The organism is Streptomyces sp. NPDC104096 (assembly GCF_055584385.1).
In genome coordinates, this window is the sequence record NZ_JBVJMD010000027.1 from 55,138 (window position 1) to 110,943 (window position 55,806).

The 55,806-nt window shown below is 71.8% G+C and carries 49 protein-coding genes and 1 tRNA gene; 11 read left to right on the forward strand and 39 right to left on the reverse strand.

Annotated features, from left to right (window positions below):
* The gene (locus tag ACZ60B_RS25410; RefSeq protein WP_469390676.1) at positions 1-456 is read left to right on the forward strand and encodes a type II toxin-antitoxin system PemK/MazF family toxin; all 456 of its coding nucleotides are present in this window, start codon (positions 1-3) and stop codon (positions 454-456) included.
* Positions 457-479: 23 nt separating this feature from the next.
* On the opposite strand, the gene ACZ60B_RS25415 is transcribed toward ACZ60B_RS25410, so the two are convergent.
* From ACZ60B_RS25415 to clpS, 9 genes are all read right to left on the reverse strand, one after another.
* Positions 480-1,016, reverse strand: a complete 537-nt coding sequence (locus tag ACZ60B_RS25415) for a hypothetical protein (RefSeq protein ID WP_469390678.1) — start codon at positions 1,014-1,016, stop codon at positions 480-482.
* A gap of 128 nt (positions 1,017-1,144) precedes the next feature.
* Complete coding sequence (locus ACZ60B_RS25420; RefSeq protein WP_469390680.1) at positions 1,145-3,217, reverse strand: putative Ig domain-containing protein; 2,073 nt, start codon at positions 3,215-3,217, stop codon at positions 1,145-1,147.
* 213 nt (positions 3,218-3,430) lie between these two features.
* Positions 3,431-4,381 (reverse strand): PLP-dependent cysteine synthase family protein, encoded by a 951-nt coding sequence (locus tag ACZ60B_RS25425; protein WP_469390682.1) that lies wholly within the window; start codon positions 4,379-4,381, stop codon positions 3,431-3,433.
* Positions 4,382-4,398: 17 nt separating this feature from the next.
* Positions 4,399-4,677: a MoaD/ThiS family protein gene (locus tag ACZ60B_RS25430; protein WP_450660556.1), complete on the reverse strand. Its 279-nt coding sequence runs from the start codon at positions 4,675-4,677 to the stop codon at positions 4,399-4,401.
* A gap of 113 nt (positions 4,678-4,790) precedes the next feature.
* Positions 4,791-4,886 (reverse strand): winged helix-turn-helix domain-containing protein, encoded by a 96-nt coding sequence (locus ACZ60B_RS25435; RefSeq protein WP_238427166.1) that lies wholly within the window; start codon positions 4,884-4,886, stop codon positions 4,791-4,793.
* Between the two features lie 79 nt (positions 4,887-4,965).
* A complete protein-coding gene (locus ACZ60B_RS25440; RefSeq protein ID WP_152892856.1) occupies positions 4,966-5,388 on the reverse strand; it encodes a M67 family metallopeptidase in 423 nt (140 codons plus the stop codon).
* Between the two features lie 132 nt (positions 5,389-5,520).
* Complete coding sequence (locus tag ACZ60B_RS25445; protein WP_469390685.1) at positions 5,521-6,945, reverse strand: amino acid permease; 1,425 nt, start codon at positions 6,943-6,945, stop codon at positions 5,521-5,523.
* A gap of 382 nt (positions 6,946-7,327) precedes the next feature.
* The gene (locus ACZ60B_RS25450; protein ID WP_469390687.1) at positions 7,328-7,933 is read right to left on the reverse strand and encodes a DUF2017 domain-containing protein; all 606 of its coding nucleotides are present in this window, start codon (positions 7,931-7,933) and stop codon (positions 7,328-7,330) included.
* Positions 7,934-7,945: 12 nt separating this feature from the next.
* Positions 7,946-8,263, reverse strand: coding sequence for an ATP-dependent Clp protease adapter ClpS (gene clpS / locus ACZ60B_RS25455; RefSeq protein WP_152892859.1), 318 nt, complete (start codon positions 8,261-8,263; stop codon positions 7,946-7,948).
* Positions 8,264-8,359: 96 nt separating this feature from the next.
* Between clpS and ACZ60B_RS25460 the strand changes: the two genes are divergently transcribed.
* Entirely contained in the window at positions 8,360-9,706 is a 1,347-nt protein-coding gene (locus ACZ60B_RS25460; RefSeq protein ID WP_469390690.1) for a nicotinate phosphoribosyltransferase, read from the forward strand.
* 160 nt (positions 9,707-9,866) lie between these two features.
* The gene (locus ACZ60B_RS25465; protein ID WP_450660550.1) at positions 9,867-10,451 is read left to right on the forward strand and encodes an isochorismatase family protein; all 585 of its coding nucleotides are present in this window, start codon (positions 9,867-9,869) and stop codon (positions 10,449-10,451) included.
* Between the two features lie 55 nt (positions 10,452-10,506).
* Here the strand turns inward: ACZ60B_RS25465 and ACZ60B_RS25470 are convergent, their stop codons facing one another.
* On the reverse strand, positions 10,507-10,836 hold the full coding sequence (locus ACZ60B_RS25470; protein ID WP_469390693.1) for a hypothetical protein: 330 nt from the start codon (positions 10,834-10,836) through the stop codon (positions 10,507-10,509).
* Positions 10,837-10,957: 121 nt separating this feature from the next.
* A complete protein-coding gene (locus tag ACZ60B_RS25475) occupies positions 10,958-13,306 on the reverse strand; it encodes an immune inhibitor A domain-containing protein (protein WP_469390695.1) in 2,349 nt (782 codons plus the stop codon).
* Positions 13,307-13,707: 401 nt separating this feature from the next.
* Between ACZ60B_RS25475 and ACZ60B_RS25480 the strand changes: the two genes are divergently transcribed.
* The gene (locus ACZ60B_RS25480; protein WP_469390697.1) at positions 13,708-14,022 is read left to right on the forward strand and encodes a hypothetical protein; all 315 of its coding nucleotides are present in this window, start codon (positions 13,708-13,710) and stop codon (positions 14,020-14,022) included.
* A gap of 111 nt (positions 14,023-14,133) precedes the next feature.
* On the opposite strand, the gene ACZ60B_RS25485 is transcribed toward ACZ60B_RS25480, so the two are convergent.
* Both ACZ60B_RS25485 and ACZ60B_RS25490 read right to left on the reverse strand, forming a co-directional pair.
* Positions 14,134-14,910 carry an RDD family protein gene (locus ACZ60B_RS25485; RefSeq protein ID WP_469390699.1) on the reverse strand — a complete coding sequence of 259 codons (777 nt, stop codon included), beginning with the start codon at positions 14,908-14,910 and terminating at the stop codon, positions 14,134-14,136.
* Between the two features lie 141 nt (positions 14,911-15,051).
* Complete coding sequence (locus ACZ60B_RS25490) at positions 15,052-16,557, reverse strand: RDD family protein (RefSeq protein ID WP_469390701.1); 1,506 nt, start codon at positions 16,555-16,557, stop codon at positions 15,052-15,054.
* Positions 16,558-16,801: 244 nt separating this feature from the next.
* Between ACZ60B_RS25490 and ACZ60B_RS25495 the strand changes: the two genes are divergently transcribed.
* Positions 16,802-17,278, forward strand: coding sequence for an SsgA family sporulation/cell division regulator (locus tag ACZ60B_RS25495; protein ID WP_469390703.1), 477 nt, complete (start codon positions 16,802-16,804; stop codon positions 17,276-17,278).
* 88 nt (positions 17,279-17,366) lie between these two features.
* Here the strand turns inward: ACZ60B_RS25495 and ACZ60B_RS25500 are convergent, their stop codons facing one another.
* A complete protein-coding gene (locus ACZ60B_RS25500; RefSeq protein WP_469390705.1) occupies positions 17,367-18,785 on the reverse strand; it encodes an FAD-binding oxidoreductase in 1,419 nt (472 codons plus the stop codon).
* Positions 18,786-18,877: 92 nt separating this feature from the next.
* Between ACZ60B_RS25500 and ACZ60B_RS25505 the strand changes: the two genes are divergently transcribed.
* Positions 18,878-20,347 (forward strand): tetratricopeptide repeat protein, encoded by a 1,470-nt coding sequence (locus tag ACZ60B_RS25505; RefSeq protein ID WP_469390707.1) that lies wholly within the window; start codon positions 18,878-18,880, stop codon positions 20,345-20,347.
* Between the two features lie 94 nt (positions 20,348-20,441).
* Here ACZ60B_RS25505 and hppD read toward each other — a convergent pair whose 3' ends face one another.
* Positions 20,442-21,590 carry a 4-hydroxyphenylpyruvate dioxygenase gene (gene hppD, locus ACZ60B_RS25510; RefSeq protein ID WP_469390709.1) on the reverse strand — a complete coding sequence of 383 codons (1,149 nt, stop codon included), beginning with the start codon at positions 21,588-21,590 and terminating at the stop codon, positions 20,442-20,444.
* Positions 21,591-21,715: 125 nt separating this feature from the next.
* Here hppD and ACZ60B_RS25515 point away from each other — a divergent pair, with 125 nt between their 5' ends.
* The 3 genes from ACZ60B_RS25515 (at position 21,716) to ACZ60B_RS25525 (ending at position 23,070) form a co-directional block, all read left to right on the forward strand.
* A complete protein-coding gene (locus tag ACZ60B_RS25515) occupies positions 21,716-22,195 on the forward strand; it encodes an Lrp/AsnC family transcriptional regulator (protein WP_152895164.1) in 480 nt (159 codons plus the stop codon).
* Positions 22,196-22,292: 97 nt separating this feature from the next.
* Complete coding sequence (locus ACZ60B_RS25520) at positions 22,293-22,877, forward strand: helix-turn-helix domain-containing protein (protein WP_469390711.1); 585 nt, start codon at positions 22,293-22,295, stop codon at positions 22,875-22,877.
* A 13-nt stretch (positions 22,878-22,890) separates the two neighbouring features.
* Complete coding sequence (locus ACZ60B_RS25525; protein WP_469390713.1) at positions 22,891-23,070, forward strand: hypothetical protein; 180 nt, start codon at positions 22,891-22,893, stop codon at positions 23,068-23,070.
* 43 nt (positions 23,071-23,113) lie between these two features.
* Here ACZ60B_RS25525 and ACZ60B_RS25530 read toward each other — a convergent pair whose 3' ends face one another.
* The 4 genes from ACZ60B_RS25530 to ACZ60B_RS25545 form a co-directional block, all read right to left on the reverse strand.
* A complete protein-coding gene (locus ACZ60B_RS25530) occupies positions 23,114-23,905 on the reverse strand; it encodes a S16 family serine protease (RefSeq protein WP_469390715.1) in 792 nt (263 codons plus the stop codon).
* Between the two features lie 178 nt (positions 23,906-24,083).
* Positions 24,084-24,725, reverse strand: coding sequence for a helix-turn-helix domain-containing protein (locus tag ACZ60B_RS25535; RefSeq protein WP_162469917.1), 642 nt, complete (start codon positions 24,723-24,725; stop codon positions 24,084-24,086).
* 398 nt (positions 24,726-25,123) lie between these two features.
* Positions 25,124-26,929 (reverse strand): DEAD/DEAH box helicase, encoded by a 1,806-nt coding sequence (locus tag ACZ60B_RS25540; protein WP_469390761.1) that lies wholly within the window; start codon positions 26,927-26,929, stop codon positions 25,124-25,126.
* A 288-nt stretch (positions 26,930-27,217) separates the two neighbouring features.
* A complete protein-coding gene (locus ACZ60B_RS25545) occupies positions 27,218-28,651 on the reverse strand; it encodes an MFS transporter (protein ID WP_469390717.1) in 1,434 nt (477 codons plus the stop codon).
* Positions 28,652-28,933: 282 nt separating this feature from the next.
* Here ACZ60B_RS25545 and ACZ60B_RS25550 point away from each other — a divergent pair.
* A tRNA-Cys gene (locus ACZ60B_RS25550) sits at positions 28,934-29,008 on the forward strand.
* A gap of 54 nt (positions 29,009-29,062) precedes the next feature.
* Here the strand turns inward: ACZ60B_RS25550 and ACZ60B_RS25555 are convergent.
* From ACZ60B_RS25555 to ACZ60B_RS25590, 8 genes are all read right to left on the reverse strand, one after another.
* Positions 29,063-30,256: an SUKH-4 family immunity protein gene (locus tag ACZ60B_RS25555; RefSeq protein ID WP_469390719.1), complete on the reverse strand. Its 1,194-nt coding sequence runs from the start codon at positions 30,254-30,256 to the stop codon at positions 29,063-29,065.
* Positions 30,257-30,545: 289 nt separating this feature from the next.
* A complete protein-coding gene (locus ACZ60B_RS25560; RefSeq protein WP_469390721.1) occupies positions 30,546-30,680 on the reverse strand; it encodes a hypothetical protein in 135 nt (44 codons plus the stop codon).
* Positions 30,677-32,986 (reverse strand): xanthine dehydrogenase family protein molybdopterin-binding subunit, encoded by a 2,310-nt coding sequence (locus tag ACZ60B_RS25565; RefSeq protein WP_469390723.1) that lies wholly within the window; start codon positions 32,984-32,986, stop codon positions 30,677-30,679. The genes ACZ60B_RS25560 and ACZ60B_RS25565 overlap by 4 nt, the downstream gene beginning before the upstream one ends.
* The gene (locus ACZ60B_RS25570) at positions 32,983-34,503 is read right to left on the reverse strand and encodes a (2Fe-2S)-binding protein (RefSeq protein ID WP_469390725.1); all 1,521 of its coding nucleotides are present in this window, start codon (positions 34,501-34,503) and stop codon (positions 32,983-32,985) included. The genes ACZ60B_RS25565 and ACZ60B_RS25570 overlap by 4 nt, the downstream gene beginning before the upstream one ends.
* Positions 34,500-35,393, reverse strand: a complete 894-nt coding sequence (locus ACZ60B_RS25575) for an FAD binding domain-containing protein (protein WP_469390727.1) — start codon at positions 35,391-35,393, stop codon at positions 34,500-34,502. The genes ACZ60B_RS25570 and ACZ60B_RS25575 overlap by 4 nt, the downstream gene beginning before the upstream one ends.
* Positions 35,394-35,955: 562 nt before the next feature.
* Entirely contained in the window at positions 35,956-37,578 is a 1,623-nt protein-coding gene (locus tag ACZ60B_RS25580; RefSeq protein WP_469390763.1) for a beta-N-acetylhexosaminidase, read from the reverse strand.
* A gap of 714 nt (positions 37,579-38,292) precedes the next feature.
* Positions 38,293-38,589 carry a DUF3039 domain-containing protein gene (locus ACZ60B_RS25585; RefSeq protein WP_450665920.1) on the reverse strand — a complete coding sequence of 99 codons (297 nt, stop codon included), beginning with the start codon at positions 38,587-38,589 and terminating at the stop codon, positions 38,293-38,295.
* A 29-nt stretch (positions 38,590-38,618) separates the two neighbouring features.
* Complete coding sequence (locus ACZ60B_RS25590) at positions 38,619-39,188, reverse strand: YqgE/AlgH family protein (RefSeq protein ID WP_152885050.1); 570 nt, start codon at positions 39,186-39,188, stop codon at positions 38,619-38,621.
* Between the two features lie 251 nt (positions 39,189-39,439).
* Between ACZ60B_RS25590 and murA the strand changes: the two genes are divergently transcribed.
* The gene (gene murA / locus ACZ60B_RS25595) at positions 39,440-40,780 is read left to right on the forward strand and encodes a UDP-N-acetylglucosamine 1-carboxyvinyltransferase (RefSeq protein WP_392610711.1); all 1,341 of its coding nucleotides are present in this window, start codon (positions 39,440-39,442) and stop codon (positions 40,778-40,780) included.
* A gap of 180 nt (positions 40,781-40,960) precedes the next feature.
* Here murA and ACZ60B_RS25600 read toward each other — a convergent pair whose 3' ends face one another.
* The 12 genes from ACZ60B_RS25600 to ACZ60B_RS25655 all read right to left on the reverse strand — a co-directional run.
* Entirely contained in the window at positions 40,961-41,242 is a 282-nt protein-coding gene (locus tag ACZ60B_RS25600; RefSeq protein WP_004000874.1) for an HU family DNA-binding protein, read from the reverse strand.
* Positions 41,243-41,597: 355 nt separating this feature from the next.
* Positions 41,598-43,016, reverse strand: a complete 1,419-nt coding sequence (locus ACZ60B_RS25605; RefSeq protein WP_469390731.1) for an NAD-dependent malic enzyme — start codon at positions 43,014-43,016, stop codon at positions 41,598-41,600.
* Positions 43,017-43,417: 401 nt separating this feature from the next.
* Positions 43,418-45,751, reverse strand: a complete 2,334-nt coding sequence (locus tag ACZ60B_RS25610; protein WP_469390733.1) for a HelD family protein — start codon at positions 45,749-45,751, stop codon at positions 43,418-43,420.
* A 64-nt stretch (positions 45,752-45,815) separates the two neighbouring features.
* On the reverse strand, positions 45,816-46,625 hold the full coding sequence (locus tag ACZ60B_RS25615) for an anti-sigma factor family protein (protein ID WP_469390735.1): 810 nt from the start codon (positions 46,623-46,625) through the stop codon (positions 45,816-45,818).
* A complete protein-coding gene (locus ACZ60B_RS25620) occupies positions 46,625-47,146 on the reverse strand; it encodes a sigma-70 family RNA polymerase sigma factor (protein ID WP_010039908.1) in 522 nt (173 codons plus the stop codon). The genes ACZ60B_RS25615 and ACZ60B_RS25620 overlap by 1 nt, the downstream gene beginning before the upstream one ends.
* Before the next feature lie 329 nt (positions 47,147-47,475).
* Positions 47,476-48,093: a CGNR zinc finger domain-containing protein gene (locus ACZ60B_RS25625; protein ID WP_469390738.1), complete on the reverse strand. Its 618-nt coding sequence runs from the start codon at positions 48,091-48,093 to the stop codon at positions 47,476-47,478.
* Between the two features lie 158 nt (positions 48,094-48,251).
* Entirely contained in the window at positions 48,252-49,403 is a 1,152-nt protein-coding gene (locus tag ACZ60B_RS25630; protein ID WP_469390765.1) for a uroporphyrinogen-III synthase, read from the reverse strand.
* 191 nt (positions 49,404-49,594) lie between these two features.
* Entirely contained in the window at positions 49,595-50,974 is a 1,380-nt protein-coding gene (locus ACZ60B_RS25635) for a nitrate/nitrite transporter (protein WP_469390740.1), read from the reverse strand.
* Between the two features lie 169 nt (positions 50,975-51,143).
* On the reverse strand, positions 51,144-52,184 hold the full coding sequence (locus tag ACZ60B_RS25640) for a hypothetical protein (RefSeq protein WP_469390742.1): 1,041 nt from the start codon (positions 52,182-52,184) through the stop codon (positions 51,144-51,146).
* A complete protein-coding gene (locus ACZ60B_RS25645) occupies positions 52,172-52,828 on the reverse strand; it encodes a hypothetical protein (RefSeq protein WP_469390744.1) in 657 nt (218 codons plus the stop codon). Before ACZ60B_RS25645 ends, ACZ60B_RS25640 begins: the two co-directional genes overlap by 13 nt.
* 83 nt (positions 52,829-52,911) lie before the next feature.
* Positions 52,912-54,180, reverse strand: a complete 1,269-nt coding sequence (locus tag ACZ60B_RS25650; RefSeq protein ID WP_469390746.1) for an acyltransferase family protein — start codon at positions 54,178-54,180, stop codon at positions 52,912-52,914.
* A partial coding sequence (locus ACZ60B_RS25655) for a bifunctional polysaccharide deacetylase/glycosyltransferase family 2 protein (RefSeq protein WP_469390747.1) occupies positions 54,177-55,806 on the reverse strand: 1,630 nt, incomplete at its 5' end. The genes ACZ60B_RS25655 and ACZ60B_RS25650, both read right to left, overlap by 4 nt.

Genomic DNA, 55,806 nt, shown 5'->3' on the forward strand with positions numbered 1-55,806 from the left:
ATGGACACGTCATGGTGGCTGGCGCTGGCGGCGGTGGTGCTGCTCGCGCTGGTCGCCGTGCTGGTGGACGGCTGGGGTCGGAGCGGCCGGCCGGCCGGGCGCCGCAGCCGTCCACCGGGACGGCCGGGGCGCAGGAGCGGTGCGGGGCGGCCGCGGCCGGCGGAGATCTGGTGGGCGAGCGTGCCGTACGAGGACCGGCCCGGGGGCAAGGACCGGCCCTGTCTGGTGCTGTCGGTGCACGGGCGGCGGGCGACGGTCGCGAAGATCACCAGCAGGTATCACGACGAGCGGGCCGGGGTGATCCCGCTGCCGCCGGGTGCGGTCGGGGACGCGCAGGGGCGGACGAGTTTCCTGGAGACGGACGAGTTGCGGCAGGTGCCGCTGATGGACTTCCGGCGGCGGGTGGGTGTGGTGGACCCGGTCCTGTGGGACCAGGTGCGGCACCTGGCCGGCTGAGGAACGCGCGCGGTCCCGCGAGTTCAGCGCACCGTCACGGTGACGGTCCATTCCTCGACGCTCTTGCAGGACATCTGGCCGGGGCTGCCGTGCTGGGGGCACACCGGTCGGGAGGAGCCGAGCTTCGCGTCTCCGGCGGCCACCGCGTCGTAGGCGGCGACGGCGTCGCCCGGCAGGATGACGATGCCCGGGTTCGCGGCCTTCAGCGCGCCGCCGCTCGCCGTGACCGGGCTCCAGGGCCGTTCTCTGGTTCCGTCCAGGGTGAGGCGGATCTGGCCGCCCGCCGTCAGGCAGACGGCGCGGCCGTTGTCGGCGGCGGTGAGCTCCACGTGGGAGGTGCAGGCCGGTGAGCCGGAGGTCGCGGAAGGTGTCCCGGACGCCGACGCGCTCGACGGTGTGCTCGGAAACGTGCTCGAAGGAGTACGCGCGGTGGAGGTCGGGGACGGGGACCCCGCGCCGTCGCCGCCCGTGTCCCCGTGCTGCGCGCCGCAGCCCGCGAGGAGGAGCGTCGCCGTGGCGACCGTGGTGACCGTGGTGCGGTGGAGCGTCGTACGGCGCATGGGGGTGACCGCCTTTCCGCCGGAACCGGTGCCTGGTGCAGATGTGACGTTCCACCCGCGCATCCGGATCCCGGAAGGGCCCCGGCCGTTTCGCACGGCCGGGGCCCCCGCTCGGCGGTACGGGCGGGTCAGCTCGTCGTGACGGCGGTGTCGTCCACGACGAAGCTGGTCTGGAGGGAGGAGTCCTCCACCCCGCTGAACTTGATCGTGACCGTCGAGCCCGCGTACGAGGACAGGTCGAAGGTCTTCTGGGTGTAGCCGGTGGCGGCGTTGAGGTTGGAGTACGTCGCCAGGGTGGTCGAACCGGCGGTGACCGTCAGCTTGTCGTACTGGGTGCTGGTGCTGGTCTCGGCGGTGTCGACGTGCAGGTAGAAGGTGAGGCTGGCCCTGCAGCCGGAGGGGACGGTCACCGACTGGGACAGGGTGTCGGTGTGGGTGGAGCCGTAGCCGTCCAGCCAGGCCTTGTACGAACCGGCGTGCGCGGCCTCGTCGGTGTCGTTGGTGATGACGCCGCTGGTCGCGGTCCAGGTGGTGTTGCCGGACTCGAAGCCCGGGTTGCCGAGCAGCTGGGCGGAGGTGCAGGTGCCGCCGCCGGAGGTGCTGACGGTCCAGGTGAAGGAGGCCGAGCCGGTGGCGCCGGTGGAGTCGGTCGCGGTGACGGTGGTGCTGTAGGTGCCCGCGGTGGACGCCGTGCCGGAGATCAGGCCGGTCGAGCCGCCGATGGACAGGCCGGTGGGCAGGCCGGTCGCGCTGTAGGTGAGGGTCGCGCCCGCGCTGTCGCTCGCGGATATCCGGAGGCTGACCGAGCCGCCGGTGGCGGTCGACTGGCTGCCCGGGTTGGTGACGGTCACCGTGTTGCCGGTGCTGGTGCCGGAGGCGAAGGCGGTGGTGCCGTTGGGGGTGCCCCAGCCGGTCGGGCCGTCGTAGCCGGTGGCCGCGGTGCAGAAGTACGAGGTCGAGCAGGAGCCGTTGTTGCCGCTGGTGACGTCGTACAGGTTGGAGGTGTGGGAGTAGGGGTACTTCGCCGGGTAGTCGCTCGAGCCCGGGGTGCCCGCGAGGGCGTAGACGCCGGCGATGATCGGTGCGGAGGCGCTGGTGCCGCCGTAGACCGCCCAGCCGGAGCCGCCGTAGGTGTCGTAGACCGCCACGCCGGTGGCCGGGTCGGCGACCGCGGAGACGTCGGACTCCATGCGCTTGGTGCAGCCGGTGTCGGTCTGCCAGCTCGGCTTGGCGTCGTAGGAGGAGCAGCCGGAGCCGGTGCCCTCGCTGCTGGAGGTCTTCCACACGGTCTCGGTCCAGCCGCGGGTGCTGGAGGAGGTGGACAGTGCGGTGCCGCCGACGGCGGTCACGTACTGGGAGGTCGCCGGGTATTCGGCGCCGTAGCCGGAGTCGCCCGCGGAGACGGTGATGGCGACGCCCGGGTGCTTGAAGTAGGAGGTGTCCTCGCCGGTCTGGGAGGAGGACTCGTCGCCGCCCCAGCTGTTGGAGACGAACTTGGCGCCGAGGGCGACGGCCTCGTTCTCGGCGGTGCCGAGGTCGGAGTCGGTCGCCGAACTGGCCTCGACCAGGATGATGTCGCAGTTCGGGCAGACCGCGCTGACCATGTCGATGTCGAGGGCCTCTTCACCGGCCCAGCCGGTGTCGTTGCTCGGCAGCGAGGTGGTGGAGCCGGTCTGACTGACCTGTTTGAAGCAGCCGTTGGCCTTGGTGCAGGCCGAGAGACCGTACGTCGAGCGGTAAGTGGCGAGGTCCGACTCGGCGTTGGGGTCGTTGTAGGCGTCGACGACGGCGACGGTCAGTCCGGAGCCGCCGGTCGAGGGCAGGTTGTAGGCGCTGTGCAGGTTGGCCGGGCTGAGGCCGGAGGGCGCCGCGGCGGCGAGGGCCGCGGACAGTCGCTGCTCGATGTCGGTGCGCCGCTGGGCGAAGCAGGACGCGTGGCCGGGTTCGGCGGTGGCGCAGAGGTGCTCGGTCGGCACCTTCTGGCCGGCCTCGCCGGTGGCGTGGAAGGTCTGGCGCTTCGGGTCGGTCAGGGCCTTCGCGTTCTGGGTGGACCGGCTGGTGTGGGTGGCGGGGGTGAGGGTCCGCGCCCCGGCCGTCGGTGCCGCGACGAGTCCGGCGACGGTGAGGGCGAGGGCGGGAACCGCGACGGCCAGGAGTCTTCGCAGACTCCGCCGGCGCTTGCTCGGGCGTGACTCACGCATGGGGTGCTGCCTCCGTCAGTGGGGTTCCAGGGCAGGCCCGTGACGCGCGTAGCGGCGGCGACCGCGCAGCCATGAGCATGACACTCAAGGGAGTGCGCCGAGGAACGTAGTCCCGGCCCGAGGACACCGGCAGTACCTGCGAAAGATCTTTGCCGCTCCGTAGAAAGCGTTTAGCCCCCTCATGAGAGGGGGCTGGCGGCTGCTTGATGAGTCCTATGCCCAGAGCTGACCCTGGAGCGTCTCGATGGCCTCCTCCGTCGTGGCGGCCGTGTAGACGCCCGTCGAGAGGTACTTCCAGCCGCCGTCGGCGACGACGAAGACGATGTCGGCGCTCTCGCCGGCCTTGACCGCCTTGTTGCCCACGCCGATCGCGGCGTGCAGGGCGGCGCCGGTGGAGACGCCCGCGAAGATGCCCTCCTGCTGGAGGAGCTCGCGGGTGCGGGTGACGGCGTCCGCGGAGCCGACGGAGAAGCGGGTGGTCAGCACGGAGGCGTCGTAGAGCTCGGGGACGAAGCCCTCGTCGAGGTTGCGCAGGCCGTAGACGAGGTCGTCGTAGCGCGGCTCGGCGGCGACGATCTTGACGTCCGGCTTGTGCTCGCGCAGGAACCGGCCCACGCCCATGAGGGTGCCCGTGGTGCCGAGGCCGGCCACGAAGTGGGTGACGGAGGGCAGGTCGGCGAGGATCTCGGGGCCGGTGGTGGCGTAGTGGGCACCGGCGTTGTCGGGGTTGCCGTACTGGTAGAGCATCACCCAGTCGGGGTGCTCGGCGGCGAGTCCCTTGGCGACGCGCACGGCGGTGTTGGAGCCGCCCGCGGCCGGGGAGGGGATGATCTCGGCGCCCCACATGCCGAGCAGGTCCCGGCGCTCCTGGGAGGTGTTCTCGGGCATGACGCAGACCATGCGGTAGCCCTTGAGCTTGGCCGCCATGGCCAGGGAGATGCCGGTGTTGCCGGAGGTGGGTTCGAGGATCGTGCAGCCGGGGGTGAGCCGGCCGTCCTTCTCGGCCTGCTCGATCATGTGCAGGGCGGGGCGGTCCTTGACGGAGCCGGTGGGGTTGCGGTCCTCCAGCTTGGCCCAGATGCGGACGTCGGAGGACGGCGACAGCCGCGGCAGGCGCACCAGAGGGGTGTTGCCCACCGCGGCCAGCGGGGAGTCGTAGCGCATGGGTGCTCAGGGACCGATCAGGCCATGCCGCCGGCGACGGCCGGCAGGATCGTGACGTTGTCGCCGTCGGCCAGCTTGGTGTTGATGCCGTCGAGGAAGCGGACGTCCTCGTCGTTGAGGTAGACGTTGACGAAGCGGCGCAGTTCGCCGCCGTCCACGATGCGGGCCTGGATGCCCGCATGGCGGGTGTCGAGGTCGGCGAACAGCTCGGCGAGGGTCTCCCCGTTGGCGTCGACCGCCTTCGCGCCGTCGGTGTAGGTGCGGAGGATGGTGGGGATGCGGACCTCGATGGCCATGACTGAGGGCTCCTGTCGGGAGTGGCGGGTTCGGTGGGCGCGCGGCGGTGCCGGGCGTGGTGGCGCGGATCGGGCGCCGCGGCTCACGGGCCGTACGGCGGCAGGGGCCGACGTCAACAGATGGCGCTGGCGAGCCTGCACAGGTCGACGTGCAGCCGCGCCACGAGCAGTGCGCCCGGCGTCTTCTCGCTCACGTCGTACAGAACCATGGGCTCATCGTATCGATTCCCGGTCCGGGTTCCGGAGTGCCGTCCCACATGACGGACCCTTTTTGACCGAGGGGCGAGATCAGTACGCCTCCACGACCTTGACCTCCTCCTCCGTCACCTGGCCTTCGACGATCCGGAAGGAGCGGAACTGGAAGTCGCCGGCGCCGTCGGTGTCCGCGGTGGAGACGAGGACGTAGTGGGCGCCGGGCTCGTTGGCGTAGGAGAGGTCGGTGCGGGAGGGGTAGGCCTCGGTCGCGGTGTGGGAGTGGTAGATGATCACCGGCTCCTCGTCGCGGTCGTCCATCTCGCGGTAGAGCTTGAGCAGGTCCTGGGAGTCGAACTCGTAGAACGTGGGCGAGCGGGCGGCGTTCAGCATGGGGATGAAGCGCTCGGGGCGGCCCTCGCCCACCGGGCCCGCGACGACGCCGCAGGCTTCGTCGGGGTGGTCCTGGCGCGCGTGGTCGACGATCCGGTCGTACAGGGCCTGGGTGATGGTCAGCATGCCGGTCAGGATAGACAGACGGGCCCCGTCGTACCGAAGAGTGGTACGGCGGGGCCCGCATGCCGGACGTCCTGAGCGGCTGCCGCAAGGGGCGCCACGAGTGCTCCCTGCGGCCGGACGTCCTCCGGGTGGTCAGCCCACGTTCTCGAGTTCCGGCTCGCGGCGCTCGGCGACCTGGGGGTTGCGGGCCTTGAGCGCGTACCAGCCGACGGCGAGGGCGGCGGCCCAGCCGGCCATCACGTAGAGGCAGACGCGGGATTCGGCGTCGAAGGCGATGAGGCCGGTGACGAAGAGCAGGAACGCGATGGCGACGTAGCTGAACCTGGCGCCGCCGGGTGCCGGGAAGGAGGAGGCGGGCAGGCGGCCGGCGTCGACGGCACGGCGGTAGAGGACGTGGCTGACCAGGATCATCAGCCAGGTCCAGATGCCGGCCGCGGTGGCGACGGAGGTGACGTAGCCGAAGGCCTTCTCCGGGACGACGTAGTTGAGGACGACGCCGATGCCCATGAAGAGCATGGAGACGGTGATGCCGATGGCGGGGGTCTTGGTGGCGGAGAGCCGGTTGAAGACCTTGGGGGCCTCGCCGTTGTCCGCGAGGGTGCGCAGCATGCGGCCGGTGGAGTACATGCCGGAGTTGCAGGAGGACAGGGCGGCGGTCAGGACGACGAAGTTGACGATGCCCGCGCCCGCCGGGATGCCGATCTTCGCGAACGCCTCGACGAAGGGGCTGACGCCGGGGGCGAACTCGGTCCACTTCACCACGCAGAGGATGACGGTGAGGGCGCCGACGTAGAAGAGGGCGATGCGCCAGGGCAGGGTGTTGATCGCCTTGGGGAGGGTCTTCTCGGGGTTCTCGGACTCGCCCGCGGTGACGCCGACGAGCTCGACGGCGAGGTAGGCGAACATGACGCCCTGGAGGGTCATCAGGGAGGAGCCGATGCCCTTGGGGAAGAAGCCGTCGAACTGCCAGAGGTTGGCGACGGAGGCGGTGTCACCGGCGGAGCTGAAGCCGAAGGTGAGGACGCCGAGGCCGATGACGATCATGCCGATGAGGGCGGTGACCTTGACCATCGAGAACCAGAACTCGATCTCGCCGAAGAGCTTGACGGAGATCAGGTTGGCCACGAACAGGACGATCAGGAACACCAGCGCGGTCACCCATTGCGGGATGCCCGGGAACCAGAAGTGGACGTAGATCGCGGCGGCGGTGAGTTCCGCCATGCCGGTGACGACCCACATCAGCCAGTAGGTCCAGCCGGTGAAGTAGCCGAAGAACGGGCCGAGGAACTCGCGGGAGTACTCCGCGAACGAACCGGAGACGGGACGGTAGAGGAGCAGCTCGCCGAGCGCCCGCATGATGAAGAAGATGACCACGCCCGCGAGGGCGTACATGAAGATGAGACTGGGGCCGGCCTTGGCGATGTTCGCCCCGGCTCCGAGGAAGAGCCCGACGCCGACGGCTCCGCCGATCGCGATCATCTGGACCTGGCGGCTGCCGAGTCCGCGCTCGTACCCCTCTTCGGGGGTGCTGTCCTTGTCGACCTGCGCAGAGGTCATGTGTGGTGCGCCTTTCTCCATGCCGAACCGGGCCTTTCGTCGGCCTCGGATCGGGTTGCGATCCCCCCGGATGTATGGAGCGAGCGGGCTCGGGGCTCTCCGATTCCGCTCCGTGCCTGGCCGACGGTCGTCGGCTCGGTGGCGCACCCGGCGGGGGCATGGGTGGTCCTCGCCGGGCGGTCGTGAAGATTTATCACGGCCTTACTCTTGATCGCCCAGGCGATTTGTGGCGTATCACACAAGAAGAAGCGGCCAAAGGGTGCACAAAGTGGACACAGTCGGCCGCCGCGGTAACGCGATCGTTATTCGGATTTGAGCGTCCGCTGAGCGAACGCCCCCTCGATGGACCAGGGGGCGCCGGTCCGGACATGAAGTGCGCCCGTCAGGGCAGGAGGGTGGACACGAGCGTCTCCTGGAGGCCGCCCAGCCAGAGATAGGCCATCACCATCGGCTTGCGCGGGTCCTCGTCCGGGAGGCGGTAGAGGAGGTCGGTGTCGTCCTCGTCGGTGATCTCCAGCCGGGCGCCGATCGCCAGCCGCAGGTCGTTGAGGGCGCTCAGCCACTGCCGGGACTCGCCGGGCGACAGCTTGAGCACCGCGTCGCTGTCACCGGCGGCGGAGGTGAGCGCGTCCAGGGTCCGGATCACCGCCAGCGCGTTCTCGCGCTTGCCCGCCCGCAGGTCGTTCTCGGTGTACCGGCGGAACTCCGCGGAGTGCGCCCGCTGCTCCTCCGCCTCCTCGGGCCCCGGGACGGCCTCCGGGTCGCCGTAGGCGTCGGGGAAGAGCCGCCTGAGGACCGGGTCGGCGGGCGGCTCGCTCGGGCCCTCGGCGAACAGCTCGGCGAGCGGGTCGGCCGAGGCGTCCTCGGCCGGGCCGGGACCGATGAGTTCCAGGAGCTGGACGGTCAGCGAGCGGATGATGGAGATCTCGACGTCGTCGAGGGCGACGGCCGCGCCGCCGCCGGGGAGCGGTTCGAAGTGTCCTGGCATGGAGGCGATTCGCTACTTCCGGTCCTGCTGGAGGGTGGCCCACAGACCGTAGCCGTGCATGGCCTGCACGTCGCGTTCCATCTCCTCGCGACTGCCGCTGGAGACGACCGCCCGGCCCTTGTGGTGGACGTCGAGCATGAGCTTGGTGGCCTTGTCCTTGGTGTAGCCGAAGTACGACTGGAAGACGTACGTCACATAGCTCATCAGGTTGACCGGATCGTTGTGGACGATCGTGACCCAGGGGACGTCGGGCTCGGGTACGGCGAAGACCTCCTCCGCCGACTCGGTGCGTTCGATCTCCAGGGGTGCGGGTGACGTCACAGAGCCCATGCTGCCACCCGAGGGGGGTGGTCGCACAAACAGGTCGCCCGCGGCGCCCCGAAACTGAAATCGTCAGAGTGACGAAATGGGAGTACGATCCGGGTCATGGACGTAGCGGACCTTGGGCTGCCGGTGGATGTTCCCTCGACGGCGCTCTTCACCGACCAGTACGAACTGACCATGCTCCGGGCCGCGCTCGAGGCGGGCACCGCCGAGCGGCGCAGCGTGTTCGAGGTGTTCACCCGGCGGCTGCCCGAAGGGCGGCGCTACGGCGTCGTCGCGGGCACCGGGCGCGTGCTGGACGCGATCGAGAACTTCCGCTTCGACCCGGACGTCCTCGCCTTCCTGCGCGAACGCTCCGTCGTCGACGAGGCGACCCTGGCCTGGCTCGCCGCCTACCGGTTCTCCGGTGACGTGTGGGGCTACCCCGAGGGCGAGGTGTACTTCCCGGGCTCACCGATCATGCGGGTCGAGGGCTCCTTCGCGGAGTGCGTGCTGCTGGAGACGGTGATCCTGTCCGTCCTCAACCACGACTCGGCGATCGCGGCCGCCGCCTCCCGGATGTCCTCCGCCGCCGGCGGGCGGCCGCTGATCGAGATGGGCGCCCGGCGCACCCACGAGCTGGCCGCGGTCGCCTCGGCGCGCGCCGCGTACGTGGGCGGTTTCAGCTCCACCTCCGACCTGGCGGCCGGTTTCCGCTACAACATCCCGACCGTCGGCACCTCCGCGCACGCCTTCACCCTGCTGCACGACCGGGAGCGGGACGCGTTCCGGGCGCAGGTCGCCTCGCTGGGCCGGGGCACGACCCTGCTGGTGGACACCTACGACGTCGCCGAGGCGGTCCGTACGGCGGTCGAGATCGCCGGGCCCGAGCTGGGCGCGGTGCGCATCGACTCCGGCGACCTGCTGCTGGTCGCGCACCGGGTGCGCCAGCAGCTCGACGAGCTGGGCGCCACCGACACGAAGATCATCGTGACCTCGGACCTGGACGAGTACGCGATCGCCTCGCTGGCGGCGGCGCCGGTGGACGCGTACGGCGTCGGTACGCAGCTGGTGACCGGGTCCGGGCACCCGACCTGCTCGATGGTGTACAAGCTGGTCGCCCGGGCCAATTCCACCGATCCGAAGGCGCCGCTGCTGCCGGTGGCGAAGAAGTCCGGCGGCGGCAAGACCTCCGTCGGCGGCCGCAAGTGGGCCGCGCGGCGGCCGGACGCGTACGGGGTCGCCGAGGCCGAGGTGGTCGGCACGGGAGCGGTGCCGGCCGAGCTGATCGACCGGCGGCTGCTGGTCGAGCTGGTCAAGGGCGGCTCGGTCGTGGCCCGCGAGCCCCTGGACGTCGTACGCGACCGGCACCGGACGGCCGTCGCCGGTCTGCCGCTGTCGGCCACCCAGCTGTCCCGGGGAGAACCCGTCATTCCTACGGAGTACGTCCACGGACGGTCGGGTAACTAGAGCGAGTACCCGCACGCATGCCCCCGGCCACCCCCTCCCGTACCGCCCGCGAAGTCTCTAGGCTCGGAACTTCGCGGCCCGGTCCCCGTCCCGCGCCGTCCCCCGACGTCTCCTCCCGTCCTCTCCCCCACCGCGATCCCACTGCCGAAGGACACCCGCCATGCGCCGCGCCCTGATCGTCGTAGATGTGCAGAACGACTTCTGCGAGGGAGGCAGCCTCGCGGTGGCCGGGGGTGCCGATGTCGCCGCCGCGATCACCGAGCTGATCGGGCAGGCGCCCGCCGGCTACCGGCACGTGGTGGCCACCCGTGACCACCACATCGCGCCCGGCGGCCACTTCGCCGACAACCCCGACTTCGTCCGCTCCTGGCCCGCGCACTGCGTCGCCGGTACGGAGGGGGTGGGCTTCCACCCGAACTTCGCGCCCGTGGTCGCCTCCGGGGCGATCGACGCCGTGTTCGACAAGGGGGCCTACTCGGCGGCGTACAGCGGCTTCGAGGGCGCCGACGAGAACGGGGTCACGCTGGGCGACTGGCTCAGGGCGCGGGAGATCGAGGAGGTGGACGTGGTGGGCATCGCCACCGACCACTGCGTACGGGCCACCGCCCTGGACGCGGTACGGCAGGGCTTCCGCACCCATGTGCTCCTCGACCTGACCGCCGGGGTGGCCGAGGAGAGCACCGGCCGGGCCCTGGAGGAGCTGCGGGCGGCGGGGGTGGAGCTGACCGGCAAGCCGGTCGTCTGACGCGCGGGCCGACCGGGACGTGGGGCGACCCGCGCCCGGGGGCCCGGCGTGCCGCTCAGGCGGGGGCCGTCGGGCGTCTGAGCAGGGCGCGGATGGGGCGCCACAGCTCCGGCGGGGTGACCTCGCCGTCGGGCGCCTTGCGCCATATCAGGCCGTCGGGATGGTGCAGGACCGCGGTGATCTCGTCCGGGGTCGGCGGGGCCGCGTTGCCCCGCAGGTAGACGGCGCGCAGACCGAGGTTGCGCAGCCTGGTCAGGGCCCGGGCACGGTTGCGGGCGTGCACGAGCACCCGGACACCGCACGAGCCGTCGGCGTCGGGGCTGGGCAGGTTCAGCGCCACCACCACCATGCCGTCCGGCAACTTGCAGAAACCTCCCACAGCCATGCGGTCACACCCCCGTGCGTATCGGTGTCAATAAGAAATCCACAGCACGCACCTAAACACGATCGGCGGCAACCCGCCAAGGGGCTGCCGCCGATATGCCTGTGACCTGCTAAAACGCCGTTTACTTGAAGGAGGGGCTGACCACGAGCTTGATCGTCGAGCCGCTCAGCGGCTGCTGGACGATCGTGATCCGGGTGTTGGTGTCAGTGATCTTGACGCCGGCCCGCGGGTTCGACGCGTCGTAGTACGTCGACTTGCCGTCGTCGAAGACCGGGACCCCGGCCTGCGACTTGATCTTGGTGGCGACGTCGGCCTTGTGCAGCGTGACGGCGTCGGTCGGGTACCAGCCGAACGGGGAGTCGTAGGCCTGGATGCGGTTGCGCATCAGCGTGCCGTCCGCCCACTTCAGCGGCGTCGGGTGGGAGTCGATCGGCAGGATCAGACCCGTGCCCGGGTGCGCGCTGGTGTTGTCGTCGACCTGGGAGGTGTCCCACTTCCAGATCAGCAGACCGGTCTGGTAGCCGTAGTGCTCCACCCAGTCCGGACGGGTCGTCGAGAAGCCGAAGTTGTACGGACCGGTCTTCAACTGCTGGTCGTACGACACGTACTGGCGGTTCTCGGCGATGTAGTACTGGTCGTAGTCGTCCGTGACGGACGCGCCGACGCGGGTGAAGCCGGCCGCCGTCCAAGCAGCGTCCGCGGCCTCGGCGTTGTCGGAGAACACCGTGGCACCGTCGGCCGTCACGGTGATCTCGTCGGCCGTGAAGCCCTTCAGCGCCGCGCCGCCGTCGGTCTGGTAGCGGAAGCGCAGGTCGACCTTCTTGCCCGCGTAGGCGTCGAGCGGGAACGTCAGCTTCTGGTACGCGGCCACCGAGCCGGTGAGGGCGGGCTTGCCGCTGCCGTCACGCGGAATGGCGGTGCCGTCGGCCAGAGTTCCGTCGACGGGCGTCCAGTTGGCGCCGCCGTCGGTGGACACCTCGGTGTAGAGGTAGTCGTAGTCCTGCTCGATGTCCCACCAGCCGTCGAGGGTGAGGCTCGCGGACGCCTTGCCGGTCAGATCGACCGAGCGGGTCAGGGTGTTGTGCAGGTCGTTGCCGCTGCCGCTCCACCACTGCGTGGCGCCCTGGGCCGGGGTGACGACGTCCGTGGTGACCGTCTTCTTCGGCAGCTTGACCACGAGGGCCTGCGGGTTCTTGGTGTTGTACTCCGCGACGCCCAGCGTGTGCGCGGACAGCTTGCCGGCCTTCGCCAGGTCGTAGTCGAGCCAGCCGAGCTGGAGCTTGTCCCAGGCGTTCATGTCGCCGGGCAGGTCGCCGATGGCGTCCTTGCCGGTGCCGAGCCAGGAACCGGACGACATCAGCGTCCAGAAGCCGGTGGAGTTCTCGCCGCCCGCGGTGTCGTACTCGTCGGGCAGACCGAGGTCGTGGCCGTACTCGTGGGCGTAGACGCCCAGGCCGCCGTTCTCCGGCTGGATGGTGTAGTCGCCGACCCAGATGCCGGTGTCACCGATCTGCGTGCCGCCGAGCTTGTTGGTGTCCGGGCCGGTGGAGCCGGCGTCGGTGCCGAAGGCGTACCAGCGGTGCGCCCAGATCGCGTCCTCGCCCTGGGCGCCGCCGCCCGCGGACTCGTCCTCACCGGCGTGCACGATCTGGAAGTGGTCGATGTAGCCGTCGGGCTCGTTGAAGTTGCCGTCGCCGTCGTAGTCGTAGCGGTCCCACTGGTCGTACTGGGCCAGCTCGGTCCTGATCGCGGCGGCGGTGTCGCCGGCCGCCTCGCGCTCGGCGACCCAGGCGTTGACGCCGTCCTGCACCGCGTACCAGGCGCCGGTGGCGGCGTCGTTGGAGCCGTAACGGGCCTCGTTGTAGGGGACCTTGACCCAGTCGGTGACCTCGCCGTCGACCGAGTAGCGGCCCGAGGACTGCTTCTCGTAGTACTTCTTCAGCGACTCGGTGTTCTTGCCGGTGCCGAAGTACAGGTCCTGGAAGTGCGCCTGGTCGTAGTCCGCCTGCCAGGCGGTGCTGTTGTCCTGGGCGCGGTCCGGCGCGGCGATCTGGTTGTGCAGCGGGCCCGCGGTGCCGCCGTAGCGGCTGTCGACCTGGTCGCCGAACTCGACCAGGATCGTGAAGATCTTGTCGGTCTTCTCGCGGCCGAGCTCGACGTACTTGCTGCCGCCCTGCTTGCCCTTCAGCTGGACGACCTGCGAGCCGTTGCGGTCCTTGACCGTGGCCTGGCCGGCTATGACCTGCTGGAGAGCCTCCTTGCGCTGGGCGTCCTGAGTCTTGCTCAGGGGCCCGTCGAAGTCGTGCTCCTTGCTCTTGACCGGCTGCGGATCGTGCCGGTCCACCACGGGGCTTCCCGCGGACGTGCTCTCCGCGGCCTGCGCCACCGCGAAGGTCGAGAACGTCACCGAGGCCGCCGCTAGGGCGACGACCGTGGCGGCCGCTCTGAAGGTCCTGGGTCTGCTGCTCACTTGATGTCCTCCCCTGACGCAACCGGACGCGCGGAAGGGGGGCCTGTTCATGAAAGGTCCGCGCACGGTTAAACGCGTGTAGTCAAGTGACGTCATTTGACTACTGGTTTACGAGAAAAGACAGACCTTGACTTGAGCAGGACAACTGCACTATGCGAAGCGTGAGTTCGCATTACGGACATGGGGCTGTAACACAGCAGGCGCGCAGGGAGGTCCAGTTGGCGGACTCCATGACTCCGTGCGCCCCCCGTGCACCAGCGCTGTCGGTAAGGTCACGCTTACCGTTCGTTCCGCTCGGGCATGCAGCCGATTAGAGTCGACTGGCGGAAGGCCAGGAAGTCGGCGGAATGCCAGGCCGCTACCCCCTCTGACCCCCTTTCTCATCCGAGGACACGATTGCCATGCCTCGTCCGACTGCCGCACAGCTCGCCTACGGTTCGTCCACCGTGATCTTCTCGACGCTCGCCATGCTGCTGCTGTCACAGACGAGTTCGGGTGTGGGGATCTCGGTCATCGCCCTCGCGGCGCTCGCGCTGGGACTCCTGGTCTCGATGACGGTCCCCCTGCCCGGGTCACGCGCCGCCGCCACCGCTTCGGCCGGGGCGCGCACGGCCGCCGGGGCCCCGGTCTCGCCCGAACTCGTCGAGACCGCCCAGGGCGTCCATGGTGTCGAGGCCGTCGCGACCGTCGAGGAGCGGGTGCCGACGGCTTCCTGACCGCGCTCGGCACACTGCCGGTTCGGCACGTCGTCGATTCCGAACACTGCCGGTCCCGAACGCGGTCGGCGGGCCCGTGTTCCCACGGGCCCGCCGTTTCGTCGTCCTGCGTCAACCGGTGCTGACCACCACCGTCTTGGCAGCCTTGTCGTGCAGACCCTGCTTGTAGGGCCGGTCGAAGAAGCTCCAACCGCCCGCGACGGCGGTCCAGATGCAGGCGCAGCAGAAGGCGAACGGGATCCACAGCACCGCCGCGCGCACCAGCGAGGTCTGCGTGGAGGGCGTCGCGCCGTTGTCGAGGTCCGCCACCCGCATGCCGAGCCACTTCTTGCCGAGGGTCTGCCCCGACCTGCTGATCAGGTAGGTGTCGTAGGCGATGTAGAGCACCGCGGCGACGAGGGACTGCGTGAAGGACCTGCCGTAGGAGATCCTGTCGGCGTCCATCCCGAACTCGTGGGCCCCGATGGGCCAGGTGACCAGCCAGACCACGATGCCGACGAGGACCATGTCGATGATCCGGGCGAGGGTACGCCTGCCGCTGTCCGCGAGCGGGGGCATGCCGGCCAGCGGGTCGGCCGGGTACTGGCCGCCGCCGTAGGGGCCTCCGCCGCCGTACGGGTCCCCGCCGTAGGGGCCGCCGCCGTGGGGCGGGGGCTGGCCGCCGTAAGGGCCGCCACCGCCCGGAGGCGGCTGACGGCCGTCGTACGGGCCGCCGCCCTGGTGCCATCCCCCGCCCGGAGGCGGCTGACCGCCCGGAGGCGGGGTCTGCGGACCGCCCTGGGGTGTGTCGTACGGCGAGCCCGCGCCCTGCCCGGGCGGGGGCTGCTTTCTGAACGGGTCGTCGTCCGGTGGCTGCGGTCCGGAGCCGGGGGGCGGTTCGCTGCTCATGGCCCGAGTCGACCCCGAACCCTCCGGTTCCGCATCCGGCGAGCGGCCGTCCGGAGTACGGACCACGGCCGCGCCCCGGCCGTCACGGTCAGCCCGTCGTGGTCAGCCCGCGGTCGGTCCCTCGCGGTCGGTCCCTCGTGGTCAGTCCGCCACGAAGGTGTGGGCTGCCTTGTCGTGCCAGCACTGGTGCCACGGGCGGTCGAACAGGCACCACAGGACGCCCACGACGCCGAAGCCGAGCAGCCCGGGAACGCTGTAGACGAGCCAGCGGCGCAGGGCCGCGCCGAAGGCCGGGGGCTCGTGGCCCTCGATGTCCCGCACCTCCAGACCGAGCAGCTTCTTGCCCAGCGTCCGGCCCCAACGGGCGGTGGGCAGCACCTCGTAGAGGACACCGAAGCCGAGCAGGACGGCGAGCACGATCCCGAGGTACACCGACGTCGTGCCGTCGAGCAGCCAGACCGTGACGGTCCGGCCGGACAGCTTGGCCGCGTCGATCTTCTCGTCGACGTGGTCGATCGCCTTCGTGCCGAGCGGGACGGCGGCGGCGGAGGTGACCGCCGCGAGGACCAGGGTGTCGACGAACCGGGCGGCGAACCGCTTGCCGAGCCCCGCGGGCCGGGCCGCCGCCTGACGCCGGGCGGCCGCCTGGAACACGTCCTCGACCGGCGGCTTCCACGGCGCCACGGGCCCGCCGTCCTGCGCGCCCGCCAACCGGTGCACCTGCTGCGCCCAGGAGGGCTGTCCGCCGCCCGCCCCGCCGCCCATCGGCGTCATCGGCAGACCGCCCGCGGCGGCAGCGGCGGGGGCCGGAGCGGGCGTGCCGAGCGGTGCGGCCTGCGGGGGGACGCCGGCGGCCGCGGGAGCCTCCGCCGAGGTCCGTCCCGGCGCCTGCCCGGGTGCCTGTCCTGGCGTCTGGGCGGCCGCCGCGCGGGCCGCCGCGGCCTTCCCGGCCCCGAAACCGGGCCGTGGGCCGGCGGCGCCGGCCGGGGAAGCCCCGACGGGACCCTGCGGACCCGACCCCGGCGCACCGTCCTGCTGCGCCGTGCGCGGGGGAACGGGCCGGAAGGTCATGGTGCCGTCGTCCCCGACGGGGCCGGAGGCCTCACCCGGGGCCGGGGCGCCCGGCGTCGCCGCGGGCCCGACCGTCGGCCGACGCAGGACGAACGAGTCGTCGACGGCACGCTCGGCGGGGTCCGCGGCCGCGGGAGGCGTCGCCGTACCGTCCGTACCGGCCGGGCGGCCGCCGGACGCGGTCACCCGGGGGTCGGCGGCCTGCGGGGTGCCCCAGGAGACCCGGCGGTCCTTGTCCGCGCCGAAGCCGGACTGCCGGGCAGGGTCGGCGCCCCAGGCCGACGCGGGCTCGGGACGGCTGCCGTGCTGGGCTTCGGCCGGGGTGACCGGACGCGGCTGCGGGTCCTCGTCGAAGAAGTGCGGGCCGGTCTCCTCGACCGGCGCGGGCGCGGGCGCGGGCGGCTGCGGGGCGGCGGCCAGCGGGACGAGCGGCGCTCCGTCGGACGGGGCCGGACGGCTGGTGCCCGGTACCCAGGAGGCACCGTTCCAGTACCGGACATAGCCAGGAATGGACGGGTCCGGGTAGTACCCCTCGCGGGGCCTGTCGTCACCGGATGCCGGGGTTGGGGCGCTCATGTCCGTCGTCCCGTATCTGCTCGGAGGTCAAATGAGGGCCTCCACATCTATCAGACGAGCGCAATCCGCACCGCCACTCCCGCCCGACCCGCCCCTTTCCGGGCAACCTCGTGCATCTGCTTCACACGCTCGGAAGGAAGTCCGGAGAAAAGTTCCGCGAATCCGCGTAATGGTTGCCTCCCGCGCCTCTCTCCCCCGGGCGGGCCCATCCCGGCGGCCCCGCACGAGAGAGGAACGCAGCGCCATGAAGGAGACCGTGGTCGAGCGCGAGCTGGAGCTCACGCTCATCCTGTCGCCGGAGCACAGCATCCCCGTCCCGGCCCGGCTCATCTACCGCGCAGCCGATCCGTACGCCGTCCACATCGGCTTCCACATCCACTCCGAGCACCCCGTGCACTGGACCTTCGCCCGTGAGCTGCTGGTGGAGGGGGTGTTCCGGCCGTGCGGACACGGGGACGTGCGGGTGTGGCCGACGAAGGTCGAAGGCCGGGGCGTGGTGCTGATCGCGCTCAGCGCGCCGGAGGGGGACGCGCTGCTGGAGGCCCCGACGGCGCAGGTGTCGGCCTGGCTGGAGCGCACGCTGCGGCTGGTTCCGCCGGGGACGGAGGGCGGGCGGCTCGGGCTGGACGACGGCCTGACCGAACTGCTCGCCCCGACACCCGTGGACGAGCTGTGGCTGCGCGACCCGTGGCCGTCGGACGAGTCCCAGGACGGGGAGTGAGGCGCGGGATCCCTCTAGGGGGAGTGCGGCGCGGGTCCCGGCGGGCGGTGCGCCGCGGGTCCCGGCGGGCGGTGCGCCGCCGGGCGGATCAGAACAGCTTGCCCGGGTTCAGGATGCCCAGCGGGTCGAAGACCTGCTTGACCGCCCGCTGCATCTCCAGCCCCACCGGCCCGAGTTCACGCGCCAGCCACTCCTTCTTCAGCACGCCCACGCCGTGCTCGCCGGTGATGGTGCCGCCGAGCTCCAGGCCGAGCGCCATGATCTCGTCGAAGGACTCGCGGGCCCGCGCGGACTCCTCGGGGTCCTGGGCGTCGAAGCAGACCGTCGGGTGGGTGTTGCCGTCACCCGCGTGCGCGCAGACGCCGATGGTCAGCCGGTACTTCTCGGCGATCCGCTCGACCCCCTCCAGCATCTCGCCGAGCCGCGAGCGCGGCACGCACACGTCGTCGATCATCGTCGTGCCCTTGACCGCCTCCAGCGCGACGAGCGACATCCGGCGCGCCTGGAGCAGCAGTTCGGACTCGGCGGCGTCGTCGGCCGGCACCACCTGGGTGGCGCCGGCCGCCTCGCACAGGGCGGCGACGGCCGCGAGGTCGGCGGCCGGGTCGGGTGTGTCGAAGGCGGCCAGGAGCAGCGCCTCGGTGGTCTCCGGCAGGCCCATGTGGGCGAGGTCGTTGACGGCCTTCACCGTCGTACGGTCCATGAGTTCGAGGAGGGACGGCACATGCCCTCCGGCCATGATCCGGCAGACCGCGTCGCAGGCGGCGGCAGCGGACGCGAACTCGGCGGCCAGCACCAGCTGGGCCGGCGGCTTGGGCCGGAGCGCCAGCACGGCCCGTACGACGATGCCGAGCGAGCCCTCGGAGCCGACGAACAGCCGGGTCAGGTCGTACCCGGCGACGCCCTTGGCGGTGCGGCGGCCGGTGGACATCAGCCGGCCGTCGGCGAGCACCACGTCCAGGCCGAGGACGTACTCGGCGGTGACCCCGTACTTCACGCAGCACAGGCCGCCGGAGGCGGTGCCGATGTTGCCGCCGATCGTGCACGTCTCCCAACTGGAGGGGTCGGGCGGGTAGTACAGCCCGTGCTCGTCGACCGCCCGGGACAGGACGGCGTTGACGACGCCCGGCTCGACGACGGCGATCCGGTCGACCGGGCTGATCTCCAGGATCCGGTCCATCTTCGTCAGCGACAGCGCGATACAGCCCTCGGAGGTGTTGGCGCCGCCGGACAGGCCGGTGCGGGCGCCCTGCGGGACGACCGGGACGCGCAGTTCGGTGGCGACCCGCATGACGTGCTGGACCTGTTCGACCGTACGCGGGAGCACGACCGCGGCCGGGGCGCCGGCCGGGCAGAAGCTGGCCATGTCGTTGGCGTACGAGGCGGTGACGTCGGGGTCGGTGAGGACCGCGTCGGCGGGCAGGCCGTCCCGGAGACGGTCGAGGAGGGTTCCGGTCGCGTTTCCGGTCGCTTCGTCACGAGGCGCTTCGATACGGCTCATGATCAAAGGTTCGCACTCGCGGCCATCGGTGTGAACCCCGTCCGCGGCTCCCTTCGGCTGCCGCGCTGCGGTGGCCGCGCTCCCGCACAGTGAGCGCCATGGACGGACAACCACCGACTTCCGTGACCTCGTCCGGACGGCCGGCTTCCGCCGGGCGTGTCGTCCGGCGGCTGCTGCTCGTCGCGGCCTTGGTGTGCATCACGCTGGGCGCGACGCTGTTGCTGCTGCCGACGACGACGCTGCGGCCGGCCGTGGGGCACCCCGCTCCGGCACACGGGGCCCCGGCGTACGGGGCGCGGGCACTGGCCGCGGTCAGGGACGGGGTGCCGGCGGCGCTGCCCGATCTGACGGCGCTGATCGGGCAGCGGGAGACGTATCTGCGGGTCCACCCGAAGGACGCCGCGTCATGGGCGGTGCTCGGGGCCGCCTATGTGGAGCGGGGGCGGCGGACGGCGCAGACCGCCTACTACCCGCGGGCCGAGGAGGCGCTGCGCACCTCGCTGAGCAGGCAGCCCAAGGGCAACCCGGAGGCGCTGGACGGACTTGCGGCGCTGGCGAACGCGCGCCGTGACTTCCCGGCCGCGCGCAAGTGGGGCGAGACGGCGCTGAAGCAGGCGCCGAAGCGGTGGACGACGTATCCGCTGCTGATCGACGCGTACACCGGGCTCGGCGACTACAAGAAGGCCCGCAGCACCCTCGACAAGCTGATGGCGCTGCGCAAGGGGCCGGCCACGCTGGCGGAGGCCGCCGCGGTCTACCGGGACCGGGGCTGGCGCGAGGACGCGGCGGCCACGGTCGCCGACGCGGCGGCGGGCGCGCAGGGCCCGGCGGAGCAGGCGGCGTACCAGGAGCAGGCCGGGCAACTGGCGTGGGAGCGCGGGGACACGGCGGAGGCGCTGCAGCGCTACGGGGAGGCGGTACGGCTGGACCCCGACCAGTGGGCCGCGCGGGCCGGTCAGGGGCGGGTGCTGGCGGCGCTGGGGCGGACGCCGGAGGCGGTGGCCGCCTACCGGTCGGCGCTGGCCAGGCAGCCGCTGCCGCAGTACGCGCTGGAGCTGGGCGAGCTGTACGAGTCGGTGGGCCTCGGGCAGAAGGCGCAGGAGCAGTACGACGTGCTGCGGAGGCGGGTCGGCGACGCTGCCAAGGGAGGGGCGGACGAGGAGCTGGTGCTCGGGCTGTTCGAGGCGGACCACGGCGATCGGGAGTCCGCGGTGCGGCGTCTGCGCGCCGAGTGGAAGCGGCAGCCGGGTATCGCGGTGGCCGACGCGCTGGGGTGGGCGCTGCACCGGACCGGGGAGGACAAGGAGGCGCTGAAGTTCGCCGGGACCGCGACGGACAAGGTGCACGGCGGCGGGGTGCGCAGCGCCCTGTACGCGTATCACCGGGGGGTGATCGAGCAGCATCTGGACCGGCTCGGTTCCGCGCGCCGGCATCTCCAGGACGCGCTGCGGATCAATCCGGACTTCTCGCCGCTGGGGGCGCCGGCCGCGCGGGCGGCGCTGGCACAGCTGGGCGAACCGGACGACAGTCTGCCGGCGGACGTGAAGGGTCCGGGCGGCGGGAGATAGACGAGAGACGGGGGCGGCGCAGCCGCGACGGGCCGACCGGGTACCGGTCGGCCCGTCGCGCGGGCGGTTACAGCGGGAGGGTCACCGCGGGCGGTTACAGGTTGCCGCGCTTCTCCTGCTCGCGCTCGATCGCCTCGAACAGGGCCTTGAAGTTGCCCTTGCCGAAGCCCATCGAGCCGTGCCGCTCGATCATCTCGAAGAAGACGGTCGGACGGTCCTGGACCGGCTTGGTGAAGATCTGGAGCAGGTAGCCGTCCTCGTCGCGGTCGGCGAGGATCTTCAGCTCGCGCAGGGTCTCCACGGGGACGCGGGTGTCGCCGACCCACTCGCCGAGGGTGTCGTAGTAGGAGTCGGGGGTGTCCAGGAACTCCACGCCGGCCGCGCGCATCGTCCGTACCGTGCGCACGATGTCGTTCGTGTTGAGGGCGATGTGCTGGACGCCGGCGCCGCCGTAGAACTCCAGGTACTCGTCGATCTGGGACTTCTTCTTGGCGACGGCGGGCTCGTTGATCGGGAACTTGACCTTGAGCGTGCCGTCGGCGACGACCTTCGACATCAGCGCGCTGTACTCGGTCGCGATGTCGTCGCCCACGAACTCCTTCATGTTCGTGAAGCCCATGACCTGGTTGTAGAAGCCGACCCACTCGTTCATCCGGCCGAGCTCGACGTTGCCGACGCAGTGGTCGACGGCCTGGAAGGTGCGCTGGGCGGGCGGCTCGACGATCGGTCCCGCGGTCACGAACCCGGGCAGGTACGGGCCGTCGTAGCCGGAGCGGTCGACGAGCGTGTGGCGGGTCTCGCCGTACGTCGCGATCGCGGCCAGGACCACCGTGCCGTGCTCGTCCTTGAGCTCGTAGGGCTCGGCGACCGAGCGGGCGCCGTGCTCGATCGCGTAGGCGTACGCGCGGCGGGCGTCCGGGACCTCGATGGCGAGGTCGACGACGCCGTCGCCGTGCTCGGCCACGTGCTGGGCCAGGAAGTGGCCCCAGGCGGTGGTGGGCTTGATCACGGAGGTGAAGACGAAGCGGGCCGAGCCGCTCTCCAGGACGTAGCTCGCGGTCTCGCGGTTGCCGTTCTCCGGTCCGGAGTAGGCCACCCGGCGCATGCCGAAGGCGCTGGAGTAGTAGTGCGCGGCCTGCTTGGCGTTGCCCACGGCGAAGACGACCGCGTCCATTCCCTTGACCGGGAAGGGATCGTCCTGCCGGGCGGTCGTGTCGGGAGTGTGGTCTGTGGTCTGGGTCATGGCGGCAGCCTGGACCGGCCCTGCAAGGTGCGCAACAGTTCGCGTATTCATTGGGCAATCTGTGCAGCAGAATGCCCGTGACGGCGGGCTTTCTGTACATGATGACCATCGCGGAGGCGCAGGGTATGGCGATCGATCGACTGGACGGCCGGATCATCGTGCTGCTGGCCCGTGAGCCGCGCATCGGGGTGCTGGAGATGTCGCGGCGGCTGGGGGTCGCGCGCGGGACCGTGCAGGCGCGGCTGGACCGGCTCCAGTCCAACGGGGTCATCCGCGGGTTCGGGCCCCAGGTCGACCCGGCGGCGCTCGGCTATCCCGTCACCGCGTTCGCCACCCTCCAGATCCGGCAGGGGCAGGGGGCGGACGTACGGGCTCACCTGGCGACCGTGCCGGAGATGCTGGAGCTGCACACGACCACCGGCGGCGGGGACATGCTGTGCCGGCTGGTGGCCCGCTCCAACGCCGACCTCCAGCGCGTCATCGACCTGGTCGTCGGTTTCGACGGGATCGTCCGGGCCTCGACCGCGATCGTGATGGAGAACGCCGTTCCGCTGCGGATCATCCCGCTGGTGGAACAGGCGGCGGAGGACCGGGACCCGGCCTGAGCGGCGCGACACGGATCGGCCCGGTCGGCGGCATCCGGACGAGCGACTTGCAAAGAACCCGTTGCAAGGAATTCTTTGCAACGCTATCTTTGTAGGCATGACGGAGCACGAGGAACGGAAGCGGCGTCAGCTCGACGCCCGCTCGCTGCGGGGGCTCGCGCACCCGCTCCGGATGCAGCTGCTGGAGGACCTGCGGCAGCGCGGCCCGGCGACCGCCTCCCGGCTGGCCGAGCGGTTCGGCGAGTCGAGCGGCTCGACCAGCTACCACCTGCGCCAGCTCGCCGCCCACGGCTTCGTCGAGGACGCGCCGCAGCAGGGCAAGGGGCGGGAACGCTGGTGGCAGGCGGTGGACCAGGGGCTGTTCCTCGACACCACCGACTTCGACGAGGCCGACCCCGAGATCCGGGGAGTGGCCGAGGCGTTCCTGCACGAGATGGCGGGACTCCACGCCCGCGAGCTGTCCTCCTGGCTCGCCACCCGGGGCGAGTGGTCCAAGGACTGGTCCGACGGCTCCGACATGAGTGACGCGACCCTGCGGCTGACACCCGAGCTGGCCGCCGAACTCATCGCCAGGACGCACGAACTGATCGATGAATACCGGCAGTTGGGCCGCGAGGCGGACGGCCGGGAAACCGAGACGGTACGACTCCACACGCACCTCTTCCCCATCCGCACGGACTGAGAGGAACACCGAGATGCACCTCGAAAGCCAGCTCGCCGCGCACCACGCCACCGACCTCCGCGACCGGGCCGAGAGCCACCGGCTGGCCACCGGGACCCGGCACCCCGGCGAACTCCGCACCCGGCTGGGCTGGACCCTCGTCGAGGTCGGGCTGCGCCTGGCCACCCCGCCCAGGCCCGCGTTCGCGCACTGAGACCGGCGAGAGCGCGCCGCCGGGCCGATCCGAGCGAACGGCCCTAGCAGCTCGGAACCGAGCCCTTCCCCTTCTCCAGCGCCACCAGTGCGCCGACCGCGCCCTTCAGCGTGGTCACCGGAACCAGCCGCAGCCCCGCGGGCAGCTGGGACTCGGCGTCGGAGCACTCGTCCTTCGGCACCAGGAACACCGTCGCCCCGTCCCGCCGCGCGGCCTGCGTCTTCAGCCCCACTCCGCCGACCGCGCCGACCTTGCCGTCGGCGGTGATCGTCCCGGTGCCGGCCACGGTCCGGCCGCCCGTGAGGTCGCCGCCGCTGCCGTCGCCGTCGAGCTTGTCGACGATCCCCAGGGAGAACAGCAGGCCCGCGCTGGGTCCGCCGACGTCGGCGAGCTTCAGGGTGACCTTCACGTCCTTGTCGTCCAGACGGAGATAGCCCAGCGCCGCCTGGGTCGCCGCGTCCTGGGACTCCTTCATCTGCTCGGTGTTGTGCTGCTCGATCTCCTTGGTGTTCCCACCGCCCGGGTAGACCGCGTCGCGCGGCATGATCGCCCGGTCCTTGGCGAACCAGCCGTCGATCACCTCGCTCAGCGAGACGTCCGCGTCCGGGCCCGTCGCCTCGATGGTCGTCATCCGCAGCTGTCCGCTCGTGCCGCGGACCGGCGCACCGGAGACGGTGATCACCGGGGTGCCCTGGTTCTTGCCTAGGACGTCGGCCGTCATACCGGGCTGCGCGATCGAGAACGGCAGCGGCGCGAAGGCCGCCGTGGCGAGCAGGGCCACGACGGGCACGGCGCAGACGGTGAGAGCCTGGAGGCGTGTGAGGCGAGAGAGCACAGGATCAATCTAACGCGGCGGCGCCGACGGGCCGGGGGCCGGTCGCTCCCGGCCCTCCCGGACGTCGGCCCCGCCTCGACACGGCACCTCGGCACAGCACCTCGACACGGCACCTCGGCACAGCACCTCGACACGGCGCCGCGGCACAGCGCCGCGGCCTCCGTCCCGGCGCAGCGCCTCAGCGCAGCGCCTCCGCGACCTCCCGGGCCGCGTCGACCACGCGCGGTCCGACCCGCTCCGGCACCGCGTCCGCGAGCATCACCACACCCACACTGCCCTCGACGCCGGTCACGCCCAGCAGCGGCGCGGCCGCCCCGCTCGCCCCGGCCTCCAGTTCGCCGTGCGTCAGGATGCACCCCGGCTCCTCCGAGGTCTGCTGCCGGGCGGAGAGGATCGCCTTGCCCGCGGCCCCGCGCTCCAGCGGATGACGGAATCCGGCCCGGTAGGCCACGTGGTAGTCCGTCCACGTCGGCTCGACCACGGCCACGGCCAGCGCCTCCGACCCGTCCACCAGGGTGAGGTGCGCCGTGGCGCCGATGTCCTCGGCCAGGGCGCGCAGGGCCGGCAACGCGGCCTCCCTGACCAGCGGATGCACCTGACGGCCCAGCCGCAGCACACCCAGCCCGACCCGGGCTCGCCCGCCCAGGTCCCGTCGTACGAGCGCGTGCTGTTCCAGCGTGGCGAGCAACCGGTACACAACGGTCCGGTTGACACCCAGTTTGTTGGAGAGTTCGGTGACGGTCAGCCCGTGGTCGGTGTCGGCCAGCAGTTTGAGGACTCGCAGTCCCCGGTCGAGCGTCTGGGAGGTCTCCGCGGTCACGACGCCCACTCCTTAGGTGGTGAGGCCGGCGACCCCTCGCGGCGGATGCGTCATGGAGTCCCGTCCCTGACGCGCTTCAGAGGCCGCCGATCGGCAGGACGGCCCGGCAGGTCCGGGCACGGTCGCTTCACGGCTGCGCTCCGCGGCGGCGCTGCCACGGGGCGTGTGCGTAGCGGGACAGTAGCGAAGCCGGTTCGCTCAGCGGAAGGCTCCGTCCAGAATCCGGTCACCGACCGGTGGGGACTACCTGCCTTTGTCCCGGTACGTACGGCGCACGCCGCACCGCGCGCGCTCCACCGCGCGCGCCACTGCCGCGCTCGCCGCTGTCGCGGGACCGATCACGCGGCCGGGTCGCACGGCACGGCCGTGCTGCGCGGCGGAGGCGGGCCGGCCTCGCCTCAGCGCATCCGGGTGGCCCACTCCTGCACCTTGGCGATCCGCTGCCGCAGCTGTCCGGCCGTCGCCTCGGCGCTCGCCGGTCCGCCGCACACGCGCCGCAGCTCGGTGTGGATCACCCCGTGCGGTTTGCCGCTCTGGTGGACGTACGCGCCGACCATCGTGTTGAGCTGCTTGCGCAGCTCCATCATCTCCTTGTGGGAGACGACCGGCCGCCGCTCGGCGGGCAGTTCGAGCAGGTCGGCCTCGCCGTCCGGCTTCTTGCGGCTGTGCGCGATCTGCCGGGCCTGCCGCTTCTGGAGCAGCAACTGCACCTGGTCCGGCTCCAGCAGACCCGGGATGCCGAGGTAGTCCTGCTCCTCCTCGCTGCCCGGGTGGGCCTGCATGCCGAACTCGGCGCCGTCGTACAGGACCCGGTCGAAGACGGCCTCGGACTCCAGCGCCTCGAAGGAGAACTGCTCCTGCTCGCCGGTGTCCTCGTCCTGCTCCTTGTTCGCCTCGTCCATCTCCTTCTCGGACTCGGCGTAAGGGTCCTCCTCGCCCTCCTTCTTCGGCTTGTCGAGGGCGTGGTCGCGCTCGACCTCCATCTCGTTGGCGAAGGTGAGCAGGTCGGGGACGGTCGGCAGGAAGACGGACGCGGTCTCGCCGCGCCGCCGGGACCGCACGAAACGCCCGACGGCCTGGGCGAAGAACAGCGGGGTGGAGATGGTGGTGGCGTACACGCCGACCGCCAACCGCGGCACGTCGACGCCCTCGGACACCATGCGGACCGCGACCATCCACCGGTCGGTGCTCGCGCTGAAGTCGTCGATCCGCTTCGAGGCGCCGGTGTCGTCGGACAGGACGAGCGTCGCCTTCGTCCCGGTGATCTCGCGGATCAGCTTGGCGTAGGCGCGCGCGGAGTCCTGGTCGGAGGCGATCACCAGGGCGCCCGCGTCCGGGATGCCCTTCCTGACCTCGGTGAGCCGCTGGTCGGCGGCGCGCAGCACGCTGGGCATCCACTCGCCGCGCGGGTCGAGCGCGGTGCGCCAGGCCTGCGAGACGGCGTCCTTGGTCATCGGCTCGCCGAGCCGGGCGGCGATCTCGTCGCCCGCCTTCGTCCGCCAGCGCATGTTGCCGCTGTAGGAGAGGAAGATGACCGGCCGCACGACGTGGTCGGCGAGCGCGTTGCCGTAGCCGTACGTGTAGTCGGCCGAGGAGCGCCGGATCCCGTCGTTGCCCTCCTCGTACGTCACGAAGGGGATGGGGTTGGTGTCGGACCGGAACGGCGTACCGGTCAGCGCGAGCCGCCGGGTCGCCGGCTCGAACGCCTCCAGGCAGGCCTCGCCCCAGGACTTGGAGTCACCGGCGTGGTGGATCTCGTCGAGGATGACCAGCGTCTTGCGCTGCTCGGACCGATTGCGGTGCAGCATGGGCCGCACCCCGACACCTGCGTAGGTGACGGCGACGCCGTGGTACTCCCGGCTGAGCGGGCCCGCGCTGTACTCGGGGTCCAGCTTGATCCCTATCCGCGCGGCCGCCTCCGCCCACTGCTTCTTCAGGTGCTCGGTCGGCGCGACCACCGTCACCTGCTGCACGACGTGGTGGTGCAGCAGCCAGGAGGCCAGCGTCAGCGCGAAGGTCGTCTTGCCGGCGCCGGGGGTGGCAACGGCGAGGAAGTCGCGCGGCTGCTCCTGGACGTACTTCTCCATCGCGCCCTGCTGCCAGGCACGCAGCTTGCTTGCGGTGCCCCAGGGGGCACGGCCCGGGAAGGCCGGTGAGAGGTGGTGCGAGTGCGACGAACTGGAGGTGGCGGCGGCAGTAGTCACGGTCTCCGGGGAGGGGTAGGGGTGCGGCTCGGCTACGTATGACAACCGGGCCACCCTACCGGCGGCCCGGTGCCGACGAAGCGTGGACGAGCCCGCACCACCGCCGGTTGGGACCCACCTCACAGTCCCGCGATCGCCCCGGCGCCGTCGCCCGGCCCTAGATCACGCCGATGACCAGGCTGTACGTCATCCCTACGTCATCTCCGTCGACACGGCGGCGAGATCGCCACCGGGGCCGGGGCGAGAAAGGTCACGCTCGCTCACCGACGGCCGTCGCGCCCGAGCACGTCACCGCTCCCGCAGCCGTGTGGTCACCCAGGCGCCCACCAGCGCCACCGCCGCCATCGGCAGGAACACGGCGGCGAAGGCGGCCGGACGGGCCCCGGTGGCGTCGGCGACGGAGCCGCCGCCGAGCGCCGCGAAGGCGGCACCGCCCGCCGCGAGCAGCAGGGCGCTGGAGAGGCCGTCGGAGATCTGGAGGGCGGCGGAGTTGGCGCCCGCCTCCTCGGGGGCGGAGAGCTGGAGCAGCAGCACGCCGGTGGAGGAGATCACCGGCCCCAGCCCGAGGCAGCCGAACGCCCAGACGACGGCGACGGTCCAGACGGGCACGGAGTGGATCAGCACGCTGGGAACCACGGCGATGGCGGCCACGACCAGCACCATGCCGGCCGTCGTCAGCCGATCCCGGTACGGCTCCATCCGCGGCCGGGACTGCACCCACGAACCCAGCGCCCAGGTCACGCCGCCCGCCGCCAGGGAGAACCCGGCCGCCGTCGGCGACAGCCCCCGCTGGGTGACGAGCATCAGCGGTACGAAGGACTCGGCGGCGACGAAGGACCCGGCCGCCAGCCCGCGCAGCAGCACGACCGAGGGCAGCCCCCTGCCCGCCCGCCAGGTGCCGTGCGGCAGCAGGCCGAGGACGGCGGGCACGAGCAGCACGGCGCCCACGGCGGCAGGGAGCAGCGAGCTCGGGCGCGGGTCCTGGGCGGCGTACTGGATCAGCCCGGCGCCCAGGGAGATCCCGACGGCGAGCCGGATCCGGCGCCGGTCGAAGGCCGCCGCCTCCCCTCCCACCGGCCCCGCCGCGCGCCGCCGGATCTGCGGCAGCGCGAGCGCCAGCGGGAAGACGACCAGCACGGGGATGCCGAGGAACACCCACCGCCAGCCGAGCTGCTCGGTCACCGCTCCGGCGGCCAGCGGTCCGACCACCGACGGCACGACCCAGCTCGCGGCGAACGCGGCCATGATCGCCGGGCGCAGCCGGGGCGGATAGGCGCGGCCGACGATGACGTACAGCGCGACGATCACCAGTCCGCCGCCCAGCCCCTGCACGGCCCGCCCCGCGATGAACGGCCACATCGACCGCGCCGTGCCGGACATCACCAGCCCCGCCGCGAAGGCGGCGATTCCGCTGGTCAGCGCGCCCAGCGGACCCTTGCGGTCGGACCACTGCCCGGCGAGCACCATCCCCAGCAGGCTGGTCGTGAAGTACCCGGAGAACGCGAACGCGTACAGCGACACCCCGTCCAGATCCCGTGCGGCCACCGGCATCGCGGTGGCGACGGCGGTCGCCTCGAAGGCGATGAGCAGGACGACGGACACCATCCCGATGCTGAGCGCCCGGTAGGCCCGGCTCAGCACGGTGCTCTCCTCGCACTCGGCGGCCGGCAGGGGGTGGGTGACGTCTGCGACAGCGGTGTCGCGTGGTTCCAGGGCGGTCATGGTCGACAGGGTAAGGTCCACGACCGACTTTGACACCTGTCGGGTGGTTGGGACAGGTCTGAGACCTTGGTCCTACGACCGCCGCCCCCCCTCGCGCCCCTCCGCGCGACCCCGTGCCGCACCCCGCTCGGGAGCCCCGTCACGCCTGTCCGGGAACCCCGTTCATGAACGGCGTATGGCAGTCGTGTTGCAGCCCCGGCGTCGCCCTTGAGCCCCTCCCCCGCCCCGCCCTACGGTCATCTCATCGAGTTCGGAACGGAGGCCCGCAGCCTCCACCGACCCGGCCGTGTGCCCGAGTGGCTTAGGGGCTCGCCTGCAAAGCGAGTTACGTGGGTTCGAATCCCGCCATGGCCTCCACCTGCCCGACCGGGCAGAACGACAGGGCCGCACCCTCGGGGGTGCCGCCCTGTCTCATGCGTACAGGCCGCCGCCCGCCTCGTCGCCGAAGGCCTCCGGCCAGTAGCGGCGGCCGTCGTCCGTGGCGGTGGTCGGGGTCGGGTCGCAGGCCAGGGGATCGGCCTGGGCGAGGGTGCGGGACATCGTGTCGGCCAGTTGACCGTAGGCCTCGGTGAGGGCGTGCACCGCGTCCAGGGACTTCTCGCGGTTGATCAGCCAGAGGGTGAAGGCGAGCGTGGAGACGTCGGCGTTGAGGGGACGCAGGGTGGCGTCGGGTTCGCTCCAGCACAGGACCGTGCCGGTGGCGCCGTCGACGACCAGGCTGGTGTCCTCCAGGAGGTGGCCGAGGCGGATCAGCCGGTCGGCGTCGGCCGGGAGGCGGTCGGCGGCCGGCCCGGCGTCCTCCCGCTCGGCGGCGTGGTACTCGGCGAGGGACGCCAGCGGCACGTCCGTGTCCAGCGCGAACCAGTAGCCGTCCTCCGGCAGGCCCGTCTCCCGCAGGAAGCGGCGGGTCGGCTCGTGGGTGAGCGCGGGCGGGAAGTCGACCTCCTCGAAGCGGGCGATCCGGCCCGCGCCGAACGCCTCGTCCAGCAGGCGGGGCGGCAGGTCCAGGGCGAGCCCGGACGTCGTGCCCGGGCCCGCCACCAGGGACAGGGGACGGATCACCGCGGTCATCCGCCAGAACGGGCCCGGGGCGCCGTCCGTGCCCTCCTCGAACAGCGCGAGCAGATGCCGTGCGGCCTGCGCCGCCGCCCGGGGGCCGAGACGTCCCGCGTACGAGGCGAACTGGCCGCGCAGGGCCGCCAGTTCGTCCGCCGCCGTGGCGAAGCGCACCAGCTTCTCCAGCGAGGGGGCCAGCGGGTGGCTGTCCATCAGGTCGGGGCGGTCGTGCAGGAAGTACGTCGTCGAGATCGCGCCGGTCGCGCCGTCGAGCAGCAGCGACTCGGTCTCGCGGCCGTCCACGCCCAGGATCCCGCCGATGACCAGCCGGTCGCGCAGCTCCGTCGTCAGCCGGTCGGGAGCACCGGTGGAGTCGGCGACGGTGCGCAGGCCGTCCGTGCGCAGCGCGGCGAAGGACAGCAGGTCGCCGTCGGCGGGCAGGCCGGGGCCGCTCAGCCAGCGGCGCGTCGGCGCGTGGGTGACGTACGGATCCAGTTCGTCCTCGGTGAAGGTGATCACCCCGGTACCGGCGGTGTCGGTCGTGCTCATGATGCCCCCGTGCGTGCAGTCGCTGTCGAAGTGCCGCTGTCCCGCAGTCCCCTGACGGGCCGGCACCGCGGGCGCGCCGTCCCACTGCCCGGAACACTACGCGGCACCACTGACAACGGACCCGGGGAGAAAGACGCCGGGTCCCTCCCGTACGTTCCCGTCCCACCGAAATCACCGCACCGGCTCCCCCGGCCGGCGGCAGGGCGGTGGGAAGCGCGACGCGACGGCCCGGCCCGCGCGGACGGCGCGGCCGGGCTCAAGGCCTCAGGGGCCCCTGGGCTTCAGCGCCTCAGGTGAAGTACACGCCGCCCAGCACCACGACCACCGCGGCCAGGACGAACAGCAGGACCCACATCAGCAGCTTGCCGACCCCGGGCGCCGGCTCGTAGCTCCGGGGTTCGGGCTCCTGCCCGGGGGCGGTCACCGGTCGGTCACCACCGCAGCCTGCGGGCGGATCGGCAGCCGGTTGACCGGGCGGCCCGTGGCGGCCCGTACCGCGGAGGCGATCGCCGCGGGGGAGGTCACGACGGGTACCGCGCTGACGGCCTTCGCCCCGAAGGGCGCGACCACGTCCCGCTCCTCGACGAGCTTGACGATCCGGATGTCGGGCGCGTCCAGCGCGGTGGGCAGGGCGTACCCGGTGAGGTCGGGGTGGCGGACCAGGCCGCGCGGGGTGCGCAGGTTCTCGGTGAGGGCGATGCCGACGCCCTGGGTGACGCCCGCCTCGATGCGCGCCGCGAGCTGGATCGGGTTGAGGACCCGGCCGACGTCCTGGGCGACGGCCAGCTCCACGACCCGTACCGAGCCGAGTTCGATGTCCACGTCGACGACCGCGCGGATCGCGCAGAAGGCGAGGCCCACGAAGGCGTCGCCCTGGCCCGACTCGTCGAGCGGCTCCGTCGGGTGGGGGCGGCACTGGGCCGTGGCCCACAGCTCCTTGCCCTCCAGGGCCTCGGTGACGGTGGTGGACAGCACCCCGTCGTACGACGTGATCTTGCCGTCGGTGATCTGGAGCAGCTCGGTGGACATGCCGAACTTGTGCGCCAGGGGCTGGAGGAGCTGCGTACGGACCATCTTGGCGGCCCGTTCGACCGCGCCGCCGGACACCCAGGTGTGCCGGCCCCGGCAGCCGGGGCCCGCGGGCGGCTGGTCGGTGTCGACCGGCGCCACGTGCACCTCGTCGATGCCGAGGGTCTCCTGGACGATCTGGCGGGCCAGGGTGGTGAAGCCCTGGCCGGACTCCACGGCCGCGCACAGCACGGTGGCCACGCCGTCGTGGACCTTCACGGTCGCGGTGGAGACCTCGTCGGCGCCCTCCGCGCCGAGCATGTGCACCATGCCGACGCCGTAGCCCACGCCCCGGCGCACCGCGCCGGGTTCGCCCGCGCCCTCGGGGCCGCCGGGCAGCAGCCACTCGTCCTCGGGGGTGTCCTTGGGCAGTGGCGGGAGCGGGAACTCCTGTACCGCCTGGAGCAGTTCGGCGACCGGCGCCGGGCAGGTCACGCTCTGGCCGGTGGGCAGGATGTCCCCGGTGGCCAGGGCGTTGCGCAGGCGCACCTCGGCGGGGTCCAGGCCGAGCTTCTTCGCGAGCTTGTCCATCTGCGCCTCGTAGGCGGCGCAGACCTGCATGGCGCCCTCGCCGCGGACGTGGCCGGAGGGCGGGTTGTTGGTGCGCACCGCCCAGCCCTCGATGAAGGCGTTCGGGACGACGTAGGGGCCGCAGGCGAAGGAGACCGCGGCGGCCAGTGCCTCGGCGGAGGTGTCGGCGTAGGCGCCCGCGTCGAGCAGGATCTGCGCCTCGACCTTCACCAGCCGGCCCTCGGCGTCGGCGTGGTGGCGGTAGCGCAGCAGGGTGGGGTGGCGGTGGACGTGCCCGAGGAAGGACTCCTCGCGCGTCGCCGTCAGCTTCACCGGGCAGCCGGTCTTCAGCGCCAGCAGGCCCAGCGGGAGCTGGAAGCCCTGGTCCTCGCGGTCGGCGGTGGCGCCGGGCACACCGGTGACGACGATCTTGACGCGTTCCGGTTCGAGGCCGTAGCAGGCGGCGGCGGTGTCGCGGTCGGCGTGCGGGTCGGTGGAGGCGAGGTAGAGCTCGACGCCGCCGTCGGGCCGGGGCACGGCGAGGCCGGCCTCGGCGCCGATGGGCGCGGGGTCCTGGCGGCCGATGCGGTACTGGCCCTCGACGACGACCTCGCCGACCGCGTCCGCGTCGCCGTGGCGCAGCGGGATGTGGCGGATCAGGTTGCCGTCCGGGTGCAGGGCCTCCGCCTCGAACGCCAGCTCGGGGTCGATGACCGGCTCGTGCACCTCGTACTCGACGATGACGGCGGCCGCGGCCATCCGCGCGGTGTCCGGGTGGTCGGCGGCGACGGCGGCGATGGGCTCGCCGTGGTGGCGCACGACGTCGGAGGCGAACACCGGGCGGTCGGCCCGGCCGCGGCCGTACAGCGCGCTGCCGGGGACGTCCTCGTGGGTGACGACGGCCCGTACGCCGGGCATCTCGCGCGCGTGGCTGGTGTCGATGGAGACGATGCGCGCGTGCGGGTGCGGGGAGCGCAGCACGGCCGCCCACAGCAGGCCCTCGGCCCACAGGTCGGCGGCGTACGGGAACGTGCCCTCGGTCTTGGCGCGCGCGTCGGCGGGCCGCAGGGAGGCGCCGAGACCGTGCGGGATCGGCTCGGGGGCGGGTGCTGCCTCCGCGGCGGTGGTCGCGGTGGCGGCTTCGTTGCTCACGCCTGGCCTCCGTCCTGGCCGTACGTACCGTCGTGCGGACCCGGTGTGCCGGGGGTGCCGGGGGCGCCCGGCAGGTCGAACGCGGCCGGGTTGACGCTGCCCGCGCCCGGTCCGGCCTGGTGCGGGATGCGTGCCTCGGTCGCGCCCGGTTCGGCCTCGGCCTCGGCGGCGGCGAGCGCCTCGCGCTCGGCGACCACCTCGTGCACGGCGTTGAGGACGCCCCGGTACCCGGAGCACCGGCACAGGTTGCCGCACAGGGCCTGGCGGGCCTCCAGGTCGGTCGGGGCGGGGTTGCCCTCCAGGAGGTCGTGCAGGGTCATCGCCATGCCGGGCACGCAGAAACCGCACTGCACGGCGCCGCACCTGGCGAGCGCCCGCTGCACGTCCGAGGGCCGTCCGTCGACGGCCAGGCCCTCGACGGTACGGACCTCGCTGCCGGCGGCGGTGACGGCGGGGACCAGGCAGGAGGCGACGAGCCGGCCGTCGACCTGGACGTTGCAGGCCCCGCATTCGCCCTGCGAGCAGCCGTCCTTGGCGCCCGCCAGGCCGAGCCGCTCGCGCAGCACGTACAGCAGCGACTCGCCGATCCAGGCGCCCGCGACGGGGCGCTCGGAGCCGTTGACGCGCAGGACGTAGGAGGCGAGGGGGTGGTCGTCGTGGAACGGCACGGCGGGGTCGTCGTCCGGCGCGGAGGCGCTGTCCTGCGGGGCGTCGGTCTCCGTGTGGTCGGCCGACGGCTCGTCCGCGGGGGGCGCGTCGGCCTCGGCGGCGGGCTCGACGGCCTCCTCGTGCGCCCCAGGGGCCTCGTGGGCGCCCTCGGGTGCGCCGGCGCCCTCGGGGGCCTCGGAGGGCTCGGGAGCGGCCTGGGCGGGCGCGTACGGCTCCGCGTGGGGCTCGGCGTGGGCGGCGTGCGGCTGCGCGAGCGCCTGCTGCCCCCACGGCTCTCCCGCCGCACCGGTCGTGTCGGTGGCCCAGGGGGCGGGCGCGCCGCCGGGGAGGGTGGCGGGCGGGTTCCCGCCCCACTGCTCCACCAGCGCCGACGTGGTGAACTCGCCGGACTCGTCCGGCAGGTCGCCGGTGGCGACGGGGATCGACCAGCGGCCCGTCACGTCGTGCCCGGGGGCCGCGGCGGGCTCGGCCGGTCCGGCGGCCGCGGGGTCCTCGAAGTTCCACTGGCCGGTGGAGCCGGGGTGGTACGTGAACCGGTCGCTCGCGCCCGCCTGCTGGGGCATGGCGTCGGGCTCGGGCCAGCGCCCGGCTTCCGCGGGCGCCCCCCAGCCGCCGGTGGCGGCCGGGTCGGTCGGCGCGTCCGGGGACGTGGCCGAGATCTGCGGCGGGACGTAACCGTGACCGGGCGCGGCCAGCGGGCTGTCGCCGCGCGCGGCCAGCAGCGCCTCGATGCCGCCCTCGGGCAGCTTCACGAAGGCGGTGGCCCCGTCGTCGTAGTCGCCCTGGGGCAGCGGGTCCCAGCGGCCACCGCCCCTGGGGGTGTCCTGTCCGTGCTGGTCGTCGCTCATGACAGCGCCCTCCCCAGTGCTCGTCGGGCCAGCGCGGCGACGGTGCGCCGCAGGTGCAGTACGGCGGGCGGAAGCGTCGGCACGGAACCGTCCACCTCCGGCGCCGGGTCCGGGATGCAGGCCGCGGCGACGTACTCGCCGAAGGCGTGCAGCGCCTCCGGGACGATCGTGCGGTTGTTGTCCCAGTCGATGAGCCGGGCGACCCACTGCTCGGCCTCCAGGGGCCGCAGCGGCATCGGCGCTATGGCTCCCACCGCGCACCTGACACCGCGCCGGGCGGGGTCCAGGACCAGCGCGACGGACGCGGTGGCGCGGCCCGGGCCGGTGCGGCCGGTCGCCTTCAGGAAGACCTGCGGGGCGTGCAGCAGCGGCACGCGCACGTAGCCGATGAGTTCGCCGGCGCGCAGCATCTCCATGCCCGCCAGCAGGTGCGAGACGGGCATCTCGCGGCGGGCGCCGCCCGCGCCCGCGATGATCAGCGTCGCCTCCAGGGCGGCGAGCACCGGCAGCGCGTCGCCGGTGGGCGACGCCGAGGCGATGTTGCCGCCGAGGGTGCCCGCGTTGCGGATGTGCGGCGGGCCCGCGGCGCGCGCCGCGGCGGCCAGCGCCGGGATCAGCGCGGCGAAGTCGGGGCGGCCCATCCGGGCGTGGGTCAGGCCCGCGCCGAGCAGCGCGTGCCCGTCCTGGTACTGCCAGCCGCGGATCTCGCTGATCCGGCCGAGGCCGACCAGGGCGGCCGGTCTGAGCTGGCCGGAGTTGACCGCGGCCATGAGGTCGGTGCCGCCTGCGACGGGCACGGCCGTGGGCATGGCGGAGAGCGCCGCCACGGCTTCGTCCAACGTCGTGGGCAGCGTAACGGCCTGCGCCGCCTGCGGTGCGTGCGTGGTCAAACCGGCTGCCCCTTCCCGCTGCCCCACTTGGGTCCCACCTGGTCCCACCTGTGCTGCCGTACGGTACGTGCTGACAGGGCGGACGTGGCAACTCTGGCACATCTTCGCAGGGCCCGAACGCAGGGGTCCGCTAGGAGGCATTCGCCCACCTCACCGGGGAGATAACCGGGTTTCGCACAGGATCTCCGGTGCACACCGATTGACACTCTTCGGTGACTCTTGCGCGGCTTTTCCGTGACCTGTTCGGGGCGGCCCCGCACCCGGGGCGGTCGGGCGTCGGCCCCCGGGCCACGGCCGGGAACGGTCCGGCATCGGTCCGGTCCACGGCCGTGCACGGCCCGGCGTCGGCCCCGCCCACGGCCCGGCAGGGCCCGACACAGCCCGGCCCGGCCCGGCCCGGTCCGGCACGGCCCCGGGGCCATGGCAACGCCCTGGGACCGCCGGGAGCCCCGGGACCCCCGGGACCGCCGGGACCGCCGGACGACGGCCGATCCCGCACCCGCACCCACACCCGCACCGCGCCAAGGCGCGACCCGCGCCCGTCCCGGCCCGCCGCCCCGCGCTACCGGCTCGGGGGCGGGCCGTCGAGCGGGCGGCCGGCGACGCCGGGGCGCCGCTGCCAGGGGTGCGGGCCGGCGGGCGGCCGGTAGGCGACGCCGAGGGCGTCCAGCCGCCGGTAGTGGACGGCCATGCGCCGCTCGAAGCCTGCGAAGTCCCGGTCCGCCGGGGCGGGCAGCCGGCCCCAGGCGACCTCGGCGAACGCCGCCAGCCTCGGGAACGTCTGGTAGTCCACCCGGGCGTGGTCCTCCATCGCCTCGGTCCACACGTTGGCCTGGGTGCCCAGCACGTGCCGCGCCTGCTCCGGCGTCAGCTGCTCCGGAACGGGTTCGAACCGGTAGACGTCCTCGAGGGTGCGGACATATCCGATCGGGACGGGCTCGTCCGCGCCGTCGTGCTGCCGGTAGTCCAGGTAGACCTGCTGCTCGGGGCACATGACGACGTCGTGGCCCGCCCGTGCGGCGGCGACCCCGCCCGCGTAGCCGCGCCACGAGGACACGGCCGCGCCCGGCGCCAGGCCGCCCTCCAGGATCTCGTCCCAGCCGATGAGCCGGCGTCCGCGCGCGGCCAGCCAGTCGGCGAAGTGCCCGACGAACCAGGCCTGGAGTCCGTCCTCGTCGGCGAGCCCGAGTTCGACGATGCGGGCCTGCGCGGTGGGCGACTGCCGCCACTGGTCCTTGAGGCATTCGTCACCGCCGACGTGGACGAACTCCGACGGGAACAGATCGAGCAGTTCCTCGAACACTCCCTCGTAGAAGCGCAGCGTGTTGTCGGTGGGGGCGAGTACGTTCGGAGAGATCCCCCAGTTGTCCCAGACCGTGAGGGCGGACGTGTCGACGACATCGGTGTTGCCGAGTTCCGGATACGCGGCGATGGCGGCCTGCGAGTGTCCCGGCACGTCGATTTCGGGGACGACGGTGATATGCCGCTCGGCGGCGTAGGCGACGATCTCCCGGATGTCGTCCTGCGTGTAGTGGCCACCGTGCGGCTTCTCCTCCCACAGCGGGGAGGCCCGGTGACCGAATTTCGTGCGTGCGCGCCAGGAACCGGTCTCCGTCAGCCTCGGATACTTCTTGATCTCCACGCGCCAGCCCTGATCGTCCGTCAGGTGGAAGTGGAAGACGTTGAGTTTGTGCGCGGCCATCAGATCGAGATAACGCAGCACGCCTTCCTTGGGCATGAAGTGCCGGGCCACGTCGAGCATGAGTCCGCGCCAGCGGAAGCGGGGGCCGTCCTCGACGGTGACTCCCGGAAGGTCCCACTCCCGCCCCGGCCGCACCGGAGCCCGGCGGAACGCGTCGGGACCCAGAAGCTGACGGAAGGTCTGCGCGCCCCACAGGACGCCGGCCGCGCCACCGCCCTGGATACGGCACTCCGAGCCGTCCACGACCAGGCGATAGCCCTCCGGGGGCAGCGCGGGATCGACGCTCAGCACGATGCGGTCCCCGGTGTCGTCCGCGCCCCCGCCCTCCGCGAGGGGCAGGCCGGTGGCCGCCCCGACCGTCGCCCGCAGCCAGCGTGCGACGCCCTCGGTGCCGGGCCCCGCGACCAGGCGCGTCGCCGCGCCGAGCCGCCCGCGGCCCGAGGGGTTCCGGGAAATGCGCCGGGGCGCCGGAATAAGTCCCATCACGTCTGTCACATCAGTCCTTTACCGCTCCGCCCGGCCCGGGGACCGGTCGTCGCTGCACGAGTACGAGGAAGATCGGCACCGCAATCGCCGGCATTGTCGAAGCCGCCATGACGTCCGGCCGGGCGGGCGGGAAGAGGGCCCGCCGGGGGAATCGGACAGGGTTCGCCGTGCGCATGAACGCGGCCCGCTCCGGCATCTCCGCACGGTTTTCCCGGACCGTTCCCCGGCTGTTCCGGGACCGTTCCCGGCGGTCGCCCGGACATGGGTGCCGCCGACCTGCGGCCCGGTCCGGCAGCACGGGCGGACCGGGAACCGGAAGGGGAGGTCGGCCCGGAAGCGAAGGCGGACTCCGGTCACCGAGGTCCCCGAATGGGATCACGGTGATCGCGGCGGGAAAAACGATCGGCCCCTGCTCCGGTGGAAGCCGTGGCCGAATTTCCGCGACCCCGCCGCGGGGCGCCGCGCCCCCACGGACCGGCACTCCGGGCGGACGGTTTCACGATGAACCCTTCGGCGGTCGCTGCAACATATGCAACGGCGGTTTCGCCTTGCACAACACCGCCGAGGCTAGGGACATCACGGACACCCCACAAGAGGTCTGAACCAATCCGTGACCGTGACCGTGCGCACGACGAAGGCCCCCGGGGCGCACGGTCGGTGCGCCCCGGGGGCCTTCTGAGAACGTTTGAGGGGGATCCTGCGGACCAGGGGCTACTTCTTGCCGTCGCCGCCCTTGCCGCCGCCCTTGCCGTCGCCGCCGGCGCCCATGGAGTCGTAGATCTCCTTGCACATGGGACACACCGGGTACTTCTTCGGGTCGCGGCCCGGCACCCAGACCTTGCCGCACAGCGCTACGACGGGGGTCCCGTCGAGGGCGCTCGCCATGATCTTGTCCTTCTGGACGTAGTGGGCGAAGCGCTCGTGGTCGCCGTCGCCGTGGGACACCTGTGGCGTCGGCTCTACGAGGGTTCCCGTACCAGTCCCGCGCTCGGGCTCGAGAGTGCTCATAGGCCCAAGGGTACTGAAGCTCACACGCATCAGTTGAGAGAAGGGTCGTCCGGATACGTGGCCACCATCGCCAGTTCGTTGCGCTGACGGCGCAGGACCTCGCGCCAGAGCCGCTCGGGGGCCGGGGAGGAGACGTCACCCGGTTCGGACTCGACGACGTACCAGGCGCCCTCGACGAGTTCGTCCTCCAGCTGACCCGGCCCCCAGCCGGCGTAACCGGCGAAGATCCGCAGGGAGCCGAGCGCCGAGGCGAGCAGCTCGGGCGGGGCCTCCAGGTCCACCAGCCCGATCGCGCCGTGCACCCGGCGCCAGCCCAGCGGCGCCGCCGCCGAGCCGCCGCCCGGGATCACCGCGACGCCCAGCGCCGAGTCCAGGGAGACCGGGCCGCCCTGGAAGACCACGCCGGGCTCGCCGGCCAGATCGGCCCAGCCCTCCAGGATGTCGCGCACCCCCACCGGTGTCGGACGGTTGAGGACCACACCGAGGGAGCCCTCCTCGTCGTGGTCGAGAAGGAGCACGACCGCACGGTCGAAGTTCGGGTCCGCCAGGGCGGGCGTCGCCACGAGCAGCCGCCCTGTGAGCGAGGACACCTCGGTCATGCCAGACATGATCCCGCATCCGCCCGCCGCATGGGGAGCCAATCAGGGCACGGGAGTGAAGGCAGCTCAGGGCGCACGGACGCATCCCACGCGCACGGCCGGGGCGGTGACCCCATGTGTCCGATTGGGAACGGTTCGTGTTGTGACACAGCTATGACCTGGCTGGGCGGTGCCTGGGCTTACGGGAGAGGGGTACGCGGCGATTACTCTGTCTCATCTCCCCTGGCCCAACTCATCGGAACGCGAGATACATGACCGTCAACGACGATGTCCTGCTTGTCCACGGCGGAACCCCGCTGGAGGGCGAGATCCGTGTCCGCGGTGCGAAGAACCTCGTACCGAAGGCCATGGTCGCCGCGCTGCTGGGCAGCGAGCCGAGCCGTCTGCGCAATGTTCCCGACATCCGTGACGTGCGGGTCGTGCGCGGTCTGCTCCAGCTGCACGGCGTGACGGTCCGCCCCGGTGAGGAGCCGGGCGAGCTGGTGCTCGACCCGTCGCACGTGGAGAGCGCGAACGTCGCCGACATCGACGCCCACGCGGGTTCCAGCCGTATCCCGATCCTGTTCTGCGGCCCGCTGCTGCACCGTCTGGGTCACGCGTTCATCCCGGGCCTGGGCGGCTGCGACATCGGCGGGCGGCCCATCGACTTCCACTTCGAGGTGCTGCGGCAGTTCGGCGCGCGGATCGAGAAGCGCGACGACGGCCAGTACCTGGAGGCGCCGACGCGGCTGCGCGGCACGAAGATCCGGCTGCCGTACCCGTCCGTGGGCGCCACCGAGCAGGTGCTGCTGACGGCCGTGCTCGCGGAGGGCGTCACCGAGCTGTCGAACGCGGCGGTGGAGCCCGAGATCGAGGACCTCATCTGCGTGCTGCAGAAGATGGGCGCGATCATCGCGATGGACACCGACCGCACGATCCGCATCACCGGTGTGGACTCGCTCGGCGGCTACACCCACGCGGCGCTGTCGGACCGCCTGGAGGCCGCCTCGTGGGCGTCCGCGGCGCTGGCCACCGAGGGCAACATCTACGTCCGCGGAGCCCAGCAGCGCTCGATGATGACGTTCCTGAACACCTACCGGAAGGTGGGTGGCGCGTTCGAGATCGACGACGAGGGCATCCGCTTCTGGCACCCGGGCGGCCAGCTGAAGTCCATCGCCCTGGAGACGGACGTGCACCCCGGCTTCCAGACGGACTGGCAGCAGCCGCTGGTGGTCGCGCTGACGCAGGCCACCGGCCTGTCCATCGTCCACGAGACGGTCTACGAGTCCCGGCTGGGCTTCACCTCCGCCCTGAACCAGATGGGCGCCCACATCCAGCTCTACCGCGAGTGCCTGGGCGGCTCCGACTGCCGCTTCGGCCAGCGCAACTTCCTGCACTCCGCGGTCGTCTCGGGACCCACCAAGCTCCAGGGGGCCGACCTGGTCATCCCCGACCTGCGCGGCGGGTTCTCGTACCTCATCGCCGCCCTGGCGGCGCAGGGCACGTCCCGCGTGCACGGCATCGACCTGATCAACCGGGGCTACGAGAACTTCATGGAGAAGCTCGTGGAGCTGGGCGCGAAGGTCGAGCTGCCGGGCAAGGCGCTCGGCTAGCCGCCAGGCCCGTACGTACGCCGATGGGGCGGCCCCCGGTCACGGGGGCCGCCCCATCGGCGTCACTCGGTCGTCCCGGACGTGCGTGTAGTCCCGGGGCGCGGGCCCCGGACGTCGATGCCGTTCCGGGGCGCGGGCGCGGGCGCAGCAGCCCTTCGGGCCTGACGCCCTGCGACGGGCTTACTTGCCCTTCGCGGCTTCCTTGAGCTTGCTGCCCGCGGAGACCTTCACGCTGTAGCCGGCCGGGATCTGGATCGGGTCGCCGGTCTGCGGGTTGCGGGCGGTGCGAGCGGCACGGTGGGTGCGCTCGAAGGTCAGGAAGCCGGGGATGGTGACCTTCTCGTCGCCCTTGGAGACGATGTCGCCGACGACCTCGGCGAACGCGGCCAGCACGGCGTCGGCGTCCTTGCGGGTCACCTCGGCACGGTCGGCCAGCGCGGCCACCAGCTCACTGCGGTTCATGTTGTTACTCCCGTGTTCTTCTTGCCGTTGAGGCGTGCCACGCGGCGGAGCCGCATATTGGGCACAGCGAACTCGATGCTGCCAGGGTCCTCGGACATACCCCGGACCCGGGTCCGTCGTCAGAACCCTCGCGCCCAGAGACGCATCCTGCCCCCACCTGCGGCGGGAAAGCCAATCCGGCACCCCCAGCAGTCGTGAGAACACCCTTGGGAGTCACACGAAATGTGGGGACCGAACCCGGCCGTCACGATAGAGGGCTGTCAGCGACCCCGGTTCCGCGACGCGCCGGGGCGAAACCCGACCGTGGCAATCGTCACAACGCCCTCACAGGCCGGGTCGCCCGTCTTCGCCGAGCCTACGAGACCGACGCGCCCGCGGCCTTCGCGGCCTCCCGGACCGCGCCCGCGACCGCGCCCGCGACCTTGTCGTTGAACACGCTCGGGATGATGTAGTTCGGGTTCAGCTCGTCCTCGGTCACCACGTCGGCGAGGGCCTTCGCGGCCGCGAGCATCATCTCGGTGTTGACCGTCCGGGACTGCGCGTCCAGCAGTCCGCGGAAGACGCCCGGGAAGACCAGCACGTTGTTGATCTGGTTGGGGAAGTCGGAGCGGCCGGTGGCCACAACTGCCGCGGTCTGACGAGCGATTGCCGGGTCGACCTCGGGGTCCGGATTCGCGAGAGCGAACACGATGGCGTTGTCGGCCATCGCGGCCACGTCGTCGCCGTCGAGGACGTTCGGGGCGGAGACGCCGATGAAGACGTCGGCGCCGCGCACGGCTTCCCGGAGGGTGCCGACGAGGCCCTCGGGGTTGGTGTTGTCGGCGATCCAGCGCAGCGGCGAGTCGGCCGCGGCGTCCACCAGGTCCTCGCGGCCGGCGTGCACGACGCCGTGGATGTCGGCGACCACGGCGTTCTTGACGCCCGCGGCGAGCAGCAGCTTGAGGATGGCCGTGCCGGCCGCGCCCGCGCCCGACATGACGACGCGTACGTTCTCGATTCCCTTGCCCACCACGCGCAGCGCGTTGGTCAGGGAGGCGAGGACGACGATCGCGGTGCCGTGCTGGTCGTCGTGGAAGACGGGGATGTCGAGGGCCTCGCGCAGCCGGGCCTCGATCTCGAAGCAGCGGGGCGCGGAGATGTCCTCCAGGTTGATGCCCGCGAAGCCGGGGGCGATCGCCTTGACGATCTCGACGATCGCGTCGGTGTCCTGGGTGTCCAGGCACAGCGGCCAGGCGTCGATGCCGGCGAAGCGCTTGAAGAGGGCCGCCTTGCCCTCCATGACGGGCAGCGCGGCCTTCGGGCCGATGTTGCCGAGGCCCAGCACCGCGGAGCCGTCCGTCACGACCGCAACGGAATTGCGCTTGATGGTGAGGCGGCGCGCGTCCTCGGGGTTCTCCGCGATCGCCATGCACACCCGGGCCACACCCGGCGTGTAGATCATGGACAGGTCGTCACGGTTGCGGATGGGGTGCTTGGACTGCATCTCGATCTTGCCGCCGAGGTGCATCAGGAACGTACGGTCGGAGACCTTGCCGAGGGTGACGCCCTCGATGCCGCGGAGCTTCTCGACGATCTCGTCGGCGTGCGCGGTCGAGCTGGCCGCGATCGTGACGTCTATACGGAGCTTCTCGTGCCCGGAGGCGGTGACGTCGAGGCCGGTCACCGAGCCTCCGGAGGACTCCACGACGTTGGTGAGCTGCGAGACGGCCGTTCCGCTCGCGGGCACCTCCAGCCGGATCGTCATCGAGTAGGAGACGCTGGGCGCCGTTGCCATGGCCGACTTCCTTCTGCTTTCACCGTGTCGCTTCGCTAATGCCGTCCGATCGTCGCACCTACCACCGAGTACGCGGTAGTCGCCCCGGATTGCGGACGTATTGTTCGCAGCCGATGTCGATTCCGGAAAGCGAATTCCACGATACGAGAGACGATCCGGTAAAGAAAGAGGCCCACATCACAGCGTGATGTGGGCCTCTTCGTCGTTCATGACACCGACCCGCCATGCTCGCCTCGCGGCAAGTGGTCGCTCGTGGCGACGAAGGTTGGGCCCGGGGGCTTGGATCGAGCCGGTGTCACACCCAGGCTAACAAACGGATCGGGCAAGACCATTCCCGTGCGCGGAGTTCACAGGAAACAGACCGAGGTTTCACCGGAATCGCCCCCGGACGGCCGCAGGGTTCAGTCCCTGAGCAGGTCCGGCACCCCCGCCTCGTCCGGCTCGTCCCGTCCCGCCGAGACGACCGTCAGCTGCTGGGTGGCCCGGGTCAGCGCGACGTACAGCACGCGCAGCCCCGCAGGGGACTCGTCCGCGATCTCCGCGGGCGACACCACGACCGTCGCGTCGTACTCCAGTCCCTTGGCCTCCAGGCTGCCGAGGGCCACCACCCGGTCGCCGAGCCCGGCGAGCCAGCGCCTGGCCTCCTCGCGGCGGTTCATGGCGACGACCACGCCGACCGTGCCGTCGACCCGGTCGAGCAGCCGGGCGGCCTCCTCGCGGACGGTCTCCGCGAGCGGGTTCCGGCCGGCGGCGCCCTGGCCGCGGTCGGTCGCCACGAAGCGCGGCTCCACGCCCGTGGAGCGGACCGCGGACGGGGAGACGGAGCCGGGCATGGCGAGCGCGAGCACCTTGGCCGCCAGCTCGGCGATCTCGGCCGGGTTGCGGTAGTTCACCGTCAGCTGGAAACGGCGGCGCGGACGGGTGCCCAGGGCCTCGTCGCGGGCCTCGGCCGCCTCGTCGGGGTCGGACCACGACGACTGCGCCGGGTCCCCGACGATCGTCCAGGTGGCGTGCCTGCCGCGCCGGCCCACCATGCGCCACTGCATCGGCGTGAGGTCCTGCGCCTCGTCGACGATGACGTGCGCGTACTCGGTGCGCTCCTGCGCCAGCCGCTCGGCCCGCTCGCGCTGCGTCTCCTCGCGTACGGGCATCAGCTCCTCCAGGCCGGTGAGCTGGTCGAGCGGGTCCAGCTCGCGCCGCTTGCGGGGGCGGACCGGGGCGCCGAGGACGGCTTCCAGTTCGTCCAGCATGGCCACGTCGTGCACGGACAGGCCGTCCCGGGCGAGGGAGCGGGCGACCCGGCGCACCTCGCCGGGGTTGAGGATCCGCCGGGCCCAGCGCCCCAGCCGCCGCTCGTCGGCCATCGCCGCCAGCACGGACCGCGGCGCCAGCTCGGGCCACCAGGCGTCGAGGAACTCGATGAAGCTGTCCTCGGAGGTCACGTCCTCGTCGAAAGAGGAGCGCAGCTCGGCGGCCAGCTCGGGGTCGGAGTGCCGGCCGGCCGCGCCGGACTGCTCCCACAGCGCGTCCAGCAGCAGCTTGCGGGCGCGCGGGCGCAGCAGGTTGACGGGCGCGGTGCCGCCGAGGGCGTTGTTGCGGATGCGTTCCAGCCGGTCGGCCTCCAGCTCCAGCCGGCGGCCGAAGGCGACGACCCGCAGCCGGGCGGGCGTGTCCTTGGAGTCCAGCGCCCCGCGGGCCGCCTTCCGCAGCACCTTCAGCATCCGGTACGAGCCCTTGGCGCGGGCCACCGCCGGGGAGTCGTACAGGGTGGCCTCCGCGCCGTCGACGAGGGAGCCGATCGCCCGGATGGCGACCTGGCCCTCCTCGCCGAGGGACGGCAGGACGCCCTCGGTGTACGCCACCAGCAGGGGCGTGGGCGAGACGATCAGGATGCCGCCCGCGTACCGGCGGCGGTCCTGGTAGAGGAGGTAGGCCGCCCGGTGCAGGGCGACGGCGGTCTTGCCGGTGCCGGGGCCTCCCTCGACGTAGGTCACGGAGGCGGCGGGGGCGCGGATCACCAGGTCCTGCTCGGCCTGGATGGAGGCGACGATGTCCCGCATGGTGTGGCTGCGGGCCTGGCCGAGCGCGGCCATGAGCGCGCCGTCGCCGATGACGGGCAGCCGGTCGCCGTCGAGGAAGGCGGTCAGCTCGGGGCGCATCAGGTCGTCCTCGACGCCGAGGACGCGGCGGCCCTTGGAGCGGATGACCCGGCGCCGCACGACCCGGCCGGGGTCGACCGGGGTGGAGCGGTAGAACGGCGCGGCCGCGGGGGCCCGCCAGTCGATGACCAGAGGCGAGTAGTCCTGGTCGAGGACGCCGATGCGGCCGATGTGGAGCGTCTCGGCGATGTCGGCGGTGCTGTCGTCGCGGACGGCGCCCTCGGCGGGCTCGACGGCCGTGTAGGCGCCGTCGGGCCCCTTCTTGCCGTCCTTGCCGGGCAGCAGGTCGATCCGGCCGAAGAGGAAGTCCTCGAACTCGTTGTTGAGCCGGTTGAGGTGCACCCCCGCCCGGAAGACCTGGGCGTCCCGCTCGGCGAGCGCGCCGGGCGTGCCGACCTGGCCGCGCTTGGCCGCGTCGTTCATGAGGAACTCGGCCTCGTGGATCTTCTCCTCGAGCCTGCGGTACACCTGGTCCAGGTGTACCTGCTCGATGCCGATCTCCCGGTCCCGTACGGAGTCGTGCGTTTCGCCGTGGACCGAACCGACCGCGGTTTCCTGTTGAGCCTGAGCGGCCACCGGGCCCCCTTCTGACGTGCTGGGCAGCCGTCAACCGTACGCGAAGGGGACCCCGCCCGGGAAGTTACGCGTCCACCTCCACCAACCGCTTGCCATCGAAGGTCATCACTTCGAAGTGGTCGATCTGGTTGGGGGTGAAGGCGGCACCGCCGTGGACGTACAGCGGGTTCTTCGCGGTCTCGGTCTTGGCGTCGGCCAGGCCGTAGCCCCAGTTCGGCACGGACCAGGAGGTGACGGTCTCGCGTTCGCCGTTCTTGCCGACGGCGATCAGAGAGCACTTCTCCGGTCCGCTGACGTTCTTGAGCTGGAGGACGGCGTGGGTACCCCAGTCCTTCTTCTCCACGGCCACGGTCGCGGTGACATGGGTCGTCGGGTCCGTGGCCGACTTCTTGTCGGTCATGGTCTGGAAGGCGGCCTGCGCCGGTCCCGCCGCCGTGTTGTTCGTGCCCGAGTCCGAGCCGCCGGTCGCCGCCAGCACCGTCAGCGGACCGCCGACGATCAGCGCGGCCGCGGCCGCCACCAGGTAGAAGCCGCGCCGGCGCTTGGCCGCGCGACGCTCGGCGACCTCGTCGACGAGCTTCTCCGCCAGCCGTGGGCTGGGCATCGCGGACAGGGACTCGCCGATCGCGGGAGTGCCGGCGCCGGGCAGGTCCGCGAGGGCGGCCAGCATCGGCTCCATCCCGGCGAGCTCCTCGAGCTGCTGGGCGCACCATTCACAGGTCGCGAGATGGGACTCGAAAGCGGTTGCTTCGGCGTCGTCAAGAATCCCGAGGGCGTAGGCGCCGACAGTCTCGTGCTCGTTCGGGGCCGGTGTTCCCTGCATGGGGCCAGACATACCCGAACCGCCCGTTCCGAACCCCCCGTATACGCTCATCACGCCGTCACCCCCCGCTCCTCCAGTGCCAGCTTCATCGACCGCAGGGCGTAGAAGACCCGCGAGCGGACCGTGCCGCTGGGTATGCCCAGGGTCTCGGCCGCCTCATTGACCGTACGCCCCTTGAAATACGTCTCGACCAGCACCTCCCGGTGGGCGGGGGTCAGGTCGTCCAGCGCGTCCGACAACGTCATCAACCACAGCGCCTTGTCGATCTCGTCCTCCGCGGGGATGACCTCCAGCGGCGACGGATCGACCTCCTGCGGCCGGGCCTGCCGGCTGCGGTGGCCGTCGATGACGATGCGACGCGCGACCGTCACCAGCCAGGGGCGTACCGATCCGGTCGCCCGATTGAGCTGACCGGCGTTCTTCCAGGCACGGATGAGTGTCTCCTGCACGACGTCCTCGGCACGCTGCCGGTCGCCGGCGACCAGCCTCAGGACATACGCAAGGAGGGGTCCGGCGTGCTCCCGATACAGGGCACGCATCAGCTCCTCATCAGGCTCCGAGGGCTGGGACATGCGATGCCGGGCCCTCGGTCCACGTTCATTGGCCACGACAGAATCCTTGCGCACGCCCACCTCCGATGTCCGGGGGATCCCCCAGTCGGTCGCTCGCCGAGGGGTACGGACACGAGTGGCGGGATGTTCAAACCTGGGCGTCAGTTTTCTTTGTGGTGGCATGACGTGACGGACATGAGCGCACATTCCTCCTGCACGATCTTTACATTTCCCCCACGAGGGCAAGATCGCTTCAACTGCCCGCGCCACGCCGAAGGCAAACGGAGTGTTACCGAAATCACTCCGTCAATTCCCCTGCTCCCGCACCACAGAAGCCGCAAAGGCGACACTCAGGCCTGCGCGAGGGCCGCGCGACGACGGTGCCGCGCCACTCTCTCGCGGTTTCCGCAGACCTCGCTGGAGCACCAACGCCTCCTGCGCCCCCGCGAGGTGTCCAGATAGACGATCGGGCAGTTGTCCCCCTCGCACTGCCGCAGCCCGGCCCGGGCGAGGGGGTCCGTGAGCAGTTCCACGCAGTCCCTGGCGACCGCCGCGAGCAGCGCCGCGCACTCCGGCGGTCCGGCCAATTCCCTTACGAGGGTGCCGTCCTCGGCGCGGACGGCGCGCGGGACCGGCGGCGCGGCACGGGCGGACTCGTTGACGCGTGTCAACGCGAGGTCCCGGGACGCGGCGTCGCCATCGCCGTGCGAGCGGGCGCGGGCGCCGAGGCAACCGCTTACCAACCACGCGATCTGTGAACGCAGTTCGCTGAACGCGATCGGCCAGGACGCGTCGGCGTGCGCCAGCGGGGTGCCCGGCGGGACCAGTCCGGCGCGGATGATCCAGGCGCGCAACGCCACGAGGGAGTCGAGGCGTTCGCCGGGATGGGCGGTCGCGAGGAGATCCAGACAGATCCGCCCGGCGTCGAACCGCATCTCGTACGGGGCTGTGGCCGTACCCAGTGCCATGTGCCTGTCACCGCCTAGGGGTTGCCCCGCGGGGGACGGGGCCGGTGGGTTCCGGGGGGAAGGGGCCTGGAGAACCGTTCCCTCCCACAGTGCCCGCCCGTCCGCTCCCCCGGAACCCCTCGTCACTTCCCGCTCCGCGTACGGCTCCGGGCTCCGCCCTACACGTCCGCGTACTTCGCGTCCGCCGCCGGGTCCAGCGCCAGGCGGTACCCGCGCTTGACCACCGTCTGGATCAGCTTCGGCACGCCGAGAGCCGTACGCAGGCGGGCCATCGCCGTCTCCACCGCGTGCTCGTCACGGCCCGCGCCGGGCAGCGCCCGCAGCAGTTCCGAGCGGGCGACCACCCAGCCGGGGCGCCGGGACAGCACCCGCAGCAGGGACATGCCGGCCGGCGGTACGGGCTTGAGGTCGCCGTCCACCACCACCGCGTGCCCGCGGATCTCCACCCGGTGCCCGGCGATCGGCAACGCCCGTGCCCGTGCGGGCAGTTCGTGGCAGAGCAGTTGGACGAGCGGTCCGAGCCGGAAGCGTTCGGGCTGGACCGTGTCGATGCCCCGGGCCTGCAACGGCAGCGCGGTGACCGGCCCGACGCAGACCGGCAGCACGTCGTGCTGGAGTGCGGCGAGCAGCTCGGGCAGCAGCCCGCGGTCCTCGGCGCGCGAGAGCAGGGACGCGGCGGCCGGGGCGCTGGTGAAGGTGACCGCGTCCAGTCCGCGCGAGACGGTGGCGTCCAGCAGCCGGTCGAGGGGCGCGAGGTCCTCGGGCGGCATCCAGCGGTACACCGGGACCCCGACGACCTCCGCGCCCGCGGCCCGCAACGCCTCCACGAACCCCGGCACCGGCTCACCGTGCAGCTGTACGGCGACCCGGCGCCCGTCGACCCCCTCCTCCAGGAGCCGGTCGAGCACCTCGGCCATCGACTCGCTCGACGGCGACCAGCCCTCGGTCAGCCCGGCGGCCCGGACGGCTCCCTTGACCTTGGGCCCGCGCGCCAGCAGTTCCACCTCGCGCAGCCGCTCGACCAGCGACTCGCCGAGGCCCCAGCCGTCGGCGGCCTCGACCCAGCCGCGGAAGCCGATGGCCGTGGTGGCCACCACGACGTCCGGCGCCCGGTCGATCAACTGCTTCGTCGCCGTGAGGAGTTCGCCGTCGTCGGCCAGGGGCACGATGCGCAGTGCCGGGGCGTGCAGCACGGCGGCCCCGCGGCGGCGCAGGAGCGCGCCGAGTTCGTCGGCCCGCCGCGCGGCCGTCACGCCCACGGTGAAGCCCGCGAGGGGACCGGGCGCCGGTCGTTTCTCTTCGTCGTACATAGGCTCTCGTCCCGGGCTGGAGAAGGTCGGCAACTGCTGCTCGCTGACCGCGTTCGGCTGTTTTCTGGCACGCATGGCAACAGCACTCTCTCCCACTCGGCCCCCTGAGGAACGATGTGCACCTACGTGCCGAGCGAGCCTGTCAACGGTGCGTGACAGACTCGGTTCGGCCTCGTGTCGCCGGTGTTACGTCACACCTCGGCGTAGCTGAGCTGCGGCTTCGTCTCTGCGGCCACCTCGGCCCGGGGCCGGGCGTCCGGACGGCGAAGGTATACGGACCAGGTCACCGCGAAGCACAGTCCGTAGAAGGCGAGGAAGGCGACGAACGCTCCGGTGCCGGAGCCGTAGGAGAGGAAGGACTGCCGGAAGGCGAGGTTGATGCCGACGCCGCCGAGCGCGCCGACCGCGCCGATGAGTCCCATGGAGGCCCCGGAGAGCCGGCGTCCGTGCCGGGCGGCCGCCTCGCCCGTCAGCCCCTGGGCGAGTGCCTTGGCGTGGAAGATGCCGGGGATCATCTTGTACGTCGACCCGTTGCCGAGCCCGCTGAGCACGAACAGGACGACGAACACGGACACGAACAGCGGCAGCGACTTCGCCATGGAGGCGAACACCAGGCAGGCCGTGGCGACCGCCATCCCGACGAAGTTGTACAGCGTGATCCGCGCTCCGCCGAACCGGTCGGCGAGCCGCCCGCCCACGGGCCGGATCAGCGAACCGAGCAGCGGGCCGATGAAGGTGAGGTAGGCCGCCTGGAGGGGCGTACGCCCGAACTCGTTGGTCAGCACCTGTCCGAAGGCGAAGCTGTAGCCGATGAAGGAGCCGAAGGTGCCGACGTAGAGGAAGGACATGATCCAGGTGTGCGCGTCCTTCGCGGCGTCGATCGCGGCGCCGGTGTCGTTCTTCACGGACGCGATGTTGTCCATCCTGAGCGCCGCGAGGGTGGCGGCCAGGACGATCAGCGGGATGTAGATCGCGAGCACCACGCGCGGACCGCCGCTCGCGCCGATGACCGCGAGCGCCACGAGCTGGATGACCGGTACGCCGATGTTGCCGCCGCCCGCGTTGAGCCCGAGGGCCCAGCCCTTCTTCCGGAGCGGGAAGAAGGCGTTGATGTTGGTCATGCTGGAGGCGAAGTTGCCGCCGCCGACCCCGGCGAGCAGCGCCACCAGCAGGAACGTGGAGAACGACGTCCCCGGCTCCATCACGGTGAACGCGGCGACGGTGGGGATCAGCAGGAGGGAGGCCGAGATGACCGTCCAGTTCCGGCCGCCGAAGACCGCCACGGCGAAGGTGTAGGGCACCCGCACCACGGCCCCCACCAGCGTGACCACGGACGTCAGCAGGAACTTGTCGGCCGGGGTCAGCCCGTACTCCGGTCCCATGAAGAGCACCAGCACGGACCACAGGGTCCAGACGGAGAAGCCGATGTGCTCGGCGAGGACGGAGAAGAGCAGGTTGCGGCGGGCCACCTTCTCCCCCGACTCCTGCCAGAAGGCCTCGTCCTCCGGATCCCAGTGCTCGATCCAACGGCCTCCCCTGCTCGCTGCGGGGGCTGTATCAGGGGCAGTCATGACGCCTCCACGGTGCTTCGGGACTCGGACGGTTCTCGAGGTGACGAACGGTGCTGAGTCCCGAAGGTAGGGAGGGCGCGTTTCCTGGTTGTGGCTGTGAGTGACCGGAAGGGAACTTTGCCCTCACCCCGGGAAGCGGACGGGTGAGAGGTCGTTCCCTTCCGGGACCTCAGCGGTTGACGGCCTGGATCTCCTGGACGACCACGTCCTGGTCGGCACCGAAGGTGCCGTCGGGGAGGTCACCGCCGGTGTTGCCGGAACCCACCCAGTGGATCTTCCAGGTGACGGTGGCCCTGAGGTGGTACGAGCCGTCGCCGGAGGAGCGCAGGTACCTCACCCCGCACGGCGGTGTCTCGTTCTGCTTGCCCGCGGCGTACTCCTCGCCGATGTGCCCGCCGCGGATCTCGCAGACCCCGGACGCCGGATACGTCTCCGCGTCCGCCGTGCCGGGCTCGATCTTCAGCGCGACCGGTTCGGCGGTCGTGGTCGCGAAGAGGCCGTTGATGCCCGGGACACGGGCGGTGACGGAGACGGGCTTGAAGTCGGCGCCGTCCAGCCACGCCCAGGTCGGCAGGTTCACCTTGGTGGTGCCCTCGGGCTTGAGGGTGACCGGCTTGGTGGGGACGCGGATCTCGGCGTAGGCGAGGCCCGCCAGGATCTCGGGGGTCACCACGTTCGGGATGTCGGCGGGCGGGGCGTCACCGTTGTCCACCCAGAAGGGACGGTGGTCGCACTTGTCCCAGCCCGGCGGGAAGCTCTTGTTGACGTACGAGTCCCACCAGTAGCCCTTGCCGGCCTTCTCCTTGTTGAAGTCCTTGTACTCGCCGTCGACGTAGTAGGCGCGCTGATCGGCGTCCCACGCGTCACCGGTGGACCCCGCCTCCCAGATCGGCTCCAGGGTGTCCTGCAACTCCTGGGGCGTGTACTTCGGCGCGTACCAGCAGGCGGGCGGGGTCCAGGAACTGTTGGAGGAGGCGACGGGGCCCACGTGGTCGCCGCTGCCGTTCTTGGAGGTGTCGAAGACGACGCCGTTGGCGGACGCGGAGACGGTGTCGCCGTTCACGTTGCCGGAGGTCTGGCTGCCGGACGGAGGCGTCTGGGCACCCCCACCGATCTTGGTGTCCGCCATGGCGGGAGACGCGCCGGCGATGATGGAGCCGACCAGCGTCGTAACTATCAGCGCTCTAGAACCGGCGTTCACGGCTGGCACTTGGAGCTCCCCCTCTGAGACTGAAGCTTTTCGATGACCCAGACGCCCTTGGCGTTCTTGTTCATCTGAGTGGCGTAAAGAACGTAACTGTTCTTGGTGACGGCCGTCTTGTCGGTCTTCTTCGTCTTCAGGTAGTAGTCGTAGGCCTTGCTCTGGTCCTCGCAGTAGACCAGTGACGCCTTCTTGGGACCACTGACGTTGACCACCGCGTCGTAATAGCGGTAACTGCCGGTCGTACGTGCCGCGGCCTTGACGTACAACTGGATGAACTGTTGCGTCTGCGCGGCGGCTTCGCCCTCGTAGTAGTACAAGTACGCCTTGTCGAGGGCGTTCTGGTTGGTGATCGCGAGGTCGACCGCCTTGATGGACTGCTCGCTGTCGGCAAGGACCGCGTCCTTGTCCGCGTTGCCCGTCTTCGGCCAGTCGAAGGTGTACGACAGATCCGACGGCAGCTCGATCTTCGGGCGGTCCGCCGCCTCCGGTGCCGAAGGGCTCGGTGAGGCCGACGGCGACGTGTCCGTGTCCGCGCCCGCGATCTTGTCGTTGCCCTTCGAACCACCGTCTCCGCCACCGCAACCGGTGAGGAGGAGCAGCGCCGTCGCTCCGGCGGCGGCTGTGGTGAGCAGGCGAGGGCGGCGGGTCACGGGAGGCTCCTGTGTCGTAGTGGCGAAGCCCCGCTACGGTAGCGGGGCTTCGCGTCATGACACCAGTGCGGCCGGACGGGCCGTCAGGCCCGGTGCGCTCCCGGGCGCGAGCCCGAACCGTCGGGCCACAGGCGTGGCCTGCGCTTTGCCGCGACGTCCTCCATCCAGCCGAAGCAGAGGACACAGCCGGCGGTGAGGACCCAGACCACGACCAGCACGGGCCAGGAACTCGTCAGGATCCAGGGCGCGTCGTCGTAGAGGAACGTGACGTTCCACAGGTGGTCCCACAGGGTGCCCGCGACGACGATGCACACGTTGTGCCACAGATAGATCGTCACCGCGCGGGCGTTGAAGAGGGTGACCAGGCGGTCCCAGCGGCGCAGCGGACGCGGCCACTCGGACCACGAGGGGCTGATGTGCAGCAGCAACAGCACGGTGGCGAAGGACCACAGCGCCTGGGCGAACGGCATGTCGTCGAGGTCGTGGCCCGGCGCGAAACCGTGGGTGAGCGCGTACCAGAGGCCGATGCCCGCGACGACCGGCGCCAGGGACGGCACGACATAGCGGGGGAGTTTCTTCAGGACGCCCTGCTGGTGGGCCATGCCCGCCAGCCAGCACGAGCCGAACGCCCCGAAGTCGCTGAGGTTGGAGTCGAGCCGCGAGAACGGCACGGTGAGCAGGCCGAACTCCAGCGCCGCGGACAGGGCGATCGGCGCGAGGATCGTCGGCCAGGGCAGCCGGCGCAGGGCGCGCAGCATGAGCGGGGAGAGCAGCACGAACCAGAGGTAGGCGCGGATGTACCAGAGGGGTACGGCCAGTTCCGTGGCCCACTCGTCGCCGATCAGGCCGTGGATGCCGTGTACCTGATCGCCGAAGGGCGGGTCGCTCAGCGGCAGGATCCAGAAGCCGAGGTGGATCCACCACCAGCCGGGGTGTCCGTCGGAGTCGGGGCCCCAGCCGCCCAGCAGCATGCCCGTGACGCCGACCGCGCCGAGCAGCCACAGCGGGGGCAGCAGGCGCCGCATCCGGCCGCGTACGACCTGCACGGCGGGACGCTTGCCGAGCGAGTTGGCCATGAGGTTGCCGGCCAGGGCGAACATCACGCCCATGGACGGGAACACCACGGGCAGCCAGGCCCAGCCGAACAGGTGGTAGAAGACGACCCGGAAGAGCGCGATCGCGCGCAGCAGGTCGAAGTACCGGTCGCGTCCGGAGGCGCGCTTCGGCTCCTCGGCGGACGTGGGCGCGGACTCGGCCGCGGGTGCCGGGTCCGGTGCCGAGGGCTGCTGCGGTATGCGCGCCGGGTTCGGCGGCTGGGTGGTCATGCTGGCTTCGGGGTGGTGCGGGTTCATGCGACCGGCCTTCCGTCCATGACGCGCTGTTCCTGCGCGGGCGCGTTCGGCGGTGCCGACACCCCGCCCTTACGGCGCAGCTTCTGCCAGCGCAGCCGGCCGCCGGTCAGGGCCGTGATCCAGGACTGGAGCAGGACGACGTACATGAGCTGTCGGTAGAGGATCTGTTGGAGGGGCAGGGAGATGAGCGGGGTGAGGCGCTCACGGTCGAGGACGAAGGCGTAGGACGCGCAGACCACCTGGACGGCCAGGACGCCGAACCAGGCCACGATCGTCTTCTGGGTGGGGCCGAAGAGCAGGCCGTAGACGAGGAACATGTCGATCAGGGGCGCCAGCAGCGGGGCCAGCACCATGAACAGGGAGACCAGGGGCAGGCCGACGCGGCCGAAGCGGCCGGACGGGCCGCGTTCGACGACCGCCTTGCGGTGCTTCCAGATCGCCTGCATGGTGCCGTACGACCACCGGTAGCGCTGGGACCACAGCTGCTGGACCGACTCCGGGGCCTCGGTCCAGGCGCGGGCCTTCTCCGCGTAGACGACCTTCCAGCCGTCGCGGTGGATGGCCATGGTGATGTCGGTGTCCTCGGCGAGGGTGTCGTCGCTCATGCCGCCGACGCGTTCCAGCGCGGAGCGGCGGAAGGCGCCGACCGCGCCGGGGATGGTGGGCATGCAGCGCAGGACGTCGTACATCCGGCGGTCGAGGTTGAAGCCCATCACGTACTCGATGTGCTGCCAGGCGCCGATGAGGGTGTCCTTGTTGCCGACCTTGGCGTTGCCCGCGACCGCGCCCACCTTCGGGTCGGCGAACGGCTGCACCAGTTCGCGGACGGTGGCCGGTTCGAAGACGGTGTCGCCGTCCATCATCACGATCAGGTCGTACCGGGCGTTGGCCAGGCCGCGGTTGAGGGCGGCCGGCTTGCCCGCGTTGAGCTGACGGATCACCCGTACGTCGGGCAGGTTCAGGTCCTCGACGATGCGGGCGGTGCCGTCGCTGGAGCCGTCGTCGATGACGAGGATCTCGATGGGGTGCTCGCTGGCCATCAGGGAGTGCACGGTGTTCTCGATGCACTTGGCCTCGTTGTACGCCGGGACCAGCACCGACGCCGGTTCGGTGATCGGGCTCGGCCCCCAGCGGAATTTGCGGTGACGGGTCTTGCGGGCGTGCAGGACGGACAGCAGCAGCATCAGGCCGAAGCGGGCGAGGACCAGGCCGCCGACGACGGCGAGGCCGACGACCAGGACGTCGGTCACGTCGTCCGAGGCCTGCACCAGGAAGATCCAGGCCTTGCCCTTCCACAGGTCGAGGCCGGTGACCGGGGTGTCCGCGTTCGGGGCCGCGAGGGCCTCGGTGAGGTTCTGGAACTCGTAGCCCCGGCTCTGGAGCTGTGGCAGGTAGCGGTCGAGGGCCTGCACGGTCTGGTGGCGGTCGCCGCCGGAGTCGTGCATCAGGACGATCGCGCCCTTGCCGCCCTTGGGCGTGGCGTTGCCGATGATGGTGTCGACGCCCGGCTTGCGCCAGTCCTCGCTGTCGATGTCGTTGACGACGGTGAGGTAGCCGCGCGAGCCGATGTACTCGGTGACCGGCCAGGACTTGTCGTCCATGGCGTCGGCGAACGACGAGTACGGC

Bases quoted from the DNA above. Each gene is read 5' to 3' on its own strand.
- ACZ60B_RS25650 (WP_469390746.1), bottom strand. From the start codon at position 54,180: ATGAACCCGCACCACCCCGAAGCCAGCATGACCACCCAGCCGCCGAAC.
- ACZ60B_RS25465 (WP_450660550.1), top strand. From the start codon at position 9,867: ATGCGCCGCGCCCTGATCGTCGTAGATGTGCAGAACGACTTCTGCGAG.
- murA (WP_392610711.1), top strand. From the start codon at position 39,440: ATGACCGTCAACGACGATGTCCTGCTTGTCCACGGCGGAACCCCGCTG.
- ACZ60B_RS25485 (WP_469390699.1), bottom strand. From the start codon at position 14,910: ATGAGCAGCGAACCGCCCCCCGGCTCCGGACCGCAGCCACCGGACGAC.
- ACZ60B_RS25580 (WP_469390763.1), bottom strand. From the start codon at position 37,578: ATGGGACTTATTCCGGCGCCCCGGCGCATTTCCCGGAACCCCTCGGGC.
- ACZ60B_RS25415 (WP_469390678.1), bottom strand. From the start codon at position 1,016: ATGCGCCGTACGACGCTCCACCGCACCACGGTCACCACGGTCGCCACG.
- ACZ60B_RS25470 (WP_469390693.1), bottom strand. From the start codon at position 10,836: ATGGCTGTGGGAGGTTTCTGCAAGTTGCCGGACGGCATGGTGGTGGTG.
- ACZ60B_RS25440 (WP_152892856.1), bottom strand. From the start codon at position 5,388: ATGCTGACCATCACCCAGGCCCTGTACGACCGGATCGTCGACCACGCG.
- ACZ60B_RS25515 (WP_152895164.1), top strand. From the start codon at position 21,716: ATGGCGATCGATCGACTGGACGGCCGGATCATCGTGCTGCTGGCCCGT.
- ACZ60B_RS25615 (WP_469390735.1), bottom strand. From the start codon at position 46,625: ATGAGCGTATACGGGGGGTTCGGAACGGGCGGTTCGGGTATGTCTGGC.
- ACZ60B_RS25555 (WP_469390719.1), bottom strand. From the start codon at position 30,256: ATGAGCACGACCGACACCGCCGGTACCGGGGTGATCACCTTCACCGAG.
- ACZ60B_RS25450 (WP_469390687.1), bottom strand. From the start codon at position 7,933: ATGCCAGGACACTTCGAACCGCTCCCCGGCGGCGGCGCGGCCGTCGCC.
- ACZ60B_RS25490 (WP_469390701.1), bottom strand. From the start codon at position 16,557: ATGAGCGCCCCAACCCCGGCATCCGGTGACGACAGGCCCCGCGAGGGG.
- ACZ60B_RS25585 (WP_450665920.1), bottom strand. From the start codon at position 38,589: ATGAGCACTCTCGAGCCCGAGCGCGGGACTGGTACGGGAACCCTCGTA.
- ACZ60B_RS25425 (WP_469390682.1), bottom strand. From the start codon at position 4,381: ATGCGCTACGACTCCCCGCTGGCCGCGGTGGGCAACACCCCTCTGGTG.
- ACZ60B_RS25505 (WP_469390707.1), top strand. From the start codon at position 18,878: ATGGACGGACAACCACCGACTTCCGTGACCTCGTCCGGACGGCCGGCT.
- ACZ60B_RS25545 (WP_469390717.1), bottom strand. From the start codon at position 28,651: ATGACCGCCCTGGAACCACGCGACACCGCTGTCGCAGACGTCACCCAC.
- ACZ60B_RS25420 (WP_469390680.1), bottom strand. From the start codon at position 3,217: ATGCGTGAGTCACGCCCGAGCAAGCGCCGGCGGAGTCTGCGAAGACTC.
- ACZ60B_RS25620 (WP_010039908.1), bottom strand. From the start codon at position 47,146: ATGTCCCAGCCCTCGGAGCCTGATGAGGAGCTGATGCGTGCCCTGTAT.
- ACZ60B_RS25625 (WP_469390738.1), bottom strand. From the start codon at position 48,093: ATGGCACTGGGTACGGCCACAGCCCCGTACGAGATGCGGTTCGACGCC.
- ACZ60B_RS25410 (WP_469390676.1), top strand. From the start codon at position 1: ATGGACACGTCATGGTGGCTGGCGCTGGCGGCGGTGGTGCTGCTCGCG.
- ACZ60B_RS25480 (WP_469390697.1), top strand. From the start codon at position 13,708: ATGCCTCGTCCGACTGCCGCACAGCTCGCCTACGGTTCGTCCACCGTG.
- ACZ60B_RS25435 (WP_238427166.1), bottom strand. From the start codon at position 4,886: ATGGTTCTGTACGACGTGAGCGAGAAGACGCCGGGCGCACTGCTCGTG.
- ACZ60B_RS25460 (WP_469390690.1), top strand. From the start codon at position 8,360: ATGGACGTAGCGGACCTTGGGCTGCCGGTGGATGTTCCCTCGACGGCG.
- ACZ60B_RS25590 (WP_152885050.1), bottom strand. From the start codon at position 39,188: ATGACCGAGGTGTCCTCGCTCACAGGGCGGCTGCTCGTGGCGACGCCC.
- ACZ60B_RS25445 (WP_469390685.1), bottom strand. From the start codon at position 6,945: ATGACCTCTGCGCAGGTCGACAAGGACAGCACCCCCGAAGAGGGGTAC.
- ACZ60B_RS25635 (WP_469390740.1), bottom strand. From the start codon at position 50,974: ATGACTGCCCCTGATACAGCCCCCGCAGCGAGCAGGGGAGGCCGTTGG.
- ACZ60B_RS25430 (WP_450660556.1), bottom strand. From the start codon at position 4,677: ATGGCCATCGAGGTCCGCATCCCCACCATCCTCCGCACCTACACCGAC.
- ACZ60B_RS25630 (WP_469390765.1), bottom strand. From the start codon at position 49,403: ATGTACGACGAAGAGAAACGACCGGCGCCCGGTCCCCTCGCGGGCTTC.
- ACZ60B_RS25570 (WP_469390725.1), bottom strand. From the start codon at position 34,503: ATGAGCGACGACCAGCACGGACAGGACACCCCCAGGGGCGGTGGCCGC.
- clpS (WP_152892859.1), bottom strand. From the start codon at position 8,263: ATGGGCTCTGTGACGTCACCCGCACCCCTGGAGATCGAACGCACCGAG.
- ACZ60B_RS25495 (WP_469390703.1), top strand. From the start codon at position 16,802: ATGAAGGAGACCGTGGTCGAGCGCGAGCTGGAGCTCACGCTCATCCTG.
- ACZ60B_RS25520 (WP_469390711.1), top strand. From the start codon at position 22,293: ATGACGGAGCACGAGGAACGGAAGCGGCGTCAGCTCGACGCCCGCTCG.
- ACZ60B_RS25525 (WP_469390713.1), top strand. From the start codon at position 22,891: ATGCACCTCGAAAGCCAGCTCGCCGCGCACCACGCCACCGACCTCCGC.
- ACZ60B_RS25600 (WP_004000874.1), bottom strand. From the start codon at position 41,242: ATGAACCGCAGTGAGCTGGTGGCCGCGCTGGCCGACCGTGCCGAGGTG.
- ACZ60B_RS25605 (WP_469390731.1), bottom strand. From the start codon at position 43,016: ATGGCAACGGCGCCCAGCGTCTCCTACTCGATGACGATCCGGCTGGAG.
- hppD (WP_469390709.1), bottom strand. From the start codon at position 21,590: ATGACCCAGACCACAGACCACACTCCCGACACGACCGCCCGGCAGGAC.